This window comes from Neisseria sp. P0008.S002 (genome assembly GCF_051962805.1).
Lineage (GTDB): Bacteria > Pseudomonadota > Gammaproteobacteria > Burkholderiales > Neisseriaceae > Neisseria > Neisseria perflava.
On sequence record NZ_JBQCUY010000001.1, the window covers coordinates 111,854 to 169,524 of the forward strand.

A 57,671-nucleotide genomic window follows, 5' to 3' on the forward strand; every position below is an offset into this window, starting at 1 on the left:
AATTGGTAAAGCGGCGCAGTGTCTTTATAGACATGGTTCAACTCGCGCACAAAGTCTTGCACGCCTTTGTGCCAGCCGCCCTCTTGCTCCAGCAGGAACCAATCCAGTCCTTCGTTGTAGTTCCACTCGCGACCTTGTGCAAACTCGCTGCCCATAAACAAAAGTTTTTTGCCGGGGAAGCCGTACATAAAGCCGTAGTAGGCGCGCAGGTTGGCAAATTGTTGCCAGCAGTCGCCGGGCATCCGTCCGAGCAGCGAGCGTTTGCCGTGCACGACTTCATCGTGTGAAAGTGGCAGGACGAAGTTTTCGCTGTACTGGTACATCATGCCGAAGGTCATTTTGTTGTGGTGATATTTGCGGTTGATGGGGTCTTCCATCATGTAACGCAAGGTATCGTTCATCCAGCCCATATTCCATTTGAAGCTGAAGTTCAAACCTTCTTGACGGGTTACATTGGCGAATGAAGTAGACTCTTCAGCAATTTCAGTCGCAGCCGGAACTTCCTCTTTCAACATGGTGTTGGTATCGCGCAGGAAAGCGATGGCTTCAAGGTTTTCATGGCCGCCGTATTGGTTCGGAATCCACTCGCCATCTTTGCGCGAATAGTTGCGGTAAATCATCGAAGCCACCGCGTCAACGCGGATACCGTCAAAGCCAAAACGTTCTATCCAATACAAAGCATTGCCTTGCAGGAAGTTTTTCACTTCGTTTCTGCCGAAGTTGTAAATCAAAGTGTTCCAGTCTTGATGATAGCCTTCGCGCGGATCGGCGTGTTCATACAGCGCGGTGCCGTCGAATTTGGCAAGCCCGTGGTCATCGGTTGGGAAGTGTCCGACCACCCAGTCGAGGATAACGCTGATACCCTCGTCGTGCGCGGCTTTAATCAGGGCGCGCAATTCTTCCGGAGAACCGAAACGGCTGGTCGGCGCATACAAACCGGTTGCCTGATAGCCCCATGAGCCGTCAAACGGATATTCGGAAACAGGCAGAAATTCAATATGGGTAAAGCCCATGTCTTTGACGTATGCGACCAATTCTTTGGCAAGCTCTTCGTAAGTCAGCCAAAAGTTGTTTTCCGGATTGCGTTTCCACGAACCCAAATGCACTTCATATATGCTGATCGGCGCATCAATGGCGTTGGCACGGGCGCGGAAGGCCGGTTCTTCCACTTCGTCAGGCAAACCACGCACGATAGATGCCGTGGTCGGACGCAGTTCCGCACCGAAGGCATACGGGTCGGCTTTTTCGCGTACATTACCGTTGGCATCGCGGATTTCAAATTTGTATAGGGCATTGAGTTTGACAGCAGGGATGAAGATGTCCCAAATGCCGTTGTCACGGTGGAAACGCATCACATGGCGACGGCCGTCCCAGTTGTTGAACTCGCCGATGACGGAAACGCGTTGCGCATTTGGCGCCCATACGGCAAAGCGTACGCCCTTCACGCCGTCCAACTCGGCAAAATGCGCGCCTAAAGTCTCATAAGGACGCAGGTGTTTACCTTCGGCCAACAGCCAGGAATCCATGTCTTGCAACGCAGAACTGAAATGATAAGGGTCTTCTTCAATCACTGGCTCGGTGTCTTCGGTGTAACGGATACGTAAAGCGTAATCGGGCGCATCATCGGGCAAAACGGCCACAAAGAAACCGCGTTCATCAATTTTTTCAGACGGCACGATGAGTTCGCCGCTGCGGCGGTTCACGATATCCACGCTTACTGCGCCGGGAATCAAAACGCGCACTACTTCATCGCCCTCTGCAAGGCGGTGTCGTCCCAGATAAGCGAACACATCGCTATGGGTGGCAAGAAACAGGCTTTCGACCGTATCGCGCTCGATTTGGTCAAGTTCATGATAAGCCTTGATTTGGCTGTTTGTTTTCATGCGTACCTCGTCAATAATGGCAAGTTGGCCGCCCATGAGGCGGTGTTGTAGGAAATCTTCCAAAGAAACCGGCATTTTTTGCGCCCAGTTCGGATAGCCTTCGGTTACACCCGGGACATTCAGATTGTCGATGACGCCCAGTAGGTTTTCCAGTTGTACGGCGTAAAGCTTGCTGCGGCTCAATGCGCCGTATTTGTGCAAAGCCGCCAGCAAGGTTTCATCGGCTTTTGCCGGCATTTGTACGTCTGCACCCAGACAGCCGGTTTCTTTCAATTTGTCCAGCAAATCGGCTTTATCGTGTTCGCGCTCATCCAAGGCCGTCTGAAAAGCGGCTGCATCAGGCAAAGTACCGAGTTTGAACATCGTATCCAAATCTTTGCCTATCCAATAACCTGCCAAGGGTGCGACATCGTGGGTACTGATGACCGTAATCGCCTGCTCGGGGTATTCGTCAGGTAATTGAAAACCGTTCCAGCCCTTGCTGAAATACATCACTTTGTAGGAGAACACTTGATAGCGGTTGAGCAGATAACGCGCTTGATCGGGTACCGTCCCCAAATCCTCGCCGATAATGACGCAACGGTTGCGCTGGCTTTCCAATGCCAAAATGGCAAAAGTCACTTCGGCATCGTAATGCACATATGCGCCGAAATCTGCTGTTTTATCCTTTAAAACCCACCACAAACGACACAATGCCATCACATGGTCAATCCGCAACACGCCATACAGACGCATATTTTCGCGCAACAGATGGGCAAACTTTTCATAGCCCGTATGCTTCAACATCGACGGATTAAGCGGCGGCAAATCCCAATTCTGCCCTGTCGGCCCTAAAGGATCGGGCGGCGCACCGACCGATACGTCCATACAATAATCTTGGCGGTTTAACCAAGTATCCGCGCTACCTCGCGCCACGCCGACCGCTAAATCGCCGTAAATGCCGAGTTTGACACCGTATTCGGCAGCGGCTTGGTTAACTTCTTGCAATTGCTCCGCGCAAAGCCATTGCAGCCACATATAAAAACGGATTTCCCGCTCATGACTGCGCTCGAATTTTTCTACTGCTTCGCCATCAGGTTGATGAAATTCAGACGGCCATGACTGCCAACCCACTTGTCCAGGACGGCTGTAATACTGGTCCAAAGCCTCAAACAAACCGAAGCCCTGTAAGGCTTTGCCTTTTTCCATCACAAACGATTCAAATGCAGCACGCTCATTTTCCGCGGCTTCACAAGTATCTTGTTCAAATGCATTAAACGCCATTTGCAGCGCATCACGTTTGCATGCCCAAACCGCGGTATAAGTCACCGTTTCCGTGATACGCAAAGCAGCGATGCGCTGACGGATTTTCGGTTGCGCCAGCCAGTTTTTCAGTTGCTCGTTATAAGTAAACGCCCCGACTTTCTCTATATCCAAATAAATCGGATTGAGCCATTCGCGCGAAGAAGGGCTATACGGGCTGGCAAAGGCAGGCTTGCTGGTAAACAAGGCGTGCAAAGGGTTGATACCGACAAAATCCAGCTTTTTCTCTGCAGCATATTTCATCAGGTTCAGCAAATCGGTAAAGTCGCCTATGCCCCAGTTGCGCTCGGAACGCAGGCTGTACAAATGCATGGTCAAACCATTCATCCGTCCGCCATTGGCAAGCAGTTTGGGTTGATAAACCGATTCAGGCGCAACAATCAGGCGTACAAGGCGACATTTGCCGCCGGTCTCGGCCGACAAAGTGTAATAACCGCAAGCCAGTTGGGGCAGCTTAATCCAAAGCGTATCGTTGTCGCCCAGATACAAAGTCAAGGTCTGGCACTCATCCGCCTCATCAATCAATACGACCGCTTCCGCACCATGAAATTCAGACGGCATCTGTAAAGATTCTTCGCCATTTTCATGCGCAACCATCGTATTCAAATAAAGGCCATCTGAATCCGGTTTGCTTTTATCCAAAACAGCAACAATCGATTCCAAAACTTCCGTTTTGGTCACACGATAAGTGCCGTTGATGTCGTGATAACCTAAATCAATACCGGCCTGTACCGCCTGCTGCTCCAATGTTTCACTCATTGTATTCTGCCTGTTTTACCAATATCAGAATCTTAATACAGATTCTGCCGCACCGTGATATGTAATTCATTGTAGTATCAAACAAACCCCATATTTCCCCGCTTGATTTGACCTGAGCCAAAATTTCCTATTTATCTGTCTTGTAAAAACTTAAAGGCCGTCTGAAAAGGAAGGTTTCATTCCTTTTCAGACGGCCTTCATCATGCTTCAAGCCTGATTAGTGGTGGTGATGACCGTGCGGGCCATGTACGTGACCGTGGGCAATTTCTTCCTCAGTCGCATCGCGTACACCTTCAACGGTCGCTTTGAACAATACTTTCATACCGGCCAAAGGATGGTTGCCGTCTACTACGGCTTTACCGTCGGCAACATCGGTTACACGATAAATCAATACATCGCCTGTTTCCGGATCATCGGCTTCAAACATCATGCCGACTTCAACTTCAACAGGAAATACGCTTACATCTTCAATGCGCACCAACTCAGGATCTTGCTCGCCGAAAGCATCATCGGGCGACAAAGCCACTTCGACGGTATCGCCTACATTTTTGCCGTGCAACGCTTCTTCCACCAAAGGGAAAATACCGTCATAACCGCCATGCAAGTAAGCAATCGGCTCTTCGGTTTTGTCCAACAACTGGTTGTTTGCATCGTACATTTCATAATGCAGGGAAACTACGGAATTTTTAACAATAGACATCATGTCGTCCTTAATCAATATTTATAAAGTCAAGTTCAGGCTATTCTATCACAGCTGTAACTAAACAATCGGTTTACCTTAAACAAATACTTTTAGCAAACACAACAAAACCGAAAAAGTCCATATAAAAAACAAAATCGAATGATTCCAATCCATAAAAGTTGCTTTTTCACAACACAAAGTTGCTAAATTACAAAAATTTCCCTAAACGCAAAAACATTCCAAACCCTTAAAACCTATAACAAATAAAAATACACAACTCATTGAATACAATGTATTTTTAAAATCTTCATTAATAATGAATATTTTTAGATGATTTTTCGCGCGCCAATATGATTTACATTATTTTCACTATTTTCGTATTGATTTTAGCCGGCAAACGGTTACGCAACGTTGCATTGACCTATCCCGTGGGGCATAATATTGAAAAATTCAGCAATGAATTTCTACTGTATAGGCCGTCTGACGGCTATTTTTAGTTTAAATCGATTTAAAAAAGGTTCTTAAAAATGAAAAAATCTCTGTTCGCTGCTGCTTTGTTGTCTTTAGCTTTGGCCGCTTGTGGCGGTGCTGATAAAGCTGCTGAAACTGCTGCTTCTGCCGCTTCTGCTGCTTCCGAAGCCGCTGCTTCTGCTACTGAAGCTGCTGCATCTGCTACTGAAGCTACCGCTTCTGCTGCTACTGAAGCTGCTGCTTCTGCTACTGAAGCTGCTGCTTCTGCTACTGAAGCCGCTGCTTCTGCTGCTTCTGAAGCTGCTAAATAATATTCTTTTGAATATAAAAAAAGCAGGATACCATTGCGTATCCTGCTTTTTTACATTCCTTCATCTTCCCTTCCCAATATTTCCGTCTGACTGCCATGCACCTTCACGACCGTTTTGCTGAGTTTCTTTCCGCCTCTGAAATCATCGAAGCCACTCCGGCCTTGTTAAACGACCAACGCCGCCGCTTTGTTTCTTCGCCGGATATTGTCTTACAGCCGAACTCTGTCGAAAACGTGCAAAAAATCATGCGTTTCTGCTTTGAGAACCGTATCCGCGTCACCCCGCAGGGCGGCAATACCGGATTATGCGGCGCAACGGTAACCACCGAGGGAGTACTGCTCAACCTCTCCAAGCTCAACCGCATCCGCGATATCAATCTTGCCGACAACAGCATGACGGTTGAAGCCGGTGTGATTTTACAAAATGCTCAAAAGGCGGCAGCCGAAGCCGGACGACTGTTTCCACTCAGCCTTGCCAGCGAAGGCTCTTGTCAAATCGGCGGCAATATCGCCTGTAATGCCGGTGGTTTGAATGTCTTGCGTTACGGCAGCATGCGTGATTTGGTATTGGGTTTGGAAGTCGTTTTGCCAAACGGCGAACTGGTTTCCCACCTTCAGCCCCTACACAAAAACACAACCGGCTACGACTTGCGCCATCTTTTTATCGGCAGCGAAGGAACATTGGGCATCATTACCGCCGCCACACTCAAACTCTTTGCCCAGCCCAAAACCAAAGCAACCGCATGGGTAGGTTTAGACGATATTGAATCCGCCGTCTCGCTTTTGACTGCGGTGCAAGGCCATTTTGCCGAACGCTTGACCAGCTTCGAGCTGATCAGCCGCTTTGCCCTCGATTTATCTTCGGAATTCAGCCAACTCAAAAAGCCTGCCGATGCGCAATGGCATATTTTGATTGAACTTGCAGATTCCGTTCCCGATGCCGGACTGGATGAAAAACTTGCCGAATTTCTCTATCAAAACGGGTGGGAAAACAGTATCTTGGCGCAATCCGAGCAAGAGCGTTCCGACTTATGGACCTTACGTGAAAATATTTCCGCTTCCCAACGCAAACTCGGTACCAGCATCAAACACGACATCGCCGTCCCTATCGCCCAAGTGGCCGCCTTTGTCCGCCAATGCGCCCCTGCCTTGGAAATCCATTTCCCCGGCATACAAATTGTCTGCTTCGGACATTTAGGCGACGGCAGCCTACATTACAATACATTCCTGCCCAACGTATTGAGCAACGAAGCCTACCAATACGAAGACGCCGTCAATACCATTGTTTATGAAAACATCCTTGCCTGCCACGGTACGATTGCCGCAGAACACGGCGTAGGCATCATCAAAAAACATTGGCTGCCCCGCGTACGTACACAGGCCGAACTTGCTCTGATGCATGCCATCAAAAATCAACTTGACCCTTATGGCATCATGAATCCGGGCAAACTCCTGCCTTCTCTGGATTAAGTAATATAAAAAGGCCGTCTGAAACATTTCAGACGGCCTTTTATCTTATCCAAACTATTTCAATGCCGTTTTCCAATCCAATCCGCCCAACGACGGTACCTGTATCACTTCATTGGTATCCAAATTGACCGCTGTCAGCTCTCCGCCCCACAACGCGCCGGTATCCAAAGCAATGACCTGATCGGTATTAACGTAGCCCAATGACGACCAATGTCCAAACACGGTAATATAATCCAAATTCTGCCTATCAGGCGCTTTAAACCAAGGGCGCAGGTAAAGCGGCATTTTTTTCAAAGTGGATTTATATTCGTAATCCAATTCGCCTTTGTACGTCAGCGCACGCATACGGGTAAAGACGTTGATAATCATGCGTAGACGCTCATAGCCTGTCAAATCATCTGTCCACTCGGTCGGCTTGTTGCCGTACATTTTGCCAAAAAATTTCCTGTACTTTTTACCTTGCAATTCATCCTCAGCTTCACGGGCAAGGCTTTCGGCCTTATCAACCGACCATTGAGGCAAAATACCGGCATGCACCATCACATGCCTGTCGCCGCGCACCAAAAGCGGTTGATGACGCAGCCAGTCCAATAGGGATTGACTCTCGGGATGGGTCAAAATCGGCTCAACCGTATCGCTGCGCTTGAGCGTTCCTTCACCGCAACCGACGGCCAAAAGATGTAAATCATGATTGCCCAAAACCATTTGCACGCTGCTGTCATGCTCTTTGGCAAATTTCAGGGTTTCCAATGACTTTGGGCCGCGATTGACAATATCGCCGACCAGCCAAAGGGTGTCCGTACCATGATTAAAGCCGATTTTGGCAAGCAACAAAGTCAGCTCGTCAAAACAGCCTTGAATGTCTCCGATTGCGTAATGTGCCATTATTATTGTTTTCCGTTGTTATTCTTTTCAGACGGCCTCAAGCCCAGCCCAGGCCGTCTGAAAACATCAATTATGCATTTAAAACCAATACTGCCTCTGCTTCAACCTGAACGCCTTTAGGCAGGCTGGCCACGCCAACCGCCGCACGTGCAGGGAAAGGTTGTTCGATAAATTCAGCCATCACTTCATTGAACACGGCAAAGTTAGCCAAATCAGTCAAATAAGCATTGAGTTTGACGATATCATTTAAAGAACCGCCGGCTGCTTCGGCTACGGCTTGCAGGTTTTTAAATACTTGCACGGCTTCTGCCCGGAAGTCGCCATTGCCGACCACAGTCATCGTAGCCGGATCCAAAGGAATCTGACCGCTCATATAAACCGTATCGCCTGCGCGGACTGCTTGGCTGTATGCGCCAATCGCGGCAGGGGCTTTGTCGGTATGAATAATGGTTTTAGACATGATATTCTCCTCAAGTAGAAATGTCAGAAACAGGGGGAAGCTTCGAATTTTACTTTCAACAGAAATACGTTTCAATAAAAGCATTCAATTAATGCGTTTAGCCCGTCTTGTTCTTCCTCGATTTTAAACCTACAATCCCACACATTATTCATTTCAAAGCCGAAATTATTATGTTTTTTGTCTTATCCCCAGCCAAAAACCTCAACGAAAAAGACCCCTCCCCCGTCAGCAGCTTTACCCAGCCCGACCTTCTACCCGAAGCGGAAATCCTGATGCAGGAGTTGCGTCAGCTTGCCCCCCAACAAATCGCCGAGCTGATGCATGTTTCCGACAAAATCGCCCTGCTCAACGCCGAACGCAATGCCGCATGGCACACGCCGTTTACGCCTGAAAACGCCAAACAAGCCGTATTTATGTTCAACGGCGACGTCTATGAAGGCATTGCCGCCGATACGCTCAAACCGAAACAAATCGACTACCTGCAACAACACGTCCGTCTGCTCTCCGGCCTATACGGCGTACTGCGCCCGCTCGACTTGATGCAGCCCTACCGCTTGGAAATGGGCACAGCCTTTACCAACACGCGCGGCAAAAACCTCTACGAATTTTGGGGCGATAAAATCACCGACCTGCTCAACCAAACGCTGAAGCAGGCAGGCAGCGACGTTTTAATCAACCTCGCCTCACAAGAATATTTCAAATCCGTCAACACCAAAAAACTCAACGCACGCCTGATTACGCCGATTTTTAAAGACGAGAAAAACGGTAAATACAAAATCATCAGCTTCTACGCCAAGCGTGCGCGCGGTTTGATGGTGCGCTACGCGGCAGAACACGGCATTACCGAGCCTGAAATGCTCAAAAACTTCGACTACGAAGGCTATTCATTCAATGAAGCAGCTTCAAACGAAGCCGAATGGGTATTCATGCGTAAAGAACAATCTAAATAAAAACAGAATCCTAGATATTTTTTCTAAAATACCTCTTGGCAAAGGCCGTAAGTTCCATTAGTATTACGGCTTCAAGAACGGAAGCGTGGCAGAGCGGTTTAATGCAACGGTCTTGAAAACCGTCGAGGGTTGATAGCCCTCCGTGAGTTCGAATCTCACCGCTTCCGCCATTCTTGATATTTTTTATCCAGTAAAAATGAAATGCGAGACTTGATGATTCAAGTCTTTTTTTATTTTCAAATCCAAAGAATACCCAAGGGCCGTCTGAAACTTTCTATAACGCAGTTTCAGACGGCCTAAAACCTTTAAAACTCCCCCAAATCCCTAAAGTCCTACCCAGACATTTAGGAATTTGAGGGATTTTTGCCAAGGTCTCCGCTTTTCTAATCTTTGCCGTCAATGGTATCTGCCTACCCATCACCAATGCGGAATTTTTGCTCAACCATGTGGGGCTTTTCCTATGCCGACGCGATCGTGCATTTTGCCTCAGAGCCGTGTGCTGCCGTATCATTTGCGGTAGGGTTTGCTGCATATTCTGAGCTGTTGCCAAAGAGTACTGCCGTTGCTTTTATCTTGGAGAAGGTCGCGGTAAACGGCATTATGATGGGGTGTCATTCGATGATGGTGTGGTGGTAGGACAGGTCTTGAATGTGATATCGTTCTTCTTGGGTCAGTTGAGTGTCGCTCAGGGTAATCTTTCTTATAGGAAAGGCTGTATGCTGCTACATACCGAACTTTTCCGTTATGGAAAGTTTGCCCTTCAAATCCGAATCTGCTGGCCTCTATTTATCATTATTTAATCGCTACAAGGATATTTAAATGAAACGGGAAACCATTGCCCTGCATGCAGGCTATCAATCCGAACCAACTACCAAATCCGCTGCTGTCCCCATTTACCAAACCACTTCCTACACTTTCGACAACACGCAACACGGCGCAGACTTGTTCAACCTTGATGTAGCGGGCAATATCTACACCCGTATGATGAATCCGACCACTGCCGTTTTGGAAGAACGCGTTGCCCGTTTGGAAGGCGGTATCGCCGCATTGGCTGTCGCCAGCGGTATGGCGGCAATTACCTATGCCGTTCAAACCTTGGCTGAAGCAGGCGACAACATCATTGCAACCAAAACCCTCTACGGCGGCACATACAATTTCTTTGCTCACAGCCTGCCGCGCCAAGGCATAGAAGTACGCTTTATCGATCCGGCCAAACCCGAAGAAATCGCCGCCAATACCGACAGCCGCACCAAACTGGTGTATTGCGAATCTATCGGCAATCCTGCCATCAATGTCGTTGATATTCCAGCATTCGCCCAAGCCGCGCACGCTCAAGGGCTACCACTAATGGTGGACAACACCGTTGCTACGCCTACATTGTTCCGCCCGATAGAACACGGAGCCGACATTGTTATCCAATCTCTGACAAAATACATCGGCGGCCACGGCACAACGATTGGCGGTGCCATTATCGACGGCGGCAAATTCCAATGGGCAGGCAATCCGCGTTTTGAAAAAACCTTCAATCAGCCTGATCCGTCTTACCACGGCGTAAACTACTGCGAACATTTTGGTGCGGCAGCCTATATCGCCCGTGCCCGTGTCGTCCCATTGCGTAATACCGGTGCCGCCCTGTCTCCGCACAGCGCATTTTTACTGCTTCAAGGTTTGGAAACCCTCGCCCTGCGTATGGAACGTCATTGCGAAAACGCCCTAAAAGTAGCCGAATTCTTAAAGAAACATCCGCGGGTCGAATGGGTGAACTATCCTGCACTGCCTGACAGTCCGTATAAAGCTTTGATTGACCGCGACTACGGCGGAAAAGCCTCAGGTTTGCTGAGTTTTGGTATTAAAGGCGGTCGTGAAGCCGGCGCGAAATTCATTGACGCACTGCAACTCTTCCTGCGTTTGGTGAATATCGGCGATGCCAAATCGCTGGCTACCCATCCTGCCACAACGACCCACCGTCAGCTTGACGATGCAGAACTCGCCGCAGCAGGCGTCAGCCCCGACATGGTACGCCTGAGCGTGGGTATCGAGCATATCGACGATTTGCTTGCCGACTTGGCGCAGGCATTGGATGCCGTACAGGCATAAGCAATCGCTCATTAGATGAAAAAAGCCTCCGCTTAAAAAGGCCGTCTGAAAATTTCTTTTCAGACGGCCTTTTCCTTTTCTACAAATCAAATGCGGCGTTAATCAAACGTTTGGTGTAATCGTTTTGCGGATGGTGGAAAATCTGATCCGCGCTGCCGTACTCAACCATTTCGCCCTGCTTCATCACGATCACATTATCGCTAACGGCGCGCACGACAGACAAATCATGACTGATGAACATATAAGTCAGGCCGTATTTCTTTTGCAAATCGCGCAAAAGCTCGACTACTTTGGATTGTACGGAACGGTCAAGTGCAGAAGTCGGCTCGTCCAAAAGAATGAATTTCGGGCGCAGGATAACGGCGCGTGCAATAGCTATACGCTGACGCTGGCCGCCGGAGAATTCATGCGGATAACGGTTGAGCGCGTCAAGCGGCAGGGACACTTCCTTCATGACTTCCAAAACGCGCTGGATACGTTCTTTTTTAGTCATCTCAGGATGATGAACCGTCAAACCTTCACCAATAATTTCACCAACTGTAAGGCGTGGGGAAAGCGAACCGAACGGATCTTGGAACACAATTTGCCGTTGCGATTTCAGACGGCATGCTTCCTCGGCTGTATAGTTTTTCAGGTCTTTGCCTTCAAAGAAGATATGGCCGGTATAAGGCAGCATCTGCATGACGGCTTTGCCCAGCGTGGATTTTCCGGAACCGGACTCGCCGACAACGCCCAATGTTTCCCCTTCTTTTATTTTGAGGCTGATGCCTTTGACGGCGTCGAAAGTTTTGAGCGGCTTGCCAAAAAAGCTTTGCTTCAATACGAAAGAAACATTGACATTATCGGCATCGATTAACACACCGGCGTTGTTTTCTTCCGGCTCTTTCATGCCTTTGGGAATGGCATTGATGAGTTCGGCGGTATATTCGTGCTTCGGATGGGCAAAAACTTCTTTGATTTTGCCGCGCTCGACAATTTCGCCGTTACGCATGACGCAGACGGTTTTGGAATAGTGTTCCGCCAAACCCAAATCGTGGGTAATGAAGATAATCGCCATGCCCATTTGCTGTTGCAAATCGTGGAGCAAATCGAGAATCTCGGCTTGAATGGTTACATCCAAAGCCGTGGTCGGTTCGTCGGCAATCAGCAGGTCAGGTTCATTAATGAGTGCCATGGCAATCATGATGCGTTGCAGCTGGCCGCCGGAAAACTCGTGTGGATATTGTTTCATGCGGCGTTCGGCTTCTTTGATGCCCACACGCTCCAACAATGCCAATGCCTTCAGCCCTGCTTCTTTGCGGCCGAGCTTTTTATTGTGCACACGCGCCGCTTCAATCAGTTGCGCACCGATACGCATAAACGGATTGAGCGAGGTCATCGGCTCTTGGAAAATCACGCTGATGCGGTTGCCGCGCAAATCACGCAGGGTTTTCTCATCGGCATCCAAAATGGAAATGCCGTCAAAAGTAATGCGCGAATCTTTGCCATAACGGGCAAACTTTTCAGGCAACAGGCGCATAACGGACATAGATGTTACAGACTTGCCCGAGCCGGACTCGCCGACCAAAGCCAATGTTTCGCCCTCTGCCACTTTAAAGCTGACATTACGCACGGCGTGCACGTTTTTTTCATGCAATTCAAAATTGATGTCCAGATTTTCTACAACCAGTAACTGTTTTGTCATTTTGATTATCCTTTTGGTTGTGGTTTAGCGGTCTTTCGGGTCGAGCGCATCGCGCAGGCCGTCGCCGATAAAGTTGAAACAGAACAAAGTGGTTACCAAGAAGAAACTCGGCACGAGCAGCTGCCATGGTGCGGCTTCCATCGAAATTGCGCCTTCTTGCAGCATCGAACCCCAACTGGTCATCGGCTCTTGCACACCCAAGCCCAAGAAGCTCAAGAAGGATTCAAACATAATCATGCCCGGTACCAGCAAAGAGGCATACACCATCACCACACCCAAAACATTCGGAATAATGTGGCGCGTTACGATTTTACGTTTTGCCACGCCGCTCACACGTGCCGCTTCGACAAACTCTTTATGCTTCAAGCTCAAGGTTTGGCCGCGCACGATACGCGCCACGTCCAGCCAAGACACCAAACCCACGGCGGCAAAAATCAAAAGCAAGTTGCGGCCGAAGAATGTGGTCAGCAGAATGACGAAAAACATAAACGGAAACGCGTTCAAAATTTCCAAAAAGCGCATCATCAGCGAATCGAGCTTACCGCCGATAAAGCCGGCAATCGCGCCATAAAGCGTACCGATGACAACAGCCACCAATGCGCCGGCCACACCGACCAGCAAGGAAATACGTCCGCCGGTTGCCGCACGCGACAGCAAATCACGGCCGAGCAAGTCCGTACCCAGATAGTGATGAGTAGAAAGGGACGGCGGAATCTGCATATTGTCCCAGTCGGTGAAGTCGTAGGTGTAGCGGACAATCCATGGTGCCACAATCACAAAAATACTGATCAGCAACAGGATAATAATGCTGTACACCGCCGCTTTGTTTTGTTTAAAACGCCGCCATGCGTCGCTCCACAGGCTTTTGCCGTGCACTTGGGCGTATTCTGCTGCCTCTGCGAGGGCCTGAGTCTGCTTCTTTTTGAATAACATAATGTTCTCTCTCGCTTTTTATTCTTTCTTCAGGCCGTCTGAACGTTTCAGACGGCCTTTGCGCAAATGGGATTAATAACGGATTTTCGGGTCAATAATGGCATACAGAATATCGAGGATGGCGTTGAACAAAATGGTCATAATGCCCACCAAAATCGTCAAACCCAAAATCATGCCGTAGTCGCGGTTGAGCGCGCCGTTGACAAATAATTGTCCGACGCCGGGAATACCGAACACGTTTTCAATCACAATGGAGCCGGTAATGATGCCAACGAATGCCGGGCCTAAGAAAGAAACAATCGGCAGCATGGCGGGACGCAGCGCATGGCGCAGGATGATGCGGCTCATGGGCAGGCCTTTGGCGCGTGCCGTACGGATAAAGGGGCTGTTCAATACTTCAATCATCGCACCCCGCGTAATCCGCGCGATACTGGACACATAACCGATGGACAAAGTAACGACAGGCAGAATCAAATTCATCAGTGCGCCATCGTTCCAGCCGCCTGCAGGCAGCCATTGCAGTCTGACAGCAAACACCAGCACCAATACCGGCGCCATCACAAAACTGGGAACAACGATACCGGTCATCGCGCCGCTCATTAGCGAATAATCCAGCCAGCTGTTTTGTTTTAAGGCGGCGATGATGCCGATAAACATGCCGAAGATGGCGGCAATCAAAAAGGCGTAGAAACCAAGTTCTGCCGATACTGGCAGGGATTGGGCAAGCAACTCATTAACGCTGAAATCTTTATATTTGAACGACGGCCCCAAATCCCCCTGCGCCAACTGCTTGAGGTAGTGGAAATATTGGAGGTACATCGGGTCATTGAGGTGGTATTTGGCTTCGATGTTGGCCATGACCGCAGGCGGCAAATTGCGTTCGCCTGTGAACGGGCTGCCCGGTGCAAGCCGCATCAGAAAAAACGATACGGTAATCAACACCAGCATGGTCGGGATGGAAGCACATATCCGTTTGATGATGAATTTCAACATAATCAGGCTGTCCTGTCTGAACATACCGGACTCGTGAAAACAAAGCTGACCTGAAGCGGAAATCGGATGAATGGCAGCAGGCGTCTGTAACGTCGCCGCGCCGGTTTCTCTCTCTATTCCGACCGGGTTATTGTTTTTATTCGGAGTCGGGTAAGGTTTTTTAGTTTTTAGATAATTGTTGTGATAAGGCCGTCTGAAACTTTGTATCCGCCGTTTCAGACGGCCTTTCACGTTAACGCGCCAAAGGTTTGGTGCGTTCAATCAGCCATGCTTTGGCCGCGCCTTCTGTCAAAGGCTCGAGACGGCGGCGCACTTCGGCGTGATATTGGTTCAGCCATTCGATTTCGCTGCCGGTCATCAGTTTGGTATCGATCAGGCGCGTATCGATTGGACAGAGGGTAACGGTCTCAAAATACAGGAATTTGCCGAACTCGGTTTCCTCTGGGTTTTCAACCGGACGGTTGATTACCAGGCTTTCGATACGGATACCCCATTTGCCCGGACGGTAAAGACCCGGCTCGTTGGAAGTCAGCATGCCTGACTTCATCGCGTGATGCGGTTGCGGCACGGCGGCAACGGCAATGCTTTGCGGACCTTCATGCACATTGAGGAAATAGCCCACGCCATGACCTGTACCGTGACCGTAATCACATTGCGCCTGCCAGAGTGATTTACGACAGATGGCATCAATCATCGGGCCTTTGATGTTTTCAGGGAAAATGGTTTCCGCCAGAGAAATATGCGCTTTCAACACCAAAGTGTAATCGCGCTTCATGGCCGCACTCGGATTGCCGACAGGCACCACACGCGTGATGTCGGTCGTACCGCCCCAGTATTGGCCGCCGGAGTCAATCAGCAGCATACCGTCGCCTTTGATTTTGCTGTTGTTTTCCGGTGTCGCGCTGTAATGAGGCAAGGCGGCATTGGCATTGTAGCCGGCGATGGTGTCGAAACTTGGCGAAATAAAGCCGGGACGTTGGCTGCGGTGTTTATAGAGCATGCCGTCGATGTCCAGCTCGCTCAATTCGCCGCCGTCTGCCAAGATTTGTTCAAACTCGGCAAAGAAGCCGCACAATGCCGCGCCGTCTTCCGCCATGGTATTGCGGATATGGGTAATGTCGGCATCGGATTTGACTGATTTGAAGAATGTACTTGGGTGGATGGCTTCAATCAAACGGACGTCTTCAGGCAGGCGGCGCAAAGTACCGACAGCGGTTTTGTTCGGATCAATCAGCAATGCGCCCTTAACGCCTGCCAAATAGTCCGCCGCTTGCGCATAAGGCAATACTTCAAAACCTGCCGCTTTCAAAGCTTCGGCAGATTCGGCTTTCAGACGGCCTGCATCGGTAAACAATACGGCTTTGTCTTGACTGATAAACAGATGGGACAAGAACACAGGGTTGAACGGCACATCATCACCGCGCAGATTGGTAATCCAAGCAATGTCATCCAAAGAAGAAACCAAATGTGCATCTGCGCCCTGCTCTTTCATGGCCGTACGGATACGGGCCAGTTTTTCGGCCGCAGTTTCGGAAACGTAGTCGGGATGGTGAACGTAGATTTCCGGAGTCGGCAATGCAGGACGGTCGTCCCATACTTCGTCCAACAAAGTTTCAGGATATTCGAGGCGGATGTTTTTGGCGGCAAGTGCCTGTTTCAAACCGCGCTCGCCGCTGAGTGCGAACATATCGGCAGGCGCGCCGACGACGGCGCCCTCGGGCAGATTTTGTGCCAACCATTCGGTATAAGGCGCATCAACGCCCATTTTTTGCAGCTCGATGCCGTTTGGCGCAAGCTGTTGGCCAGCCTGTTCCCAATAGCGGCTGTCGGTCCACACGCCTGCTTTATCGGCGGTTACCACCAAAGTGCCGGCCGAACCGGTAAAGCCGGAAAAATCGCGGCGTGCCTGCCAATGCTCGGGCAGGTATTCGGAAAGGTGTGGATCGGCGGAAGGAATGACAAACGCGTCCACGCCATGTTTTTTCATGGCTTCGTGTAAAGCGGACAAACGTTGTTGTACAGATTTCATGTGTTATGTCTCCTGTTGTTTCAGACGGCCTCTGTCATTAAGGCCGTCTGAAAACTTGTACTGTCTATAATCAATCTATTTTTTCGGTGCGAACGACCAGCTCTTGACCGTGTAGTTCCGCAAAGGGTCTTTGTCGGAATAGCCGATAATATCGGGTTTGACCATACGCACTTCAACCTGATGATACAGCGGAATCAGTGCAGCGTCTTCTTGAAGCTGCTTCTCCGCATCGGCATAGAGCTGGCTGCGCGCTTCCTTGCTGACACCATCTTTCAGCGTATTGTTCATAAATGTATCAAACGCCGCGCTTTTGTAGCGGAATGCATTGTTTGAGTTGTTGGATTTCAAGATATTGAGCATGCCCGCCGGATCGTTGAAATCGGAACACCAGCCGCTGAACGAAACCTTGAAATTGCCTTGCGCGCGCGTATCCAAATAAGTTTTCCATTCCTCGTTGGACAAAGTCGGACGGATAAACGGAATGGCGGCTTTCCACACCGACTGCACGGCAGTAATTTGTTTTTTGGACGCTTCGCTGGTGCTGTACAAAATATCGAACTCAAGCGGATGGTCATCGTTGTAGCCTGCTTCGTTCAACAGTTTGCGCGCGGTTTCGATGCGTTTTTCAGGCGTCCACTCTTTCCACTCAGGATAAACGGGAATCACGCCCTGCATTTGCGGCGGCGTCAATTGGAACGCAGGCGTATCGCCGCGGCCGCCCACTTTAACGACAATGTCGCGGCGCGTCAGCATATTGAGCGCCTTGCGGACGCGCGGATCATTAAACGGCGCCGCTTCGTGGTTCGGCTCCAAATACCAGCTGCACAAAGAAGTCGTGCGTCTTACTTGGCCTGGAAACTCAATATCCGCCACTTTGACCTGATCGCTGGGAATGCCGTAAGTCACATCAATTTCATTGGCACGATAACGGTTGTACTCCCCGCTGCCTGACAAGAAAACCGCCTTCGGAATGGCCACTTTGTCTTTATCGTAATAATTGGGATTGCGTTCCATATTGATGTGGCTGTTAACTTTCCAATCCGTTAACAGATAAGCGCCACTGGAAACATACTGACCGGGCTGCGTCCACTTATTGCCATATTTTTCAACAGTGGCGCGGTGAACCGGAAAGGTGAATTGCTGAATCAGCATATCGGGGAAATAAGGCACGGGCGCAATCAGCGTAAATTGCAGGGTCTTCGCGTCCAATGCCTTGACGCCCAATGTCTCAGGCTTGGCTTTGCCGTTTAATATATCTTCCGCATTTTCCACTTGAGCATCGACCAAATAGCTGCCGAAAGGTGCGCCGGTAGCCGGATCGGCAAGACGGCGGAAGCTGTATACAAAATCTTCGGCAGTAATCGGATCGCCATTGCTCCATTTGGCATCACGCAGATGGAAGGTCCAAATACGCTCGCCCTCGCTCTCCCATTTTTCCGCCAAAGCAGGAATGGTTTTACCTTCGGCATCCGTACCGACCAAACCATCCATCAACTGACGGATAATCGCACCGGCCGCCATATCGCCGCTCATCTGAGGATCCAGCGTACCCGGCTCGACACCGTTGCTGACCACCACGCGCTCATAATCGGTACGCTTAAACTCAGGAGCAGGTTTAACATCGCGGCTGCACGCCGACAATGCGAATACGGCAGCCAATGATGCAGCCAACAGCGGATAGGTTTTTCCGGCCATATTTCATTCCTTCTTTTGGGTATTCTTCTTTTTCAGACGGCCTGATTATTCAAACTACACTCAACTACATTTATTTATGAAGTTCTCCAGCATAGTTAAATCATCTATTTCAAACCATGAAAATAGTGTTTTAAACCACATATTCCATCGAAATAATAATAGCCGTCTAAGATTGTCGGCAAATTAACACAAAAATACGTAACTGAAAACTATTTTTCAATTTATCCTACGATAAGTTACAAATGTATTGATTTTTTATGTTTTGTCAAATAAGATTATCCGAGCTCTTTCGCCATAAGCAAGAAAAAGACATAAAAAGGAGAATCAAATGAAGAAGTTATCTTACTTTATTGCCACTGCCCTCATCGGCTCTTCCATAAGCGCCGCCCACGCCGAACCTAAAATGAGCGGCACCATCTACATCATGACCGAGGTCGAACACAACAATAAAACCGGTGTAACCAATACAACCATTTCCGATAAAAGTTCCAGTCTTTATCTCTCCGATGAAGTACGACTCAACAACGACTTATGGTTGAAATGGCAACTTGGCTCCTTTATTTACTTCGATTCCGACCGCTGGGGCGGCTGGGGTACTGCCGACTCATACGTCGCTCTCAACAGCTACAAAAACCTCGGCACCGTCAAAATGGGCTACATCAGTACGCCCATGAACAGCATTTATCTGAACCCGTTCGACACCAACAGCCCGATTTTGGAGTTCGGCAAAATTTCCCGCTTCGGCCAACGCCGTGTTTCCATGGCTTATGAGTCGCCTTGGAAAAACGGCTTCCAATTCAAATTCAACGTTTCCCCCGGTTCCAATGCCGCGCGCAATAACAACAACTGGAATCCGGACAAAAAACGTGACGGTGACTGGGTCTTCGGCTGGGGTGTGGACTACTACCACCCCAACAACGGCTTTAACGCGCACTACGCTGCCGAATACGCACCCAACGACTCTCCGACCGAAACCAAAGACTTCCAAGCCCACGCATTCATGGCCGGATACAGCAAAGACAAAATCTCCGTCGATGCCGCGTTCCAATACGCCAAAAATACTTGCGACGGCTTTAGCTGCTGGGGGCCATGGGAGGAGGAGAAGAATGGTATAAAAATAAAACACGAAGACAAAGAAATCAACAACACCAAAGAATTTATGGTGTCGGGTTCATATAAAATCGGCAATTTCAAACCTCAAATCGGCTTTGCCTACGGTAAAAGCTCTATCGGCGAAGACTACAAACACGTCGCCGTCAGCACCGATTACAGCTTCTCCAAACGGACAACTGCCACACTCGGCGCCGGCTGGTTGAAAGAAAACGTCAATCCGAAATACGAAGAAGATTTGCCGAAAAAATCTTCTTACGCCGTGGGCATGGTATTCAAACACCGCTATTAATGCCTGACAGATTAAAGGCCGTCTGAAACAATTTGTTCAGACGGCCTTTTCTACATCCTATAAATAAACTTGCAGCCCACCTTAAAAATCATTACATTGCCCACACTCAAGCCACAAAAACGTCATCATGAATGCCCACCGCACCCTCATTATCTCTGTTTTCATCGTCGCCAGCTGCGGCCTCGCCTACGAGCTCATCATCGCCGCACTCGCAAGCTATCTTTTGGGCGACAGTATTTTGCAGTTTTCCTCCGTCATCGGGCTTTATCTGTTTTCAATGGGCATAGGCGCGCACCTGACCCAATACATTAAAGATAAAGACGTGTTGCACCGCTTTATCGAAATCGAACTTTTGGTCGGCATCATCGGTGGCATTTCCGCGCTGGCATTATTTGTGGCCTTCGGTTTATCCGCCGCCCCGTTCCGCACCCTGCTCTACGCCTTCGTGCTGATTGTCGGCATGGTCGTCGGCATGGAAATCCCGTTGGTTATGCGCGTGTTAAACCGCAAAGGCGCGGAGTTTAAAGAACTCGTTTCCAAAGTCCTGACCTTCGACTACTTGGGTGCACTTGCCGTCTCCTTATTATTTCCGCTCCTGCTCGCCCCCAAACTCGGCATGGCGCGTTCCGCCCTCTTGTTCGGCATCCTCAACGCCGCCGTCGCCTATCTGACCGCCCGCGTGTTTAAAGCCGAACTGCCACGCTACCGCGCCATCCGCCTGCGTGCGCTAATTGTCTTGTCCATCCTCGCCATTACCTTCGCCTACGCCGACCGCATTTCCTTCAAAGCCGAACAAAGCTATTTCGGCGATCCCGTCGTTTATCAAAGCCACTCGCCCTACCAAAGGCTGGTTGTTACCCGCTGGAAAGACGACACCCGCCTCTACATCAACGGCAACCTGCAATTCTCCTCACGCGACGAAGCCCGTTATCATGAAGCACTCGTTCTGCCCGCCATGCAGATGGTGCCGAACGCCGAACGCGTGCTGATTCTCGGCGGTGGCGACGGATTGGCAGCACGCGAAGTCTTGAAATATCCGCAAGTCAAAAATGTTACTTTGGTCGATCTCGACCCCGACATGACCGCTACTTTTAAAACCTCCGCCACCTTAAACGCACTCAACCAAGGCTCGCTGTCCCATCCCAAAATGCACGTCGTCAACGACGATGCCGCCAAATGGCTGGAAGGGTCGTCTGAAAAATTCGACGTTATCATCATCGACCTGCCCGACCCCTCCAATTTCTCGCTGGGCAAACTCTACTCCGTTCCCATGTACCGCCTCGTCGCCCGCCATCTTCAGCCGCAGGGCAAAATCGTCGTCCAATCCACCTCGCCTTATTTCGCCCCCAACGCCTACTGGTCGGTCGTCGCCACCCTCGAAGCCGCCGGCCTTTCTACCGCGCCTTATCACGTCTACGTCCCCTCCTTCGGCGAATGGGGATTTGTGTTGGCAGGCTTCGATAAGCAATTCCCCGTCCCGCAAAAATTCGACGTTCCCACACGTTATCTCAACGCCCAGACCGCCGCCGAAATGTTCCGCTTTCCGCCCGATATGGCAAGGCGCAAGGTTGAAGCAAATTATTTGAACAACCAAATCCTCGTCAGCTATTTTGAAAGCGATTGGAACAATGTGATGCGATAGAATATCTAAAGGCCGTCTGAAACATCAGTCTTCTTTTTATCTCCGTTCAGACGGCCTCATCGTCCGTTTACCCTTTTTCACACAGCATTTGCTTGAAAAAATAAGGTTTATCTTTATCTAGATAAAACACAATTGACACTATCCGTTGAATGAAGGAACAAACACTTATGCAGTATTTTGGAATCGGTTTTTTGGTTTTAATCTTTTTGGAAATCATGTCCATCGTCTGGGTTGCCGACTGGATAGGTGGCGGCTGGACGCTGTTTGTGATGGCCGTCAGCTTTATCAGCGGTATCTTTATGCTGCGCCATACCGGTATTTCCGGCCTTTTGCTCGCAGGCGCAGCCGTCCGCAGCGGACAAAACATTTCCCTCTATCAAATGCTGTGGCCGATTCGCTATACCGCCGCCGCGGTTTTCCTGCTCAGCCCCGGTTTTATTTCAACCGCCGTCGCCCTGCTCTTGCTGATTCCGTTTAAAGGCAATACGCCCGTTTCTTCTGCACAGTCTTTCCAAAGCCGCCAAACTTACGGCCCTGCCAAAGATGATGAAGACATTATCGAAGGCGAATACACGGTTACGCGCACCGGCAAAGCCGACAAACCGCAAGACTATATCGAACACAAACCCGATTGATGACTTCCTTCATAACAGGCCGTCTGAATTAGGAATACCTCAAAAGTGTTTCATATTTCAGACGACCTGAGTCATTTCCGGGCTTTGAAAATGTAAATATCGGTTTGTAATTCGGTTATTCCGCATAAATCATTTAAAATAAGCAACTATTTTGATTCTAAAAACGACACGGTATCCAATGAACGTTCAACGTCTTTTCCCTCTCTCCCTCAGCTTGATTACCGCCGCTGTTTTATCGGCGTGCGCCACCCAAAACACACCGACTGCTTCGAAAACCGAAAGCGTCGTTCAGCCTAAATCCACTTCTATTCCTTCACGCCGCGCCGACAGCGAATCCAAAGTCCTGTCCGATTACAGCCAATACCAAAGCGCCGTCGATGCCGCCAAACGCGGTGACGATGCTTGGGTACAACAATTTTTATCCCAAGCCAGTGACAGCGCAATGGCTGAAAACGTCCGCAACGAATGGTTGAAAACCTTGGGCGCGCGCGGCCAATGGGATTTATTCCGTCAAGAATTCGGCAAATTGAACGCCGCCGGCGTCGCACAAGAAGTGCAATGTTATGCCGATTTGAGCAGCGGCAATGACAGCAAAGCCGCCGAACTGGTTCGCGTGACCGGCAAACTGCCTGCCGGCTGTACCCGCTTGGTTGAAAGCGCGGCAGCTTCAGGCCGTCTGAACACCAACGATGCATGGCGTCGCGTGCGCGGCTTGTTGAGCAACAGCCAAACCACGGATGCACGCAACCTCGCCGCCGCATTGGGCAGCCCGTTTGAAGGTGGCGCGCAAGGTGCGACCGAATACAGCCTGTTGAGCGTAATCGGCAAAGATGCACGCAAATCCGCTTCTGCCGCCGCTACCCTGTCCGACATGGAATCAGGCCTCAGCCGCGAACAACGCAGCTTCGCATGGGGCGTATTGGGCCACTACCATGCACAAAGCCAAAATATGCCGACCGCTTTGAGCTACTACGGTCGCGTTTCCGACCGCAAACAACTGACCGACGAACAATTGGAATGGTACGCACGCGCCGCTTTGCGTCTGCAACGTTGGGACGAATTGGCAAGCGTGATTCAGCATATGCCTGAAAAACTGCAAAAAGACCCGACATGGCAATATTGGCTGGGCCGCAGCTTTGCCGCACAAGGCAAAAGCAGCCAAGCCAAAGAAATGTATGAAAAAGCTGCCGCTTCCGGCCGCAATTTCTACGCCGTAATGGCAGGTGAAGAACTGGGCCGCCGCATCAATACGCGCAACAATGTTTCCGATGCCGATGCCAGAGACGTCCGCCGTATGAGCGAAGACGGTGCCATCAAACGCGCATTGGTTCTGTTTAAAAACAGCCAAAGCAACGGCGATTCCAAAATGCGCCGTCAGGCACAGGCGGAATGGCGTTTTGCCACCCGCGACTTCAACGAAGACAACCTGCTGACTGCCGCACAAGTCGCTTTCGACAACCAGTTCTACGACATGGCAATCAACAGTGCCGACCGTACCGACCACAAACTCAACTACAAATTGCGCTATATCTCTCCATTTAAAGACCTGACCGTCCGCTATGCCGCACAGGCAGGCGTTGACCCGGCATGGGTTTACGGTTTGATTCGTCAAGAGAGCCGCTTTGTCATGGGCGCGCAATCCAGCGTCGGCGCGCAAGGCCTGATGCAGGTCATGCCTGCAACCGCCCGCGAAATCGCCGGCAAAATCGGCATGAGCAGCAGCGAACTCTACACCATGGACGGCAACATCCGCATGGGTACTTGGTACATGGCAGATGCCAAACGCCGCCTGCAAAATAACGAAGTAATGGCCACCGCAGGCTACAATGCCGGCCCAGGCCGCGCCCGCAACTGGCAGGCTTCTTCGCCTTTGGAAGGCGCCATCTACGCCGAAACCATCCCATTCACCGAAACCCGCGACTACGTGAAAAAAGTCATGACCAACGCGACTTATTACGCGTCATTGTTCAATGAACCGCAAACTTCGTTGAAACAACGTATGGGTACGGTTCCCGCCCGCTATTAATACCCGATATGCCGTCTGAAAAGTGAGACAGAATCAAACGTTCAGACGGCCTGCAATCTTGACAGACTATCGGGTTTATAAGATAATCGCCCGATTGTTTCTGACCGAAAAGGTCACTTGCACGGCAAAAGCCGACTTGTTAGGAGGTGATGTTTACATCACGGCGCGTATCCCGCCCTGCCCTAGGCAAACCAGCGATACAACAACTCCCCCATTATGACAAACCGTCCTCTATTTCTTAAAACGGTTTGATTGAACAAAATTTAAAGGAAATAAAATGCCTGCTATTCGTGTTAAAGAGAATGAACCATTTGAAGTTGCCATGCGTCGTTTCAAACGTGCCGTAGAAAAAACCGGTCTGTTGACCGAACTGCGCGCCCGTGAAGCGTACGAAAAACCAACTACTGAACGCAAACGCAAAAAAGCTGCTGCAGCCAAACGTCTGCAAAAACGTCTGCGCAGCCAACAACTGCCTCCTAAAATGTACTAATTACAGGCCTGCCCTGTGATAAACGACACACCGCAAGGGCAGCTTTGCGGTGTGTTTTGTTTTTCAGACGGCACCTTTTTATTGATATAAAGTGAGCACATTATGAGCCTAAAAACACAATTAACCGAAGACATGAAAACCGCCATGCGTGCCAAAGACCAAGTGTCTTTAAGCACCATCCGCCTGATTAATGCCGCCATCAAACAATTTGAAGTAGATGAGCGCACTGAAGCCGATGACGCAAAAGTCATCTCTATCCTGACCAAAATGGTAAAACAGCGCAAAGACAGCGCCAAAATCTACACCGAAGCCGGCCGTCAAGATTTGGCTGACAAAGAAAACGCGGAAATCGAAATCCTCAATCGCTACCTGCCGCAAATGATGTCCGCAGAAGAAATCAAGACTGTCGTTGAAGCAGTCATTGCAGAAACCGGTGCATCAGGTATGGCAGATATGGGCAAAGTCATGGGCGTATTGAAGACCCGCCTGGCCGGCAAAGCCGACATGGGCGAAGTCAACAAGGTTTTGAAAACCGCATTGACTGCTTAATCCTCAATAATCAAAAAGGCCGTCTGAAATATTATTTTCAGACGGCCTTTCTTATTGTGCCAATCAAGCAGCAGTTACTTTACCTTCATGACGCAACAAAGTAATCAAATCGCTGATACGTTTTTTCATGGAACGGCGATCGACGATTTGGTCGATTGCCCCCTTCTCCAACAAGAATTCTGCACGTTGGAAACCTTCCGGCAAGGTTTCACGTACAGTCTGCTCAATAACGCGCGGACCGGCAAAACCAATCAGCGCATTCGGTTCTGCCAAAACCACATCACCCAAGAAGGCAAAGCTGGCAGACACGCCGCCCATGGTTGGGTCAGTCAATACGGAAATAAACGGCAGACGTTTTTCAGTCAGCAAATGCAAAGCCGCGCTAGTCTTCGTCATCTGCATCAAAGAGTTGACCCCTTCCTGCATACGCGCACCACCGGAAGCCGCCACGCAAATAAACGAACAATTATCTGCAACGGCACGACGTACACCCTGAACGAAACGCTCGCCCACGACCGAGCCCATAGAGCCGCCGATAAAACGGAATTCAAACGCAGCCACCACGACAGGCAGGCCGTTCATGGTGCCTTTCATAACAACCAATGCATCGTCTTCACCGGTTGCTTTACGCGCAGCCGCGAGGCGGTCGGGATATTTTTTACTGTCTTTGAATTTCAGCGGGTCGGTCGGTTTAATATTGGCTGCAATCTCTTCACGGCCTTCTTCATCCAAAAGCAGATTCAAACGTTCGCGCGCAGAAAGCGGATTGTGGTGATTACATTTCGGGCAGACTTCGCTGTTTTGCTTCAACTCGGTTGAATAAACGGTTGCCGAACAAGACGGACATTTGTGCCACAGGCCTTCAGGGACGCTGGACGAACTGCTTCGGTTTTTAATTTTCGGAGGAAGAATTTTATCTAGCCAGCTCATGAATGACTCCTTGGAATTCAGAATTCAGACGGCCTGTTGAATGTAAGGCCGTCTGAAATAATGGAATAAAAAATTTAGCGAATCGCGTCTTTCAACTCTTTAACCAACGCGCCTACTGCTTCGGCCTCGCTACCTGCGTGGCTTTCAATCTCTTTGACGATACGGCTGCCGACAATAACGGCATCCGCTACCGCGCCAATCTTACGCGCACTCTCCGCATTATTAATGCCGAAGCCGACACCGATTGGAATATCAATATATTTGCGCAAAAGCTCTATTTTACGCGAAACTTCTTCAGTATCCAAACTTGCCGCACCGGTTACACCTTTGAGCGATACATAATACACAAAACCACCGGCTACTTTGGCAATCGTTTGAATACGCTCTTCAGTTGTTGTCGGCGCAATAAGGAAAATACAATCAATACCTTGCGCTTTCAACGAGTCATGCAGCGGGGTAATGGTTTCTACCGGGGAATCCACAGTCAACACGCCATCTACGCCCGCGTCGGCAGCCGCTTGTGCAAACGCTTGATAACCCATTTTATGTACTGGGTTCAAATAGCCCATCAAGACAACCGGCGTTTTATCATTGGTTTGGCGGAACAAACGTACTGTTTCCAATACGTCGTGCAAAGAAACATGATTTGCCAACGCCCTTTCGGCCGCACGCTGAATGGTCGGACCATCCGCCATCGGGTCAGAAAACGGCACACCCAGTTCCAAAATATCGGCACCGTTAGCCACTAGGCTGTGCATCAATGCCAAGGTCGTCTCAAGGTTGGGATCACCCACTGTAATATAAGGAATCAGTGCTTTTGCGCCATTAAGCGCTGAGAAAGTTTGTTGGATTCTGCTCATTTTCTGCTATCCATTTCATCGATTTGAATGTTGTCCGACAGCCTAATCTATTCTGCCGTTACATTTTATTGTAAAAAACTTAGTCTGCCGCAAAAAACAAATGGCCGCTTTTCCCAATCGGCAAACAAGAGGCTAAGTATAACATTTACGGCTATTTCATAGAATCATTTGCAATCAAGATTCTGATATTTCGAAAGCAATATAAAACAATAAAGGCCGTCTGAAAACAATTCAAACAGCCTTTACAATAATCAATCATGCAAATCTTTGTATGCCTTCGCACTTTTGATCACAATTTCCTTATCGATTACGGCTCGACATGGTGGTTTTGTTGTTCAGAACCCAGATGACGCTCCAAATCAGACAAAATCTGCATCAGACCATGACGGACTTCTTCCGCATTGGCGGCAGGATTGCCGTTTGCATCCAAAGCGCCACGGCTGAACGTATCGATATACGGTTCAAACGTATCTTTCAGTTTCAACAACTTAACGACATCTGAGCGCGTATATCGATCGCCACCGTATCCAATCACAATATTATTTTCATGTTGCCATTGGGCAAACTGGGCCGGACTGATTTGTACCAATTGGCACATCTCATCCAACGTAAAATAACGCTTGGCAGGAATAACCGGGTTATTGTTGTTTGTCATAGTAATGCTCCACCATGCCTTTGAGTTTTTGGCTGGCATGGAAAGTTACCACACGGCGTGCGGTAATCGGCACTTCTTCGCCGGTTTTAGGGTTACGACCCGGGCGTTGAGGTTTGTCGCGCAATTGGAAATTGCCGAAACCGGAAATTTTAATTTCTTCGCCACGCGCCAAAGTGCTGCGGATTTCTTCAAAAAAGAGCTCGACGATTTCTTTGGCATCATTTTTGGTGACGTTGCTGACTTTGTCGACCAAAATATCGGCCAATTCTGCTTTAGTTAGTGTCATGTGTTTACCTTCATTCAAACTGGTGCAATTATTACCAAAATTCTTTTAAAAATCAAGTCCTCACCAAAAAATCAAATATGATTGGCAATTTTTGGCGACAACTTTTATCTTGTTTTAAGCACGAAGTTGCGCATCTTTTTCGGCCGCGGCTTTAATCATTTTCGCAACCAAAGGCTCGATGACTTCATCTGTCAGCGTGTTTTCCATATCCTGCAAAATAATTTTGACGGCAACGCTCTTCATGCCTTCAGGCACGCCCGTACCGCGGTAAACGTCAAATACACTGATTTCTTGAACCAGCTTGTTCGCCGCCGCTTTCAGGGCATTTAACAAATCATCATGCGTTACAGCTTCAGGCATTACAAATGCCAAATCTCGGCGTGCAGGTTGGAATTTGGATACGGTCTGATAACGGGTTTTCTCACGGCCCAATACCGCATCCATATCGATTTCAAACACCAGCGGCGCTTGTGGCAAATCATATTTTTGCAACCATTTCGGATGCAACTCGCCAATAAAACCAACTACTTTGCCGTCTGAAACGATATTGGCGGCACGTCCTGGGTGCAATGCCGGATGTTCGGTCTTCACAAAGGATACTTCTTTGTTTTTCAAGAGGCTCTCAACATCGGCTTTCATATCGTAGAAATCTACGTTGCGTGTTTTCTCGCCCCATTGCTCAGGCAACACGGAGCCATACCACAAACCGCCGATACGTTCATTTTGAACAAATTGATCAGCCGAATCTTTGCGGAACACGCGGGCAATTTCAAATACGCGTACACGGTTTTGCTTACGGTTCAAATTGTTTTGCAAAACTTCCACCAAACCGCCGATAAGCGTAGAACGCATGACGGCATACTGCGCCGCCAACGGATTTTGCAGGCGGATAGGATGGGTATTGGCAGCAAAGTCTTGCTCCCATTGCTCATCCACAAACGCATAGCTGACCACTTCGCGGTAACCGCGAGCTGCCATTTCGTTATAAACTGCAAAACGCGGGCGTTTGGTTTCAGGCAGAGCCAACATTTTCAGACGGCCTGAAGTATAGTCGTCAGGAATATTTTCATAACCGTAAACGCGGCCGATTTCTTCAATCAAATCGGCTTCGATTTCGATGTCGAAACGGAAGCTAGGAGAAGTAACACGGAAGCCTTCTGCGGTTTTCTCAGGCTGCAAACCCAAGTGTTGCAAGATAATTTCAACTTGCTCGGCAGGGATCTCAACGCCCAATACCGTTTTCAGACGGCCCAAACGCAATTCGACCTGTTTTGCCTCAGGCAATTTGCCTTGTGCCTCAACCATTTCACCGGCTGCGCCACCGCAAATCTGCAACACCAATTCGGTAGCACGCTCAATGGCATCAGCTTGCAAGCGGTAATCCACACCGCGTTCAAAGCGGAAAGAAGAATCCGAACCAAAACCGTATTGACGGGATTTACCGGCAATAATCTCCGGGGCAAACCAAGCCGCTTCCAATACAATATTTTGCGTCTCATCAGAAACCGCACTTGCCTCGCCGCCCATCAGACCGGCCAAGCTCAACACACCTTTTTCATCAGCAACCACCAGTGTATTGTCAGCCAAAGTAACGATCTTCTCGTTCAGACACGCCAACGTCTCGCCATTTTGAGCGCGGCGGACAATCAAACTGCCCGACAGCTTGTCGGCATCGAAAACATGCATTGGCTGACCGATTTCCAGCATGACATAGTTGCCGATGTCCACCAATGCGGAAATGCTGCGGATACTGCTGCGTTCCAAACGTTGTTTCATCCAATCAGGAGTAGCCGCTTTCGCATTGACATTTTCAATAACGCGGCTGATAAAACGGCCACAGTCGGCCGGTGCATCAATACGGACAGCCTGTTTTTTCTCGCTGCTGATAGAGGCCGTCTGAATTTCAACAGGCGTAAACGCACATTGAGTCAACGCAGAAACCTCACGCGCAATACCCTTAACGCTCAAGCAATCAGCGCGGTTAGGCGTAATTTTCAACGTAAACAACGTATCGTCCAAATCCAAGTATTCACGGATGTTGGTACCGACAGGCGCATCTTCAGGCAGAATGTGCAAACCATCTACACCATCATCAGACAAACCCAGTTCATTGGTCGAACACAGCATACCGTTTGATGGCACACCACGCATTTTAGTCGGCTTAATTTTGAAATTGCCCGGCAAAACAGCACCCGGCAAGGAACACGGCACTTTAATGCCCGGCTTAACATTCGGCGCACCACAAACAATCTGAACCAACTCACCCGTACCGGCATCGACTTGGGTAACGTTCAAACGGTCTGCATCAGGATGCTTTTCAACAGATTTTACTTCGGCAACAACCACGCCACTGAAAGCAGGGGCAGCAGTATCGATTTCTTCCACTTCCAAACCGGCCATGGTCAAAAGATGTTCCAGTTTATCGGCAGAAAGATCAGGATTGGCTTGGGTTCTCAGCCATGAATAAGGAAATTGCATGTTATGTTCTCAATCAACTAATTAACTTTTGTTTTATCAGATTTTGTTTTCAAACAACCTTTTCTTGGGTGGTAGGCTACGTTTTAGAATTTCAGCTAGCTTGAAATTTTTCAATCGTTATCGTTTGTACAGGGAACAGGCCAAATCTTTGTTGTATGACGTGAACGGCAACTTCCGATGCATCGATGCCAATCCATTCTCTCCCTAAATTTTGTGCTGCCCACAAGGTTGAGCCACTGCCTGCAAAACAGTCTAAAACAATAGAGTCAGGGAGAGATGATTGAGCAATAATCATTTCCAGCATTTGAGCATTTTTTTCAGTTGGATAAATAGGGTAAACAGGATCTTTATACTGCCAAATATCCTGTATCTTTTTTCCCTTATGCTCATCGGCAAATTTTTTTATACGCGGAACACCATTTTTTGACCACTCTAATAATCCCTGTTCATCCAGCTTATCCAATTCAGATGGGGTACTGCGCCAATGCCTACCCTTCGGAGGCAAAATTCCACGCCACATTCCACCTGTTTCCCCATTTTGCGTTTCACCTGGTGCATGGACAGGGACCGTATTATAACGTCGCCCATTCTCATCAACCTTTTGAAACATTTCTATTTTGTCTTCATTGGTTAGTGGAATGGTAATGTTGTTGAAAATATTTTTTTTAGCGTTTTTAGCATAAAACAAAATCATATCTTTTTCATTGCCGAATGCTCGCCGTACAAAATTTTTGGGGTTCGATTTGATTCGGGCTATATCATTTTTAAAATTTTCCGCACCAAATACTTCATCCATAATAATTTTCAGATAATGCCCAACTTTACTATCAATGTGTACATAAATTGATCCACGAGGCGACAATAATTCACGCATTAAAATCAGGCGTTCACGCATGAATTCCAAATACTCTTCCATGCTGCGACTATCAGAATATGCAGTAATACCGTAAGTAGTACGACTTATGGTACTGCTTCGTCCATCTGATACAGTGAAATTTTGTTTTGTGTTATATGGCGGATCAATGTAAATCAAATCAATCCGTTCGCGATAGCCACTCTTAAGCAAGGCAGAGAGTGCATGGAAATTATCGCCGAAAAACAAAAGCGGAAGCGGTTTATTTAAGTCAAGCGGCGGAATTCTTTCAGCTTGTTCGATAATCTGATTTTCAGACTGCTTGTTGGGATAAATAAGCTGCATGGTCATACCGAAAACAAATAATCTCTCAACAAAACCGCCGATACGACCACTTCGTCATTAGTAAACGAGGAAAGCTCAGTAAACATTTTACCTCTGCTTTCAATATATAAAACACCGTCTAAAATTGCGATGGTTTTAACCCGACGAGAACAAGGCGCAAGCGACGCGCGCATAGTTGCCAATGCGTCATTAAATTGAGCATTCTGATGTCCGCCGAAATCGGTTAAAAACTTGGCTTCGCCGATGATAAACGTCTGATTGAATTTAGCGATAAAATCCAATCCTTTATTATGTTGATAGCCCAAATGTGTTTTGGCAAATACTTCCATTGCCCTATCGCCGGCATTAAACACAATATTTCCTTGATAATTCAGAAATTCATCTACATTATCAGTAACCGGCACACCCAACGCACCGCTGGCAATCCAAGTTTTAAACAATGGGCCGATTTGGCGGTTAGTTTCTTTAGGAACAGTAGTTTTGTCCAAAATCTCATCAAAACCCATTTCAATCAATATTCCCGCCAAACGGCTTACAGTAGCAGGATTGCGGTCAATCGCAGTTTTGTCCCGTTTTAGGTAGGCGACATAGCTGTCTTTAATCGGAAATATTTCCTGTTTGAGCAAAACGTGCAGCAACTTTTTACCGTCCTGATTATCCAGATGTATGCGAATTTCGTTTTGCGTTTGTAAAGGTAATTCTCGGCGCAAATTAATTGACATGGGATACACACGGTAGAGTTGATCCAGGTAATTACTTTGAGCTGCCAACTCAATACTTTTTTGTGTCCAAAGATTCATATTGTTCCTTTTTCAGACGACCTGAAATTCTGCTATTTCGCAAACTGTTTCAAAAAGTTCAAATCGTTATCAAAAAACAGTCGCAGATCGTTCACGTTGTAGCGCAACATGGCAAAGCGGTCGAGACCGATACCGAAAGCGAAACCGGTATATTTTTCAGGGTCGATATTCACATTTTTCAACACGTTAGGATGTACCATACCGCAGCCGCCGACTTCCAACCATTTACCGTTTTCACCCATAATGTCGATTTCGGCAGAAGGCTCAGTAAACGGGAAGAAAGACGGACGGAAACGTACCTGCAAATCATCGCGTTCGAAAAAGCGGCGGATAAAATCGGTAAACACGGCTTTCAAATCGGCGAAAGTTACGCCTTCTTCTACCCACAGGCCTTCAGCTTGGTGGAACATGGGCGAGTGCGTAGCGTCGCTATCCACGCGGTAAACGCGGCCGGGGGCGATAATGCGGATGGGTGGCTCTTTTTTGTCGAGCATATAGCGGATTTGAATCGGGGAAGTGTGCGTACGCAAAACGTCGCCGTTTTCAACGTAGAAAGTATCTTGCATCGCACGCGCTGGGTGATTTGCAGGAATATTCAAGGCTTGGAAATTATGGAAATCGTCTTCGATTTCAGGGCCATCCGCCACTTCAAAACCCATACCGTGAAACAGCTCGACCACTCGTTGCAAAGTTAAAGTAACAGGATGCAAACCGCCATACTCTTGTGCACGGCCCGGCAAAGTAATATCCAAGGCTTCTGCAGCCAATTGGGCTTGCAACTTGGCTTCATTCAGGGCATCGCGTTTGGCATTAAAGGCTGTCTGAAACTGATTTTTGCATTCGTTGATGTGCGCGCCTATGGTTTTACGCTCTTCAGGAGACATTTGACCCAAAGTTTTCAAAAGTCCGGTCAATTCGCCGGTTTTACCAAGATAGCGTGCTTTAATTTGTTCTAAGGCATTGAAGTCTTGCGCGGCTTCAATAGCGGCAATACCTTCTGCAACGATACGGTTTACATTTTCCATGGTGGTTTATCGTCTGTTTGTTGATGGCAGGCCGTCTGAAACAACAAAGCCGTCTGTTGGGTTTGATTGCAAACCTGTTCAGACGGCCTTTTGTATTAGTGCGGCCAATCCGTTTGATAAGAGGGGCCTATTTTATCGCAAATCAGTATAAAAAAATAGAGTTTAAAGAAAGAAAATCAACTACATAGAGTTTCTTTTGAAAAAGAAAAAAGGAAGCATAAGCTTCCTTTTTAAATAATCTTATCGAATTAAGCAGCCAAAGCAGCTTTAGCTTTTTCAACCAATTGTGCAAATGCAGCTTTGTCGAATACAGCCAAATCAGCCAATACTTTGCGGTCGATTTCGATAGCAGCGCGTTTCAGGCCGTTCATGAATTTGCTGTAAGACAGACCATTTTCACGAGCACCTGCGTTGATACGAACGATCCACAGTTGACGGAATTGACGTTTGCGTTGGCGACGGTCACGGTATGCGTATTGACCGGCTTTCATTACCGCTTGTTTGGCAACACGGTAAACGTTTTTACGACGACCGCGATAGCCTTTGGCTAACGCGAAGACTTTTTGGTGACGAGCACGAGCGGTAACACCGCGTTTTACGCGTGGCATATTCTAAACTCCTTAAGCGTAGGGCAACATTTTAGCAACAGAAGCCAAATCGCGTGAATCCACCATAGCGGTGCCGCGCAATTGACGTTTAGTTTTAGTGGTTTTTTTGGTCAGGATGTGACTTTTGAACGCATGACCGCGTTTTACACCACCGTTACCCAGTACTTTAAAGCGTTTTTTCGCGCTAGACTTGGTTTTCATTTTAGGCATTGGAAAACTCCATTCGTTATTAGATAAGGTATAAGGGGGTTTTGAAATAAATTTCAAACACTTGAAACCCAAAATACCACGGTTTTTGCCGCTAATTAAACCTTATTTCGAGCGGCAATCGAAATAAGCCTCGGATTATAGCTTTATTTTTTCTTAGGCGCAATCATCATCACCATTTGACGACCTTCCATTTTAGGGAAGGACTCGATTTGCGCTACTTCTGCCAAATCTTCTTTTACGCGCTCAAGCAGTTGGGCACCCAATTGTTGGTGGGCCATTTCACGACCGCGGAAACGCAATGTTACTTTGACTTTGTCACCATCGGCAAGGAAGCGGTTGATGTTGCGCATCTTGATTTGATAGTCGCCTTCATCTGTACCCGGACGGAATTTAATTTCCTTAATTTGTACCTGCTTTTGGTTTTTCTTGGCTTCGTCGCGCTTCTTGGCTTGTTGGTATTTGTATTTACCGTAATCCATCAGTTTGCATACGGGCGGTTTGGCAGTCGGGGAAATTTCTACCAAATCGACATCTTGCTCTTCGGCCATAGCCAGAGCTTCACGAACTGAAACGACACCAAGCTGATCGCCTGACTCACTGATTAATCGCACTTCTTTGGCGGTAATTTCACCATTGATTCGTGCTTCGCGTTCTTGAGCGATGATGAATACTCCTATAAAAATTAATGATTGACGAGGGCATCAGTGATTTCTTGCTGCAATTGTGCAATGAAATCATCTACATTCAAAGAACCCAAGTCTTCTGCTTTGCGGCGTACCGCAACTTTGTTTTCTTGTTTCTCTTTATCGCCGACAACGATTTGGTAAGGGAAACGGTATTGGCTGTTGTCACGGATTTTGTAACCGATTTTTTCGTTACGCAAATCCAATTCGACACGGAAGCCTGCTGCCTGCAACTTGGCAGCCACTTCGCGACAATAATCTGCTTGGTTTTCAGTGATATTCATAATCACCATTTGAACCGGTGCAAGCCACAATGGGAATGAGCCTGCATGGTTTTCAATCAAAATACCGATAAAGCGCTCCAACGAACCCAAAATAGCACGGTGCAACATTACAGGACGCGCACGGTCGTTGTTTTCAGTTACATATTCGGCATTCAAACGCTCCGGCAATACGAAGTCCAACTGCAGGGTACCGCACTGCCAAGAGCGACCCAAGGCATCTTTGACATGATATTCAATCTTAGGACCATAGAATGCGCCTTCACCAGGCAATTCTTCCCACTCTACACCGCAAGCGGTCAATGCATCACGCAGACCTTGTTCGGCTTTATCCCAAACTTCGTCAGAACCTGCACGTTGCTCAGGGCGAAGGGACAGCTTCACAGCAACATCATGGAAGCCGAATTGTTTGTAAATGCGAACCAGCAATTCATTGAATGCGCGTGCTTCATCAACGATTTGATCTTCAGTACAGAAGATATGCGCATCATCTTGCACAAAACCGCGAACACGCATCAGACCATGCAATGCACCGCTTGGTTCATTGCGGTGGCAAGAACCGAACTCGGCCAAACGCATTGGCAAATCGCGATATGAGCGCAAGCCGTTATTGAAAATTTGCACATGACCCGGACAGTTCATCGGTTTAACCGCGTATTCACGTTTTTCGGAACTGGTCACGAACATATTGTCTTTATAGTTTTCCCAGTGGCCGGATTTTTCCCAGAAGGTTTTATCCATAATCTGAGGCGTTTTCACCTCTTTATAACCGGCAGCATTCAGCTCTTTGCGCATATGCTGCTCAATCACTTGCCACAAAGCCCAGCCTTTAGGATGCCAGAACACCATACCCGGCGCTTCATCTTGCAGGTGGAACAAGTCCAATTGTTTACCCAGCTTACGGTGGTCGCGTTTTTCCGCTTCCTCGATGCGTTGGATATAGGCTTTTAATTCGTCTTTACTTGCCCAGGCTGTACCGTAAATACGTTGCAGCATTTCATTATTACTGTCGCCGCGCCAGTATGCGCCTGCCAGTTTGGTCAGCTTGAAGTTTTTCAAGAAACGGGTATTGGGAACGTGAGGACCGCGGCACATATCGACGTATTCTTGATGATGATACATACCCATTGCTTCCACTTCAGGCATGTCTTCAATCAGACGCAATTTGTACTCTTCGCCGCGATCTTGGAAAATTTTGATGGTTTCTGCACGGGGCGTCATCACTTTAACGACGTCGTAGTCTTGTGCAATCAACTCTTTCATGCGCGCTTCGATGGCGGCTACATCATCAGGCGTAAATGGTTTTTCAGTTGCGATATCGTAATAAAACCCGTCTTCAATCACCGGGCCGATAACCATTTTGGCATCAGGGTAGAGCTGCTTGACCGCATGACCGACCAAGTGCGCGCAGGAGTGGCGGATAATTTCCACGCCTTCTTTGTCTTTAGGCGTAATGATTTGAACGTGGGCATCTTCGGTAATCGGATCGCAAGCATCCACCAATTTACCGTTAACCTTACCTGCTACCGTTGCCTTTGCCAAACCTGCACCGATAGACGCTGCAATTTGCGCCACGGTAACGGGTGATTCATATTGGCGGACTGAACCGTCCGGCAAGGTAATGTTCAACATCAGAAAGCTCCAAAACATTAAAAAATAACGGCATAAAGCCGTTATGGAAATTTGGTAGGCACAATTGGACTCGAACCAACGACCCCCACCATGTCAAGGTGGTGCTCTAACCAACTGAGCTATGTGCCTTCATCTAAGGCGCTTATTGTAACGAAGCGTGTTCCCTTTTGCAAGCATCTGTAAATACTTTTCAGACGGCCTGGATATTTTTGTTTGATTTATGCCTCATTTTTTATTTCTTCTATTATTCAGGCCGTCTGAAGCATTGTTTTGACAAAGATAAAATCCAGCCGTCAACCAACGAAAAATCCTTTATAATCTGCCCTTTCATTTCGCACACACGCGAACGTCCAATCTATTATTACTATGCTCAAATTTACCTTACACAAAAAAGACGGTCATGCCCGACGCGGTACTTTGGAATTGAACCACGGCAAAATCGAAACGCCTGTATTTATGCCGGTCGGCACTTACGGTTCGGTCAAAGCGATGAACCCGCAAAACCTGCATGACATCAAAGCGCAAATCATCTTAGGCAACACTTACCATCTGTGGCTGCGCCCAGGCTTGGAAGTCATCGAACAATTCGGCGGCCTGCACGAATTTATCGGTTGGGACAAGCCGATTTTGACCGACTCGGGCGGCTTCCAAGTGTTTTCGTTGTCCGACATGCGCAAGCTGACCGAAGAAGGCTGTACATTCCAAAGCCCGATCAACGGCGACAAACTGTTCCTCTCACCAGAAGTGTCGATGAAAATCCAAACTGTGTTGAATTCCGACATCGTGATGCAGTTGGACGAATGCACCCCGGGCGAAGCAACGCACAGCCAAGCGCAAAAATCGCTGCAAATGAGCCTGCGCTGGGCGGAGCGAAGCAAAAAGGCTTTTGAAGACCTGAAAAATCCGAATGCGTTGTTTGGCATTGTCCAAGGCGCGATGTATGAAGATTTGCGCGAAGAATCGCTGAAAGGTTTGGAAGAGCTCGACTTCCCCGGCTTGGCCATCGGCGGCTTGTCCGTTGGCGAACCCAAGCCCGAAATGTACCGCATGTTGCGCGCTGTCGGCCCTATCCTGCCGGAACACAAGCCACATTACTTGATGGGTGTCGGCACGCCTGAAGACTTGGTGTATGGCGTGGCACACGGCGTGGATATGTTCGACTGCGTTATGCCTACCCGCAATGCGCGTAACGGCTGGCTGTTTACCCGTTTTGGCGATTTGAAAATCAAAAACGCCAAACACAAACTCGACAAGCGTCCGATTGATGAAAGCTGCACCTGCTACGCCTGTCAGAATTTCAGCCGGTCCTACCTGCACCACCTGCACCGTGTCGGCGAAATCTTGGGCGCACAGCTCAACACCATCCACAACCTGCACTTCTACCAAGTCATCATGGCCGAAATGCGCGAAGCTATCGAACAAGGCAAATTTGCCGATTGGCAGGCGCAATTCCATGAAAACCGCGCCCGCGGTGTGGATTAATCCTTTTAAAGGCCGTCTGAAAGCAGGTTTTAATTCAAACTACTTTTCAGACGGCCTCAATATTCATCATTAATAAAGCACAACCATGTCCCGTTTCCATACCGAACCGGCCCTAGCCTATACCGCACAAAACCGTACCGCCGTCCTGCTGCTCAACCTCGGCACACCTGACGCGCCGACGGCTGCCGCAGTCAAGCCTTACTTGAAAGAATTTCTGTCCGATCAACGCGTTGTCGAACTGCCCAAGCTCTTATGGCAACCGATATTGCGCGGCTTGGTATTGACCTTTCGCCCGAAAAAAAGCGCGCATGCCTATGAAAAAGTTTGGTTTAAAGAAGGTTCGCCGCTTGAGGTTTACACACACCGCCAAGCAGAAGCCCTGGCCAAACATTTGCCCGATGTCATCGTCCGTCACGCTATGACTTACGGAAATCCAAGCGTTGCCGATGTTTTGGCGGAACTCAAAGCCCAAGGCGTGGGCAAATTGCTGGTCATCCCGCTTTATCCGCAATATGCCGGCTCTTCTACCGGCGCGGCCTTGGATAAAGTGTTTCAAGAATTATTGCTGCAACGTAACCAAATGAGCATCCGCACCGTCTCCCGTTATTACGACGATGCCGCCTATATTCAAGCCATGAAGCAGCACATCGAAGCCTATTGGGCCCAAAACGGACGCGGCGAAAAACTGATGTTGAGTTTCCACGGCATTCCGCAAAAGCATCATGACGACGGCGACCCCTATCCTGACGAGTGCCACCATACTGCCAAACTACTCACGCAGGCATTGGGCTTGTCCGAACAAGAATATATCGTTTCTTTCCAAAGCCAGTTTGGCAAATCCCAATGGATCAAGCCCAGCACGCAAGCCCTGTTTGATCAGCTGCCGAAACAAGGCACAACCAAACTCGACGTATTCTGCCCCGGCTTCCTGGCCGATTGCCTTGAAACCATGGAAGAAATCGCCATTATGGGACGCGAACAATTCCACGCCGCAGGCGGCAAAGAATACCGTTACATCCCCTGCCTCAACGATTCCGCTGACTGGATTGCCGCACTTGCACAATTAAGTCGGGCCAATCTGCAAGGCTGGATTTGACCTAAACCAAAGGCCGTCTGAAAAATCTACTTTCAGACGGCCTTTAGCGTTATCATCAAGCTATCAAAACGCAAACCAAGCGTGTAGCCATCAAAAACAACACTACTCAAAAAGGAACACATCATGACTGCACTCCGCCCTATCCTGCTCCTTCTGACCGCACTCAGCATCCCAACCGCTTTTGCCGCTGATGCCACGTTGATGAGCAAAGGACAAAAGATTTACGAAACCAACTGCGCCGCTTGCCACGGCAAAAAAGGCGAAGGCCGGGGTGCCATGTTCCCGCCACTGTTCCAGTCCGACTATATCAACAAAAAACCGCAAGTTCTGTTGCAAAGCATGACCAAAGGCATCAACGGCCCGATTAAAGTGAACGGCAAACCTTACAACGGCTTCATGCCTTCTACTGCCATCAATGATGCCGATGTCGCCGCCGTTGCCACTTACATCATGAACGCCTTTAATAATGGCGGCGGTACGATTACTGAAACAGATGTCAAAAAATCTCACGGGAAAAAATAAAACGTCTCTCCCCTAAAGGCCGTCTGAATATTTCAGACGGCCTTTTCTGTACGACACATTTTTGTTTCTATATTTATGGTTACGTAACATCAACAAACATACGCAAAAAACCGTCAAACTAAAAAAAGCATATGCGTTTTGTGTTAAAGTAAACATTATTTATCGGCTGTTTTGCGTCCAGGCCGTCTGAAAGGTTTTATCTTATGAACTTTTTCCGCAAGACTGTTTTATTTTTAGTCGTCCTCTCCATATTTGCCGCCTGCGGCTCCTTTATTTCCCAATACGTTTTGGGCATGAACCCGTGCGTATTGTGCATCCTGCAACGCTTGTGCGTATTGGGTGTCGGGCTGTTGGCCATTATTACGGCGTTCAGCTCGCAGTCTTCCAAATTTGCCCGTTCGCTCTCGGCATTGTTGATTGCCGCTCCGGCCGTTTACGGCGCCGGTGTCGCCGCCTATCAAATTTGGTTGCAAAGCCTGCCGCCCGGCACCGCCCCTTCCTGCGGCGCACCTTGGACCTTCCGCCTGCGCGACTGGCCTTTGTTCGATTGGTTTGAACCCATCGTCCGCGGCTTTGGCAACTGCGCCGAGCCGGACTATCTATTCGGCGTCGCCCTGCCGGTGTGGAGTATTTTATATTTCAGCTTCGTCGTATTGCTGCTGCTTTGGGCTTGGTTGAAAACCAGAAAAATCTGATTGGTTTCAATATAAAAAGGCCGTCTAAAATTTCAGACGGCCTTTTGTTCTTTAAACTGTTTAGTCCAGATTCAACACGGCAGAAGTGTAAACGTCTTGTACGTCGTCCAAATCTTCCAATGCGTCAATCAGTTTTTGCATCTTAACCGCATCTTCGCCGCTCAACTCGGTTTCGTTTTGGGCGCGCATGGTAACGTCGCCGTCAACAGATTTGTAACCTGCCGCTTCCAAAGCCGCTTTCACGCCTGCCCAGTCGTTTGGCGCAGTAATCACTTCGATGGAACCGTCGTCGTTGGTGATGACGTCTTCCGCACCTGCTTCCAAAGCCGCTTCCATCAGCGCATCTTCGTCAACGCCCGGTTCAAACACCAAATAGCCTTGATGCACGAAGTTGAACGCTACGCAGCCGTCGGTACCCAAGTTACCGCCGTTTTTAGTGAACGCATGGCGCACATCGGCAACGGTACGGGTTTTGTTGTCGGTCAGACAGTCCACCATCAAAGCCGCGCCGCCGATGCCGTAGCCTTCGTAACGCAACTCGATGTATTCCACGCCTTCCAGATTGCCCGTACCTTTATCAATGGCACGTTGCACGTTGTCTTTAGGCATATTGTTTTCGGCGGCTTTTTCCAAAGCCAGGCGCAGGCGCGGGTTCGCGCCGGGATCGCCGCCGCCCATGCGGGCAGCAACGGTAATTTCTTTAATCAGACGGGTGAAGATTTTGCCGCGTTTGGCATCTTGTCGGGCTTTTTTGTGTTGGATATTTGCCCACTTACTATGGCCTGCCATGTTGATTCCTTTCGTTTTTTCACGCGCTGAGGCGGAATTTGCTTCATTTGTAAGGCGTGCATTTTATCATAAGTTGCCTTTAGCCAAAATATTCAGACGGCCCGAATATTTGCAAAAACAGGCCGTCTGAAAACAAAGAAACTTTTTTAAATAAAGAAGCACATTTGCGGCAAACCTTTGTCAGTTTTTCGTTTTAATTCACGAAGGTTTACGGTATGATGACAAAATCGGTCAAAATTGTTAACAACTTAACCGGTATCGAATGGCAAAACGGCCTGCTCGCCGATATTGCCAAACGCGAAAAATGAGTGGGAGTAGTTACCCGTATCATTTTATTTTTATTGTTTTTATTAAAGGTTTTATTATGGAAGAAATATTGTCTGCTCTGGTGGGTGCAGTCAATCTGGTTCTTTGGGACTACCTGCTGATTTATGCCTTAATCGGTATTGGCCTGTTTTTTACCCTGTACTTGGGCGCGCCGCAAATTACCAAATTGGGGGCGGGTTTTAAAGCCGTTTTCGGCGGCTTGTTCAGCAAAAAAGACAAAGACCACGAAAGCAAATCCCTGTCTCAATTTCAAGCGCTTGCCGTAGCGATTTCTGCGCAAATCGGTACCGGTAACGTTGCCGGTGTCGCCACTGCGATTACTGCCGGCGGCCCGGGGGCCATTTTTTGGATGTGGTTGTCTGCCATTCTGGGCATGTCTACCATTTTTGCAGAAGCCGTTTTGGCGCAAAAATACCGCGTGGTCAGCCACGGCAAATACATCGGCGGCCCTGCGTTTTACATCACGCACGGCCTGACCCCGAAAATCGGCCGTGGCGCGGCGCGTTTCCTGTCCGGCTTTTTCTCCATCGCCTTGATTATCGCGCTGGGTTTCATCGGCAACGCAACCCAATCCAATTCCATCGCCTCGGCCATGAATTTGGCTTTCGATATTCCTCCGATGGCTGTCGGCATTGCTTTGGCGGTATTCGCCGGCCTGATCATCATCGGCGGTATCAACCGCATTGCCGGTATCGCGCAATTTGTCGTGCCGTTTATGGCGGTAATTTACATCTTGTGTGCCGTGATTATTTTGTTCAAATTCTCCGACCACATTATCCCGATGTTCCACAGTATCTTTGTTGCCGCCTTCAATCCCGAAGCGGTATTGGGCGGTGCGGCCGGTATCGGTATGCGCGAGGCAGTCCGCTTCGGCGTGGCACGCGGCCTGTTTTCCAATGAGGCCGGTATGGGTTCGACCCCGCACGCTCACGCGACCGCCAACGTCAAACACCCTGTGCAACAAGGTATGGCCGCGTTTATCGGTATTTTTATCGATACGCTGATGGTCTGCACGGCAACCGCGCTGATTATCCTGCTGACCGATGCCAACCTGTCCGGCGAAACCGGCGCAGCAGTTACCCAACTGGCGTTTAACAAAGCCTTCCCGGGTTTTGGTTCACAATTGCTCGCCGTCTGCCTGACCTTCTTCGCCTTCACCACCATCATCGGCTGGTACTACTTCGGCGAATCCAATATCCGCTTCCTGTTCCGCGGCAAACACTTGGGCATCTACCGCGCACTGGTTTTGGTGGCCATCGTATTGGGTACATTGGGCAAAGTGGATTTGGTTTGGAGTATGTCCGATATGTTCAACGGCTTTATGGTTTTGCCGAACTTAATCGCCCTCTTCCTGCTGCGTAAGGAAATCCGTGCGGTTTATGACGATTATCTGGCGCAAACCAAAGCCGGCAAAGAGTTGACCTACAACTACGAATTCCACGAATTCCACGACAAAAACCCAGATTAACGACAAACAAAAACCTCTCAGTCAAACTGAGAGGTTTTTTATTTCAGGCCGTCTGAAACTACAACACATAAAAATAAATACTGATAAATTGCGTCAAACTGCCTGCTAAGACAAACAAGTGCCAGATACCGTGGCCGTGGCGGATTTTCGTATCGTTGATAAACCAATAAATCCCCGCGCTATACAATACGCCGCCCAACACCAGCCAAAATAATCCACCAGCCGAAAGCGACTGTATCAGCGGCCATACCGCCACCACAATCAGCCAGCCCATCAACACATAAATCACCATCGACAGCAGCCGCTTCTCGCTTTTGCGCCCAATTGTCAGTTCCTGAACAATGCCTAGCAAAGCCAATCCCCAAGACACGCCGAAAAGCGACCAGCCCCAGCCGCCGTGAAGGGTAATCAGCGTAAACGGCGTATAACTGCCTGCAATCAAAAGATAAATCATACAATGATCAACCTTTTGCAAAATCGCCTTGGCCTTAGGCTGCGGAATACTGTGATATAAGGTTGAACCCAAATACAGAAGCAGCAGGCAGATTCCGTAAGTCAGTGCACCGGCAATCCGATAGCCGTCCGCCGATTCCACCGCTTTCACCAGCATCAGCACCAACGCCGCCACTGCCAATAAGAAACCGGCCAAATGGCTGTACGCATTAAATCTCTCGCCGTGATACATAAACCATTCTCATTTCTAAAAGACCAAAGTGTACGCGAAGACAGAGGCTTCGTCAGAGAAATCGGTTTAAAAATAAGTTAAAGCGCAAAGGCCGTCTGAAAAACACGGCCTTGCAATATAACAAAAACATCTTTGCAACAAACAAACCATTCTTTCCCTTTTTCAGACGGCCTCACTAAAGTATCGACTATCGCCAAGGTTGCAAAGAGAGAAAAAATGTCCATCCAAAACCACCACCTCGACTGGCTCGAAGCCGAGTCTATCTACATCATCCGCGAAGTCATTGCCAACGCCCAAAATCCGGCCTTGCTGTTTTCCGGCGGCAAAGACTCAGTCGTATTGCTGGCGCTTGCCGTCAAAGCCTTCCAAATCGAAGGCCGTCCGCTGAAGCTGCCGTTCAAACTCCTGCACGTCGATACCGGCCACAATTACCCCGAAGTCATCCAATTCCGCGACGACACAGTCGCGCGTACCGGCGTACAACTTGTGATCGGTAGCGTAGAAGAATCCATCCGCAAAGGCAGTGTCGTCTTGCGCCGCGAAACCGATTCTCGCAACGCCGCCCAAGCCGTTACGCTGGTTGAAACCATTGAAGAACAAGGCTTTGATGCGCTAATGGGCGGCGCTCGCCGCGATGAAGAAAAAGCGCGCGCCAAAGAACGCATCTTCTCTTTCCGCGACGAGTTCGGCCAATGGGATCCTAAAAACCAACGTCCTGAATTATGGTCGCTCTACAACACACGCCTGTTCCAAGGCGAAAACATGCGCGTATTCCCGATTTCCAACTGGACGGAATTGGACATCTGGCAATACATCGCACGCGAAAAACTCGCCCTGCCGCCGATTTATTACACCCACAAGCGCGAAGTTGTCGAACGCAACGGCCTGCTCGTTCCCGTTACCCCGTTGACCCCAAAACGCGAAGGCGAAATTGCCCAAATCCGTGATGTCCGTTTCCGCACCGTCGGCGATATTTCCTGCACCTGCCCTGTTGCCAGTACCTCCGCCACGCCCGAAGACATCATTGCTGAAACCGCCGCCGCAACCATTTCCGAACGCAGCGCCACGCGCATGGACGACCGCGTATCGGAAGCGGCAATGGAAGAACGCAAAAAACAAGGCTATTTCTAAACCGGTTTTTCAGACGGCCCATATATATTTCAAACCCGAACAACACGGCAAAACCATCTGCCCCTGCCGTGTTGTTTGCTTTATTATTCTTGCAAATATCATTTAACAACAAAAGCTTAATTAAAAATCCTTACCAAGCGACAAACAATAAAACATAAACAAACATGGTATAATAAACGCTTACAGGCAGAGATTTAGACAAAAGTCTCAGGCCGTCTGAAGGAGGAAAAACATGAATCGACGCGTTTATATCGTACATGGCTTTGAAGGCAATCCGCACGGCAACTGGTTTGACTGGCTTTGCGCCCAAATCAAAAGCACCGGCGCACAAGCAATCTCCCTCGCCATGCCCAATCCCGACAAACCAAGCACGACCGCGTGGCAGTTTACCCTTGACCAGCACATCGGCAAGCCCGATGCCCATACCTTCCTAGTCGGCCACAGTCTCGGCTGCATTACCCTCCTTCACTTTCTCAGCCGCCAACAGCCCCAAAAAATCGGCGGTCTGTTGCTTGCCGCCGGTTTTGCCGATACGCTGCCACCCCTGCCTGCGCTTGATGCCTACATTAAAGCAGCGTCGCCCGATTTCGACATCCTGCGCAAAATCGACATGCCCAAACACTGTCTGGTTTCCGACAACGACACCCATGTTCCGCCCGAACTGACTTTGGACATGGCGGCCAAACTCAAAAGTCCTGTTACCCATATTCCCGAAGGCGGCCATTTGATGGCTTCGGACGGCTTTACCCAACTGCCGCAGGCTTGGGAAGCACTGAAACCCATGTTGACCGAATAAACACGCAATATAATTTGGTTTTCAGACGGCCTTGTCTGTCTCCCCTCCCCACGACAGGCCGTCTGAACGACAATAAAAAAACAACCTGCCCTTTCAAGCAGGTTGTTTCTTTTTATGCCTTATTGACAGCAAATTTAATATTGCACCGTCCATTCAATCTCACCGCCGGCCCTCATCGGTACAAGCTCGCCATCGCCGTAAGGTACGCTGATAGGTACGGTTTGTGTTTGTTTGACCAATGTGATGGTATCGGTATTTTCAGGCAGACCGTAGAAGTGCGAACCGTTTCTAGAAGCAAAGGCTTCCAGTTTGTCCAACGCGCCTGCTTTCTCAAACACTTCAGCATAAAGCTCAATGGCAGTCATCGCGCTGAACATACCGGCACAACCGCAAGCATTTTCTTTGGCAGTTTTGGCATGTGGTGCAGAATCCGTGCCGAGGAAGAATTTGTGCGCCTTATCACCGGTAACGGCGGCAACCAAAGCCTGACGGTGGGTTTCGCGTTTGAGAACCGGCAGGCAGAAATGATGAGGGCGCACGCCGCCGACCAAAAGGTCGTTGCGGTTGAGCAGCAAGTGTTGCGGCGTCACGGACGCGGCCACATTATCGCCAGCTTCCAATACCAGTCGGGCTGCTTCGGCAGTGGTGATGTGTTCAAACACGACCTTGAGGTTGGGCACTTGCGCCAGAACCGGCTTCATCACGCGCTCGATAAAGGCGGCCTCGCGGTCGAAAATATCGATTTCGGGGTCGGTTACTTCGCCGTGAACCAAGAACAAAATACCCTGTTTCGCCATTTCTTCCAACACGGGAATTAGCTTAAACAAGTCGGTCACGCCGGAATCGGAATTGGTGGTCGCGCCTGCTGGATAGAGTTTGAAAGCCACGATACCGGCAGCCTTGGCTTCACGCACGAGTTCGGGAGTAGCGTTGTCGGTCAAATAAAGCGTCATCAACGGCTGAAAGGCACTGCCTTCTGGCAGGGCGGCCATAATGCGCTCTTTGTATGCTTGGGCATCGGCAATGCTGACAACGGGCGGCTTCAGGTTGGGCATGATAACCGCGCGACCCATTTGTCGGGCGGTGTAGGGGGCAACGGCTTTGAGCGCGTCACCGTCGCGCAGGTGTAAGTGCATATCGTCGGGGCGGATGATGGTCAGGGTTTGCATAGCTTACTTTCGAGTGGTTTGGTTTGATAATGTTTCAGACGGCCTTTATTCGGCGGTAACGGTTTCTATCGATTTGATGTTTCAATCGTCAACCGGCCTAAGGCAAAACGGCGGCCTTATTGTCGTAAGAATGATGGGTCAAATAAAAAACAGCCTGTACCGGAAAATGCTCGGACGACGTTGTTTTGACGGTCAGCAAGGTTTCTTTCGGACTGCCGGACGCGCGCCATGCGTAGGAAATCTGACGCATAGGCAACGGGGCTTCCGCCAAATTATCGGCACGCAACTCAGCGTTCAAACCTTGCGGCGGATTTTCTGCCAAAGCTAAAAATTGTTTGAAAATCAGATGGTCGTCGGCTTTAGCCGTGCGCACGCTGCAACTGTCTTCAGTCAGGCTCAAATAATAATCTACGCCGTTTTCCGTTTTCTTCCAAATGCTTAATGCCTCCAAATCCATCATTCCGGCAGGCAAATCGGCAATATCTTTTTTCGACAATAAAACCAGTTTGTTGGCATTGGCAAACTCGCCGACAAGGGCGGCATCGCCGTCTGCGGCCACGCAGCTTTGGCGGAACAAGTCGGTTACATTTTGGGCATAATCGGCAGCGTTCTGCGGCGAAACGCCTTCCTTGCCGCATGCACTGAGGCAGACGGCCAATACGGCGGCAGACAACGCGACGGCTTTAGACATTTCAGACGGCCTTTATTTGTGCTTCAACACCAGCTTGAACACGCCGTCAGCCTCGCTCGATTCCAACAAGACATGTCCGGTCTGACGGCAAAACGCTTCAAAATCGCCGGGCGCGCCGCCATCAGTAGCCAATACGGTCAGCACTTCGCCCTCCTGCATTTGCGCCAAAGCTTTTTTGGCACGCAAAATCGGCAGAGGGCATTTCAAACCGATGACATCCAGAGTTTGTGTATTCATGATGAAAACTCGTCATATTAATCAGAATTAACGTCAATTATACCGCACTTACTTGCACCCCACCCTGCAAGCCCATAAAATAAAGCCGTTTTTCACTTTGGAGCTGTCTATGCGCCGTTTTGCCCTTCTCGCTCTCAGCCTTGCCGCGACTCAAGCATTTGCTTTGGGTTTCAGCCAAAAGGATACGCTGACCAACACGCGTTATCAGGAAAGCCCTGAAGAAGTTGCCGCACGCGAGTTTAAAGAACACAAAGCCGAGTTGCCGCCCCTGCCCGATACCCAATCGGGCGATTGGTTCGACCTCTATGTCAACGAAACCTACGGCAAGCAGCCCAAAATCCTGCTCAGCAGCCTACAAATCATGCCTGCGCCTGACAACAGCATCCGCTACGTCTTGAACGTGCGCTCCGACAAAGGCTACGACAACCTCTCCGTCGAAGGCCTCTATTGCGCCCGTACGTCCTTTACTTACAGCAACGACAAGCGTTCTTCTTACAAAGTATTTGCTTACGGCGACACAGTAAACCACCGCTGGATCGAGCCGCGTAAAGGCGATTGGAAGCTGATCGGCAATGCGTTCAGTCGCAACGACGCCCTGCACACCGCCCTGTATCAGGCATTCTGTATCGACGGCATGCCGACAACGGTCGAAGGCTTGGTACAACGTTTGAAAGAACGCGGCGGCCGTCACGGCACAACGCTGACCAACCACGATAAATAAACCGCTTTAATCAACAAAAAGGCCGTCTGAAATTTTTCAGACGGCCTTGTCTTTAGAGACAGCTTAGAATTTGTGATACAGGCCCACAGAAGCGGCTTTTTGTTCAACGCCGCCTTTGTTGGCCGCAGTCAGACGGGTTTTGTTGCCGACTTTCAGATACGCCAGTTGAGCATTGATGCCGGTGCGTTTGCTGAAGGTATATTGACCGCCGACAACGACTTGGTCAAATTTATCCACCAATTTTTCGCCGCTGTTCACGCCCTTGGCAGGCCAACCGTGCGCGTAAGTAATGCGTGGTGTAACATTGCCCAATTTGTAGCCGACAGTTACCGCTGCATCAACCACTTTTACGGCTTCCTCTTTACCTGAGTCGGCAGTGATGACACTACCCTTGTACTCATTAAAACCATCGGTGAAATAACCTAAATATTCGTTGCCTGTCTCATGGCCTTTGGCATAGTGTACGCCGCCGCCGACAAAGAGATTGTCTTTATCGTAATAAGTTTCGACTTTGGCGATTTGCGCCGCTTTGACTTTGCCTGATTTGTCGGTGTACGCGCCGTTGTAGTGGCCGTAAGCCGCATTGGCGGTAAAGCCGTTTTTAGAGAAGCTCACGCCGCCGGTGTATTGGTCTTTGGCCGGTTTGGTGTGCGTGTATTTATCTGAAGGATTGCGGTTGTCGCGCGGTGCGTAAGACACGTTGAATTTGAATCCGCCAAAATCCGGGCTGTCGTAGCGTACAGCGGCGTTACGGTTGCCGGTACGGGTAAAGATGCCCAAGCCTGCGGCATTGGTTTTATACATCCATGGATCGATGGTGTCCATTTCGTTCAGCATATTGCTGAGTTTACCGGCGCGAATCTTACCGAATTTACCTTGCAAACCGACGAAGGAATCACGAGTGGCAAAACCTTGAGAACCGCCGGTAATGGCCGTTTTTTGTTCAACTTGCCAGATAGCTTTCAAATCGCCACCCAAGTTTTCGCTGCCTTTGAAACCGATGCGGGAGGTATTGTCATTGATGCTGGTTGCGGTGGAGCTGGTTTCAGAACCTGCATCACCTTTGATTTTGACCTGACCGACGGTCACGCTGCTTTTGATTTGACCATACAGAATGACTTCTGCAGATGCAGCCAGCGGCAAACCGGCAATAACCAAAGCGATAATCGATTTTTTCATTATTCTCTCCAAAACAAAGTTAAAATCTCGTGAAAACACGTTTAGCAATATTAATGTTTTCCAACGCTACAAACAACTACTTTCATCTTGAGAAACACTTTTATTCATTAGAGTTTAGACTTTTTACAACATTTTTAAATAAAACAGGCCGTCTGAAAGAAATTTCAGACGGCCTCTCCCATTCAAAGTTACAACAAAGACAATCAACCCTCTTATTGTAATCATTTAATCAAAAATGATTGCTTGATAAATGTTTGCCATATATCAACCCAATATTCCCAAATTGCCACTATCATTAACTTACTTCTTATGAAGAAGTTTTTTTATATCAATAATTTATTTGGTATAAATTTTTCCTTTTACCTAATATAAATAAATAGGAGCCTTTATATTGAACAAACATCTCTTTTTATCTTTGCTAATGGCTGTCTCTACTGCAACGGTATCCGCCGAAACCCATCATGCACATTGGTCTTACACAGGTGAAAACGATGCTGCACACTGGGGCGATTTGAGTGAAGACTTTGCTGTCTGCAAAACAGGCAAACAGCAATCTCCAGTGGACTTCTCCACAACAAAAGCAGTAAAAGGCAAACAATTGGCATACCGTTACAACGTCGCCGACTACAAAGTAGAAAATAACGGCCACACCCTTCAAGCCACGCCGCAAGGCAAGGCCCAAACCATCGTGATTAACGGTAAAACCTATACCTTCAAACAATTCCACTTCCATACGCCGAGCGAACATACTTTCAAAGGCAAACATTTCCCGATGGAAGCGCATTTCGTCCATCAAGCCGAAGACGGTACTTTGGCGGTCATCGGATCTGTATTTAAACCGGGCAAAAACAACCCTGCCTTGTCCGCGCTTACTGCCAAAAAACTGAAAGCGGGCGAATCCGTAACGTTGAAAAACTTGAATATCCAAGCCCTGCTGCCTAAAGATAGCAAGTCATTCCAGCTGAAAGGCTCGCTGACAACACCGCCTTGCAGCGAAAACGTAACTTGGGTTGTCTTAAAAACTCCGGTTCAGGCAGATGCGGCGCAGTTTAAAGCCATGCGCGACATTATCGGCGGCGAAAACAACCGTCCCGTACAACCTTTGAACGACCGTGAAGTCAATGAAGACAAATAACTTCTAAGGCCGTCTGAAAACAAAAAAGCACCCAGAAACGGGTGCTTTTTCAATCACATCAATCAGGCTTTCTTATTACCCAAAGCGGCTTTTACAAATGCGCTGAACAAAGGATGGCCTTTGCGCGGATTGGAAGTAAATTCCGGATGGAACTGACACGCGAAGAACCAAGGATGATTTGGCAATTCGATGGTTTCAACCAAACGCTCGCGGCCTGCGGATACGCCGCCAATGACCAAACCGGCTTTTTCCAACTGAGGAACATAGTTGTTGTTGACTTCGTAGCGGTGGCGATGACGTTCGCGGATATGTTCGCTGCCGTAGATTTTTGCGGCAAGACTGCCCGGTTTGAGGTCAACTTCTTGCGCACCCAGACGCATGGTGCCGCCCAAATCGGCAGATTCGTCACGGGTTTCTACGCTGCCGTCGGCAGTTTGCCATTCGTCAATCAGGGCAACGACAGGCGCGGCGCATTTCAAGTCAAACTCGGTAGAATTCGCACCTTTCAAGCCTGCAACATCGCGGGCGTATTCGATCAGGGCGATTTGCATGCCCAAACAGATGCCCAAGTATGGTACGTTGTTTTCACGCGCATAGCGTACGGCGGCAATTTTGCCTTCTACACCGCGTGAACCGAAGCCGCCCGGCACCAAAATCGCGTCCATGTCTTTGAGCATGGAAACGTCGCCATTGCCCTTCTCGATGCTTTCACTGTCGACAAAGGTAATTTGTACATCGGTTTCAGTATGAATACCGGCGTGTTTCAGGGCTTCGATCAATGATTTGTAGGATTCGGTCAAATCAACGTATTTACCGACCATCGCAATTTTGACGGTGTGTTTCGGATTTTGAATCGCGTGAACGATTTTCTTCCATTCGGTCAAATCGGCTTGTTTGACATTCAGTTGGAGCTGCTCGGTAATGATGCTGTCGATGCCTTGGTTGTGCAGCATTTCAGGGCATTCGTAAATGCTGTCCACATCGTAGCTGCCCACGATGGCACGTTCTTCAACGTTACAGAACAATGCAATCTTACGGCGCTCGTCCGCAGGCATTTCTCTGTCCATACGGCAGATCAGGATGTCCGGTTGCAAACCAATGCTCAACATTTCTTTAACGGTATGCTGGGTCGGTTTGGTTTTGATTTCGCCGGCAGCGGCGATGTAAGGCACATAGCTCAGGTGGGCAAACAATGTATTGTTGCGGCCGAGCTGGCTGCGCATTTGACGGATGGCTTCCAAGAAAGGCAACGATTCGATATCGCCAACTGTACCGCCGATTTCGACAATCGCCACATCATAACCGGCCGCGCCTTCGTGGATGCGGCGTTTGATTTCATCGGTAATGTGCGGAATCACTTGTACGGTACCGCCCAAATAGTCGCCGCGACGCTCTTTGGCAATCACGTTTTCATAGACTTGGCCGGTACTGAAGCTGTTGCGGCGGGTCATGGTGGCGTTGATGAAACGCTCGTAGTGACCGAGGTCGAGGTCAGTTTCCGCACCGTCATCGGTTACGAATACTTCGCCGTGTTGAAAAGGGCTCATGGTACCCGGGTCAACATTGATATACGGGTCAAGCTTAAGCATGGTCACGTTCAAGCCACGCGACTCGAGAATAGTAGCAATAGAAGCGGCGGCGATACCTTTACCCAAAGAAGATACAACGCCGCCGGTTACGAAAATAAATTTAGTCATGATGTGATACCCATGTTGGAATGTGTGATTTTAACTTGAAGCAGCATATTCTGGCAAACGGCAAAAGCTTCAGGCCGTCTGAAAACAGCGTTTTCAGACGGCCTTATCATACTGATTCTATATATCAGCGCAGCTCGCGGCGCAGGATTTTGCCAACGTTGGATTTTGGCAACTCGTCGCGGAATTCGATGTCTTTCGGCACTTTATATGCCGTCAGTTCTTTGCGGCAGAAATCGATCAGTTCTTCCTTGGTCAAAGACGGGTCTTTACGTACGACGAAGACCTTAATCGCTTCACCGGTTTTCTCGCTTGCCACGCCGATACAGGCGACTTCCAAGACTTTGTCGTTGCTGGCCACCACTTCTTCGATTTCGTTCGGATATACATTGAAACCGGATACCACAATCAAATCTTTTTTGCGGTCCACCAGCTTCAGCCAGCCTTTTTCATCCATCACGGCAATGTCGCCGGTCTCCAAAAAGCCGCGTGCATCGATTGCTTTGGCGGTTTCTTCAGGACGATTCCAGTAGCCTTTCATCACTTGCGGACCGCGTACCCACAATTCGCCCGGCTGTCCGATAGGCACTTCTTTGCCGTCCGCATCGCGTAATTCGACTTCGGTCGAAGGAACCGGCAAACCGATACCGCCGCTGTAAGCCTCGATATTCAAAGGATTGCAACACACACCCGGGCTGGCTTCGGTCAAACCGTAAGCTTCCACAATCGGCGTACCGGTGATTTTTTTCCATTTTTCCGCAACGGCTTTTTGCGTTGCCATACCGCCGCCCAAAGTCAGCTTCAAACGGGAAAAATCGACTTCGGCGAAATCCGGACGGTTGACCATCGCATTAAACAAGGTATTCACACCGATGAACACGCTAATCGGCTCTTTTTTCAATTCGCCGATAAACCCCTTCATATCGCGAGGGTTGGTAATCAGGATGATTTTAGAACCGGTATTCGCAAAGATCATCAGGTTTACCGTCAAGGCAAAGATATGATAAAGCGGCAACGCGGCAATAACCGTTTCTTTGCCTTCGTGCAGGCTGTTTTTAATCCATTCTTTTGCCTGCAACATATTGGCGCAGATATTGCCATGACTGAGGACGGCACCTTTTGCCAAACCGGTCGTGCCGCCTGTATATTGCAGCAAGGCAGTATCGTCACGTGTCAACTCGACTGGTTTGAACGTATTTGCTGCACCTTGCTTCAAGGCCGTCTGAAAAGTGATGGTATTTGGAATGCGGTATTCCGGCACCATTTTTTTCACTTTGCGGATGACAAAGTTCAGCAACGCGCCCTTAATCATGCCGAACATCTCGCCGACCGACGCGACAATCACATGTTTGATTTGCGTACGCGGCAACACCAGCTCCAGCGTATTGGCAAAGTTCTCCAACACGACAATCGTGGTCGCACCGCTGTCTTTCAACTGATGCTCCAACTCGCGCGGCGTATAAAGCGGATTGGTATTCACTGCCACCAAACCTGCCTGCAAAATACCGAAAAGCGCAATCGGATATTGCAAAACGTTCGGCATCATAATTGCCACACGCTCACCGCGCGGTAGTTTCAATACGTTTTGCAGGTAAGACGCAAAATCGGTCGCCAACTTGCCCACTTCGGCATAAGTCAGTGTTTTGCCCATATTTTGAAAAGCAGGTTTATCTGCGAATTTCTCGACACTTTGACGGAATACATCGCTGATGGAGCTGTATTGAGAGATATCGATTTCAGGGTTTACGCCTTGTTCGTAGCTTTTGAGCCAGAGTTTTTCCATATTGATCAGTCTTTTATTTAGTCGTTTTTTGAAATCGAGGCCGTCTGAAAGGCTTTATTCAATCTGCCGCTTCGTTTTCAGACGGCCCTTTTATTAAGCTGTAATAATGACAGGCTTGTCGGTGGACATGATGATACCGCCGCCCAAGCACACATCGCCGTCATACAGTACCGCAGATTGGCCTGGGGTTACTGCCCACTGCGGCTCGTCAAAAACAAGCTCGATGGTTTCATCATCTAAATAACGCAACGTACAAGGCGCGTCGGCCATACGGTAGCGCGTTTTGCAGGTATAGCGGCCTTCTTTCGGGCGTTCTGGCAATGTGAAGCTCAAATCGTTCATAACCAGGCTTTGCGTATAAAGCAAAGGATGGTCATGGCCTTGGACGACAATCAGTTCGTTTTTGGTCAAATCCTTGGCCGCAACAAACCACGGCTCGCCTGCGCCGCCGATGCCCAAGCCTTTGCGTTGGCCCAGCGTGTAAAACATCAAGCCGACGTGTTCGCCGACTACTTTGCCTTCAGGGGTCACCATTTTGCCATTATTGGTCGGCAGGTATTTTTGCAAAAACTCGCGGAACGGGCGTTCGCCGATAAAGCAGATGCCGGTACTGTCTTTTTTGGTTGCAGTCGGTAATTTGAATTCTTCGGCAAGACGGCGGACTTCAGGCTTCTCCAACTCACCCAATGGGAAAATCGAGCGCTCGAGTTGGAAAGGCTTGAGACGATATAGGAAATAGCTTTGGTCTTTATTTTGATCCAAGCCTTTGAGCAGGTAATGCACGCCGTTTCGAACTTCTTTGCGGGCATAGTGTCCGGTGGCAATGGTATCGGCGCCCTGCTCTATGGCATAGTCCAAAAAGCATTTGAATTTAATTTCGGCATTGCACAAGATATCCGGGTTTGGCGTGCGGCCTGCGCTGTATTCTTTGAGAAAATAGGCAAATACGTTGTCTTTATATTGCGCGGCAAAATTGACGATGTCGATGTCGATGCCGATGATATCGGCAACGGCAATGGCATCAAAGGAATCTTGTTTGATGCTGCAATATTCGTCGTTGTCGTCATCTTCCCAGTTCTGCATGAACACGCCGCTGATTTGATGGCCTTGCTGTTTGAGCAGGGCCGCGGTAACGGATGAATCGACGCCGCCGGAGAGGCCGACGATGATGTTTGCTGGTGTGTTGTGAGTATTCATGAGCGGAATGTGGGTTTTAAATACATTTTTTAAAGCGTGATTTTAGCACATTTTGATTTGACGACAGAAAAGGCCGTCTGCAAGCCCAACGACTTTCAGACGGCCTTTATATGCAAATTCAAGCAATTAGTGCTGATGTGCGCCACCGTGTGCGCCGTGATCATGCTGCATTTCGGCTTTAGGTGCGGTTTTCACTTCCAGCTCGACAGTTTGAGGTTTCGCGTTTTTGAATTTCAGGGTTACAGGCACTTTTTCGCCTTCTTTCAATTGTTTTTTCAGACCCATGAACATAACGTGGTAGCTGCCCGGTTTCAGCTCGGTTACGCCTTTTGCAGCCAAAGGCACGCCGCCTTTAACTTCGCGCATACGCATAACACCATTGTCGTTAATATGGGTGTGTACTTCAACACGTTCGGCAACAGGGCTGCTGCCGCCTACCAAGAAGTCTTGTTTGGCTTCATCGTTTTGGATTTTCATGAATGCGCCACCCATTTTCATACCTTCGACAGTGGCACGTGCCCAACCGTCTTCAATATGGATACCGGCTGCAGATACGGAAGTTGCCAAGCCTGCCAGAATCAGGGTTGCCATTAATTTTTTCATGTTTTGCTCCTTGTGTTTGCCAAATGGCTGGGATATACAGCCTTCATCTTACAACCAAAGGCCGCCTGAAAACTTTGATATAGATTAATTAATACTATCTAATCCTAACGAATTACTATATTACCACATTTTTAAGCAGTTAATGCAATAATCCAAACAATAAATAACATGAACAAAGCCATCAATTGCGCGGCCGAGCCGGCATCTTTGGCACGCTTGGCCAGCTCGTGTTTTTCAGTAGAAGTATGGTCAACGGCTGCCTCGATGGCGGTATTAAACAATTCGGTAATCAGTGAAATAAACGATGCGACAACAAGCACCATTTTGGTGACCGATCCGAAATCAAGAAACAACGCTAAGAAAATTAAAATCAGGTTCAACCAAAAAACTTGGCGAAATGCGCTTTCATAACGATACGCGGCAGCCAGTCCGTCTTTGGAATAACCAAACGCATTGATAATGCGCTTAATGCCGTTTTTACCTTTTTTTTCAGATGCGTAGGAAGATGGTTCCATCATATTCTCAACATAAAAAGGCCGTCTGAAAAGAAACGGTCGGGTCAATTTTCAGACGGCCTTTGGGTTTATTGTTTTGCCCAAGATGCTACGGCATCTGCAAACATAGCGGCAACGTTGAAATCTTTTTGCTTCATGATTTCTTGGAAGCCGGTCGGGCTGGTTACATTGACTTCGGTCAGGTTGTTGCCGATGACATCCAAACCGGCAAGCAAAATACCGCGACGCTTCAATTCAGGCGCAAGGGTTTCTGCGATCTCACGGTCGCGCTCGCTCAATTCCTGTGCCACGCCGCGGCCGCCGGCAGCCAAGTTGCCGCGCGTTTCTCCGTTTTGCGGAATACGCGCCAAAGCATACGGAACAACCTCTCCACCAATAATCAGAATGCGCTTGTCGCCATGTACGATTTCAGGAATATAACGTTGCGCCATGATGGTACGTGAATCAAGCTGCATCAGGGTTTCCAAAATACTGCCGATATTGGGGTCGGATTCGGTTAGGCGGAAAATGCCCATACCGCCCATACCGTCCAAAGGTTTGATAATGATGTCGCCGTGTTCTTTCAAAAAGGCACGGACATCGGCGGAACGTGTGGTAACCAAAGTCGGCGCGGTAAACTGGCTGAAGTTCAAAATAGCCAATTTTTCATTGAAATCGCGCATTGCCTGCCCGCTGTTAAATACTTTTGTACCCTGCTGCTGTGCCAACGTCAAAAACTGGGTCGCGTACAGATATTGCATATCAAACGGCGGATCAGTGCGCA

The 57,671-nt window shown here is 48.9% G+C and carries 52 protein-coding genes, 2 tRNA genes and 1 pseudogene (2 of these 55 running past the window's edge); 20 read left to right on the forward strand and 35 right to left on the reverse strand.

The genetic code is table 11. From position 1 onward, the window contains the following. Nucleotides 1-3,944, reverse strand: the 5' portion of a protein-coding gene (glgB, locus tag ACTHSA_RS00570) for a 1,4-alpha-glucan branching protein GlgB (RefSeq protein ID WP_049335546.1). 343 nt of this gene lie to the left of the window's left edge; 3,944 of the gene's 4,287 nt are visible here — the first part of the coding sequence; it begins with the start codon at nt 3,942-3,944; its stop codon lies off the left edge, out of view. A 217-nt stretch (nt 3,945-4,161) separates the two neighbouring features. Beyond that, nucleotides 4,162-4,644: an FKBP-type peptidyl-prolyl cis-trans isomerase gene (locus ACTHSA_RS00575; RefSeq protein WP_003683125.1), complete on the reverse strand. Its 483-nt coding sequence runs from the start codon at nt 4,642-4,644 to the stop codon at nt 4,162-4,164. A 509-nt stretch (nt 4,645-5,153) separates the two neighbouring features. On the opposite strand from ACTHSA_RS00575, the gene ACTHSA_RS00580 reads away from it, so the two are divergent. Together ACTHSA_RS00580 and ACTHSA_RS00585 are read left to right on the forward strand one after the other, a co-directional pair. Then, nucleotides 5,154-5,408: a hypothetical protein gene (locus tag ACTHSA_RS00580; protein ID WP_070625841.1), complete on the forward strand. Its 255-nt coding sequence runs from the start codon at nt 5,154-5,156 to the stop codon at nt 5,406-5,408. A 95-nt stretch (nt 5,409-5,503) separates the two neighbouring features. Beyond that, on the forward strand, nt 5,504-6,877 hold the full coding sequence (locus ACTHSA_RS00585) for an FAD-binding oxidoreductase (RefSeq protein WP_070625843.1): 1,374 nt from the start codon (nt 5,504-5,506) through the stop codon (nt 6,875-6,877). A gap of 54 nt (nt 6,878-6,931) precedes the next feature. On the opposite strand, the gene ACTHSA_RS00590 is transcribed toward ACTHSA_RS00585, so the two are convergent. After that, nucleotides 6,932-7,762 carry a symmetrical bis(5'-nucleosyl)-tetraphosphatase gene (locus ACTHSA_RS00590; RefSeq protein ID WP_004519496.1) on the reverse strand — a complete coding sequence of 277 codons (831 nt, stop codon included), beginning with the start codon at nt 7,760-7,762 and terminating at the stop codon, nt 6,932-6,934. 70 nt (nt 7,763-7,832) lie between these two features. Next, on the reverse strand, nt 7,833-8,222 hold the full coding sequence (locus ACTHSA_RS00595; protein WP_003746001.1) for a RidA family protein: 390 nt from the start codon (nt 8,220-8,222) through the stop codon (nt 7,833-7,835). A 170-nt stretch (nt 8,223-8,392) separates the two neighbouring features. Here ACTHSA_RS00595 and yaaA point away from each other — a divergent pair, with 170 nt between their 5' ends. Together yaaA and ACTHSA_RS00605 are read left to right on the forward strand one after the other, a co-directional pair. Further along, nucleotides 8,393-9,172 carry a peroxide stress protein YaaA gene (gene yaaA / locus ACTHSA_RS00600; protein WP_049335610.1) on the forward strand — a complete coding sequence of 260 codons (780 nt, stop codon included), beginning with the start codon at nt 8,393-8,395 and terminating at the stop codon, nt 9,170-9,172. A gap of 79 nt (nt 9,173-9,251) precedes the next feature. Continuing rightward, nucleotides 9,252-9,342, forward strand: a tRNA-Ser gene (locus ACTHSA_RS00605). A gap of 243 nt (nt 9,343-9,585) precedes the next feature. On the opposite strand, the pseudogene ACTHSA_RS00610 reads toward ACTHSA_RS00605, so the two are convergent. Beyond that, nucleotides 9,586-9,796, reverse strand: a pseudogene (locus ACTHSA_RS00610) (IS30 family transposase); the annotation flags it as partial. 195 nt (nt 9,797-9,991) lie between these two features. On the opposite strand from ACTHSA_RS00610, the gene ACTHSA_RS00615 reads away from it, so the two are divergent. Then, a complete protein-coding gene (locus ACTHSA_RS00615) occupies nt 9,992-11,269 on the forward strand; it encodes an O-acetylhomoserine aminocarboxypropyltransferase/cysteine synthase family protein (protein WP_049335542.1) in 1,278 nt (425 codons plus the stop codon). Nucleotides 11,270-11,348: 79 nt separating this feature from the next. On the opposite strand, the gene ACTHSA_RS00620 is transcribed toward ACTHSA_RS00615, so the two are convergent. The 5 genes from ACTHSA_RS00620 to ACTHSA_RS00640 form a co-directional block, all read right to left on the reverse strand. Then, nucleotides 11,349-12,953: an ABC transporter ATP-binding protein gene (locus tag ACTHSA_RS00620; protein ID WP_049335541.1), complete on the reverse strand. Its 1,605-nt coding sequence runs from the start codon at nt 12,951-12,953 to the stop codon at nt 11,349-11,351. A gap of 24 nt (nt 12,954-12,977) precedes the next feature. Continuing rightward, nucleotides 12,978-13,886: an oligopeptide ABC transporter permease OppC gene (oppC, locus tag ACTHSA_RS00625; RefSeq protein ID WP_049335539.1), complete on the reverse strand. Its 909-nt coding sequence runs from the start codon at nt 13,884-13,886 to the stop codon at nt 12,978-12,980. A gap of 72 nt (nt 13,887-13,958) precedes the next feature. Continuing rightward, nucleotides 13,959-14,879, reverse strand: a complete 921-nt coding sequence (gene oppB, locus ACTHSA_RS00630; protein WP_036472303.1) for an oligopeptide ABC transporter permease OppB — start codon at nt 14,877-14,879, stop codon at nt 13,959-13,961. Between the two features lie 232 nt (nt 14,880-15,111). Next, nucleotides 15,112-16,908, reverse strand: coding sequence for an aminopeptidase P family protein (locus ACTHSA_RS00635; protein ID WP_049335537.1), 1,797 nt, complete (start codon nt 16,906-16,908; stop codon nt 15,112-15,114). A 75-nt stretch (nt 16,909-16,983) separates the two neighbouring features. Next, a complete protein-coding gene (locus ACTHSA_RS00640; protein ID WP_440378779.1) occupies nt 16,984-18,603 on the reverse strand; it encodes an ABC transporter substrate-binding protein in 1,620 nt (539 codons plus the stop codon). Nucleotides 18,604-18,931: 328 nt separating this feature from the next. Between ACTHSA_RS00640 and ACTHSA_RS00645 the strand changes: the two genes are divergently transcribed. The 6 genes from ACTHSA_RS00645 to ACTHSA_RS00670 all read left to right on the forward strand — a co-directional run bounded on the left by ACTHSA_RS00645 (nt 18,932) and on the right by ACTHSA_RS00670 (nt 25,347). Next, nucleotides 18,932-20,005 (forward strand): porin, encoded by a 1,074-nt coding sequence (locus ACTHSA_RS00645; protein ID WP_440367933.1) that lies wholly within the window; start codon nt 18,932-18,934, stop codon nt 20,003-20,005. 124 nt (nt 20,006-20,129) lie between these two features. After that, the gene (locus tag ACTHSA_RS00650; RefSeq protein ID WP_440378788.1) at nt 20,130-21,647 is read left to right on the forward strand and encodes a polyamine aminopropyltransferase; all 1,518 of its coding nucleotides are present in this window, start codon (nt 20,130-20,132) and stop codon (nt 21,645-21,647) included. Between the two features lie 167 nt (nt 21,648-21,814). Further along, entirely contained in the window at nt 21,815-22,282 is a 468-nt protein-coding gene (locus ACTHSA_RS00655) for an FxsA family protein (protein WP_036490296.1), read from the forward strand. 178 nt (nt 22,283-22,460) lie between these two features. Next, entirely contained in the window at nt 22,461-24,308 is a 1,848-nt protein-coding gene (locus ACTHSA_RS00660; RefSeq protein WP_440367118.1) for a transglycosylase SLT domain-containing protein, read from the forward strand. A gap of 277 nt (nt 24,309-24,585) precedes the next feature. Continuing rightward, nucleotides 24,586-24,798: a 30S ribosomal protein S21 gene (rpsU, locus tag ACTHSA_RS00665; RefSeq protein ID WP_003680926.1), complete on the forward strand. Its 213-nt coding sequence runs from the start codon at nt 24,586-24,588 to the stop codon at nt 24,796-24,798. Nucleotides 24,799-24,900: 102 nt separating this feature from the next. Beyond that, entirely contained in the window at nt 24,901-25,347 is a 447-nt protein-coding gene (locus tag ACTHSA_RS00670; RefSeq protein ID WP_004519479.1) for a GatB/YqeY domain-containing protein, read from the forward strand. A 63-nt stretch (nt 25,348-25,410) separates the two neighbouring features. On the opposite strand, the gene accD is transcribed toward ACTHSA_RS00670, so the two are convergent. The 13 genes from accD to ACTHSA_RS00735 form a co-directional block, all read right to left on the reverse strand. Next, on the reverse strand, nt 25,411-26,277 hold the full coding sequence (accD, locus tag ACTHSA_RS00675; RefSeq protein WP_222570393.1) for an acetyl-CoA carboxylase, carboxyltransferase subunit beta: 867 nt from the start codon (nt 26,275-26,277) through the stop codon (nt 25,411-25,413). A gap of 74 nt (nt 26,278-26,351) precedes the next feature. Beyond that, nucleotides 26,352-27,137, reverse strand: coding sequence for a tryptophan synthase subunit alpha (trpA, locus tag ACTHSA_RS00680; RefSeq protein WP_440367116.1), 786 nt, complete (start codon nt 27,135-27,137; stop codon nt 26,352-26,354). A gap of 307 nt (nt 27,138-27,444) precedes the next feature. After that, nucleotides 27,445-27,792, reverse strand: a complete 348-nt coding sequence (locus tag ACTHSA_RS00685; protein ID WP_440367114.1) for a hypothetical protein — start codon at nt 27,790-27,792, stop codon at nt 27,445-27,447. Beyond that, entirely contained in the window at nt 27,776-28,078 is a 303-nt protein-coding gene (locus ACTHSA_RS00690; RefSeq protein WP_003680933.1) for an integration host factor subunit alpha, read from the reverse strand. The genes ACTHSA_RS00685 and ACTHSA_RS00690 overlap by 17 nt, the downstream gene beginning before the upstream one ends. A gap of 114 nt (nt 28,079-28,192) precedes the next feature. Continuing rightward, entirely contained in the window at nt 28,193-30,556 is a 2,364-nt protein-coding gene (gene pheT / locus ACTHSA_RS00695) for a phenylalanine--tRNA ligase subunit beta (RefSeq protein WP_440367112.1), read from the reverse strand. A 91-nt stretch (nt 30,557-30,647) separates the two neighbouring features. Beyond that, entirely contained in the window at nt 30,648-31,754 is a 1,107-nt protein-coding gene (locus ACTHSA_RS00700) for a site-specific DNA-methyltransferase (RefSeq protein WP_440367110.1), read from the reverse strand. 2 nt (nt 31,755-31,756) lie between these two features. Next, nucleotides 31,757-32,554 carry a restriction endonuclease gene (locus ACTHSA_RS00705; protein ID WP_314060029.1) on the reverse strand — a complete coding sequence of 266 codons (798 nt, stop codon included), beginning with the start codon at nt 32,552-32,554 and terminating at the stop codon, nt 31,757-31,759. Nucleotides 32,555-32,586: 32 nt separating this feature from the next. After that, on the reverse strand, nt 32,587-33,579 hold the full coding sequence (gene pheS, locus ACTHSA_RS00710) for a phenylalanine--tRNA ligase subunit alpha (protein WP_314060031.1): 993 nt from the start codon (nt 33,577-33,579) through the stop codon (nt 32,587-32,589). Nucleotides 33,580-33,827: 248 nt separating this feature from the next. Then, nucleotides 33,828-34,187 carry a 50S ribosomal protein L20 gene (rplT, locus tag ACTHSA_RS00715; protein ID WP_003675502.1) on the reverse strand — a complete coding sequence of 120 codons (360 nt, stop codon included), beginning with the start codon at nt 34,185-34,187 and terminating at the stop codon, nt 33,828-33,830. 12 nt (nt 34,188-34,199) lie between these two features. Beyond that, nucleotides 34,200-34,397, reverse strand: coding sequence for a 50S ribosomal protein L35 (gene rpmI, locus ACTHSA_RS00720; RefSeq protein WP_003675505.1), 198 nt, complete (start codon nt 34,395-34,397; stop codon nt 34,200-34,202). A 143-nt stretch (nt 34,398-34,540) separates the two neighbouring features. Further along, the gene (gene infC / locus ACTHSA_RS00725) at nt 34,541-35,062 is read right to left on the reverse strand and encodes a translation initiation factor IF-3 (RefSeq protein ID WP_079453755.1); all 522 of its coding nucleotides are present in this window, start codon (nt 35,060-35,062) and stop codon (nt 34,541-34,543) included. 17 nt (nt 35,063-35,079) lie between these two features. Next, nucleotides 35,080-36,993: a threonine--tRNA ligase gene (thrS, locus tag ACTHSA_RS00730; protein WP_003745962.1), complete on the reverse strand. Its 1,914-nt coding sequence runs from the start codon at nt 36,991-36,993 to the stop codon at nt 35,080-35,082. 52 nt (nt 36,994-37,045) lie between these two features. Further along, nucleotides 37,046-37,122, reverse strand: a tRNA-Val gene (locus ACTHSA_RS00735). A gap of 237 nt (nt 37,123-37,359) precedes the next feature. On the opposite strand from ACTHSA_RS00735, the gene tgt reads away from it, so the two are divergent. The 4 genes from tgt to ACTHSA_RS00755 all read left to right on the forward strand — a co-directional run bounded on the left by tgt (nt 37,360) and on the right by ACTHSA_RS00755 (nt 40,788). Beyond that, complete coding sequence (tgt, locus tag ACTHSA_RS00740) at nt 37,360-38,475, forward strand: tRNA guanosine(34) transglycosylase Tgt (RefSeq protein WP_003745960.1); 1,116 nt, start codon at nt 37,360-37,362, stop codon at nt 38,473-38,475. 85 nt (nt 38,476-38,560) lie between these two features. After that, entirely contained in the window at nt 38,561-39,571 is a 1,011-nt protein-coding gene (gene hemH / locus ACTHSA_RS00745; protein WP_371492488.1) for a ferrochelatase, read from the forward strand. 123 nt (nt 39,572-39,694) lie between these two features. After that, nucleotides 39,695-40,093 (forward strand): c-type cytochrome, encoded by a 399-nt coding sequence (locus ACTHSA_RS00750; RefSeq protein ID WP_371492489.1) that lies wholly within the window; start codon nt 39,695-39,697, stop codon nt 40,091-40,093. A gap of 203 nt (nt 40,094-40,296) precedes the next feature. After that, a complete protein-coding gene (locus tag ACTHSA_RS00755) occupies nt 40,297-40,788 on the forward strand; it encodes a disulfide bond formation protein B (protein WP_204788131.1) in 492 nt (163 codons plus the stop codon). A gap of 60 nt (nt 40,789-40,848) precedes the next feature. Here the strand turns inward: ACTHSA_RS00755 and ACTHSA_RS00760 are convergent, their stop codons facing one another. Beyond that, on the reverse strand, nt 40,849-41,577 hold the full coding sequence (locus ACTHSA_RS00760) for a YebC/PmpR family DNA-binding transcriptional regulator (protein ID WP_003745951.1): 729 nt from the start codon (nt 41,575-41,577) through the stop codon (nt 40,849-40,851). Nucleotides 41,578-41,941: 364 nt separating this feature from the next. Between ACTHSA_RS00760 and ACTHSA_RS00765 the strand changes: the two genes are divergently transcribed. Further along, nucleotides 41,942-43,372: an alanine/glycine:cation symporter family protein gene (locus tag ACTHSA_RS00765; protein ID WP_049335517.1), complete on the forward strand. Its 1,431-nt coding sequence runs from the start codon at nt 41,942-41,944 to the stop codon at nt 43,370-43,372. Nucleotides 43,373-43,430: 58 nt separating this feature from the next. On the opposite strand, the gene trhA is transcribed toward ACTHSA_RS00765, so the two are convergent. Next, nucleotides 43,431-44,057: a PAQR family membrane homeostasis protein TrhA gene (gene trhA, locus ACTHSA_RS00770; protein ID WP_049335514.1), complete on the reverse strand. Its 627-nt coding sequence runs from the start codon at nt 44,055-44,057 to the stop codon at nt 43,431-43,433. Between the two features lie 189 nt (nt 44,058-44,246). On the opposite strand from trhA, the gene cysD reads away from it, so the two are divergent. Then, nucleotides 44,247-45,188, forward strand: coding sequence for a sulfate adenylyltransferase subunit CysD (gene cysD / locus ACTHSA_RS00775; protein ID WP_079453679.1), 942 nt, complete (start codon nt 44,247-44,249; stop codon nt 45,186-45,188). 232 nt (nt 45,189-45,420) lie between these two features. After that, nucleotides 45,421-45,984, forward strand: a complete 564-nt coding sequence (locus ACTHSA_RS00780; protein WP_049322739.1) for an RBBP9/YdeN family alpha/beta hydrolase — start codon at nt 45,421-45,423, stop codon at nt 45,982-45,984. A gap of 134 nt (nt 45,985-46,118) precedes the next feature. Here the strand turns inward: ACTHSA_RS00780 and pyrC are convergent, their stop codons facing one another. From pyrC to ACTHSA_RS00795, 3 genes are all read right to left on the reverse strand, one after another. Beyond that, entirely contained in the window at nt 46,119-47,153 is a 1,035-nt protein-coding gene (gene pyrC, locus ACTHSA_RS00785; protein ID WP_070504408.1) for a dihydroorotase, read from the reverse strand. 97 nt (nt 47,154-47,250) lie between these two features. Then, nucleotides 47,251-47,844 (reverse strand): NMCC_0638 family (lipo)protein, encoded by a 594-nt coding sequence (locus ACTHSA_RS00790; protein WP_440367106.1) that lies wholly within the window; start codon nt 47,842-47,844, stop codon nt 47,251-47,253. Between the two features lie 12 nt (nt 47,845-47,856). Then, on the reverse strand, nt 47,857-48,081 hold the full coding sequence (locus ACTHSA_RS00795; RefSeq protein ID WP_003681929.1) for a sulfurtransferase TusA family protein: 225 nt from the start codon (nt 48,079-48,081) through the stop codon (nt 47,857-47,859). A 109-nt stretch (nt 48,082-48,190) separates the two neighbouring features. Between ACTHSA_RS00795 and ACTHSA_RS00800 the strand changes: the two genes are divergently transcribed. Continuing rightward, nucleotides 48,191-48,802, forward strand: coding sequence for a CNP1-like family protein (locus ACTHSA_RS00800; RefSeq protein ID WP_063067910.1), 612 nt, complete (start codon nt 48,191-48,193; stop codon nt 48,800-48,802). Between the two features lie 63 nt (nt 48,803-48,865). Here the strand turns inward: ACTHSA_RS00800 and ACTHSA_RS00805 are convergent, their stop codons facing one another. Further along, nucleotides 48,866-49,981 (reverse strand): porin, encoded by a 1,116-nt coding sequence (locus tag ACTHSA_RS00805; protein WP_440378780.1) that lies wholly within the window; start codon nt 49,979-49,981, stop codon nt 48,866-48,868. Nucleotides 49,982-50,372: 391 nt separating this feature from the next. Here ACTHSA_RS00805 and ACTHSA_RS00810 point away from each other — a divergent pair, with 391 nt between their 5' ends. Further along, a complete protein-coding gene (locus ACTHSA_RS00810; protein WP_440367272.1) occupies nt 50,373-51,116 on the forward strand; it encodes a carbonic anhydrase in 744 nt (247 codons plus the stop codon). A 62-nt stretch (nt 51,117-51,178) separates the two neighbouring features. Here ACTHSA_RS00810 and ACTHSA_RS00815 read toward each other — a convergent pair whose 3' ends face one another. The 6 genes from ACTHSA_RS00815 to gshB form a co-directional block, all read right to left on the reverse strand. Beyond that, the gene (locus ACTHSA_RS00815; RefSeq protein WP_004519451.1) at nt 51,179-52,813 is read right to left on the reverse strand and encodes a CTP synthase; all 1,635 of its coding nucleotides are present in this window, start codon (nt 52,811-52,813) and stop codon (nt 51,179-51,181) included. 124 nt (nt 52,814-52,937) lie between these two features. Next, nucleotides 52,938-54,593: an AMP-binding protein gene (locus ACTHSA_RS00820; RefSeq protein WP_004519450.1), complete on the reverse strand. Its 1,656-nt coding sequence runs from the start codon at nt 54,591-54,593 to the stop codon at nt 52,938-52,940. Nucleotides 54,594-54,686: 93 nt separating this feature from the next. Further along, the gene (gene mnmA / locus ACTHSA_RS00825) at nt 54,687-55,790 is read right to left on the reverse strand and encodes a tRNA 2-thiouridine(34) synthase MnmA (RefSeq protein ID WP_004519449.1); all 1,104 of its coding nucleotides are present in this window, start codon (nt 55,788-55,790) and stop codon (nt 54,687-54,689) included. Nucleotides 55,791-55,916: 126 nt separating this feature from the next. Then, the gene (locus tag ACTHSA_RS00830) at nt 55,917-56,393 is read right to left on the reverse strand and encodes a copper chaperone PCu(A)C (RefSeq protein ID WP_004519448.1); all 477 of its coding nucleotides are present in this window, start codon (nt 56,391-56,393) and stop codon (nt 55,917-55,919) included. A gap of 131 nt (nt 56,394-56,524) precedes the next feature. Continuing rightward, nucleotides 56,525-56,908 (reverse strand): diacylglycerol kinase, encoded by a 384-nt coding sequence (locus ACTHSA_RS00835; RefSeq protein ID WP_039862003.1) that lies wholly within the window; start codon nt 56,906-56,908, stop codon nt 56,525-56,527. Between the two features lie 68 nt (nt 56,909-56,976). After that, nucleotides 56,977-57,671, reverse strand: partial view of a glutathione synthase gene (gene gshB, locus ACTHSA_RS00840; RefSeq protein ID WP_039862001.1) — the 3' portion only. Its footprint extends 262 nt past the window's final position; only the last 695 of its 957 coding nucleotides appear in the window; its start codon lies off the right edge, out of view; its stop codon occupies nt 56,977-56,979.

Coding starts and splice junctions, on each gene's coding strand:
- ACTHSA_RS00575 (WP_003683125.1), bottom strand. CDS start 4,644: ATGTCTATTGTTAAAAATTCCGTAGTTTCCCTGCATTATGAAATGTAC.
- ACTHSA_RS00580 (WP_070625841.1), top strand. CDS start 5,154: ATGAAAAAATCTCTGTTCGCTGCTGCTTTGTTGTCTTTAGCTTTGGCC.
- ACTHSA_RS00585 (WP_070625843.1), top strand. CDS start 5,504: ATGCACCTTCACGACCGTTTTGCTGAGTTTCTTTCCGCCTCTGAAATC.
- ACTHSA_RS00590 (WP_004519496.1), bottom strand. CDS start 7,762: ATGGCACATTACGCAATCGGAGACATTCAAGGCTGTTTTGACGAGCTG.
- ACTHSA_RS00595 (WP_003746001.1), bottom strand. CDS start 8,222: ATGTCTAAAACCATTATTCATACCGACAAAGCCCCTGCCGCGATTGGC.
- yaaA (WP_049335610.1), top strand. CDS start 8,393: ATGTTTTTTGTCTTATCCCCAGCCAAAAACCTCAACGAAAAAGACCCC.
- ACTHSA_RS00615 (WP_049335542.1), top strand. CDS start 9,992: ATGAAACGGGAAACCATTGCCCTGCATGCAGGCTATCAATCCGAACCA.
- ACTHSA_RS00620 (WP_049335541.1), bottom strand. CDS start 12,953: ATGACAAAACAGTTACTGGTTGTAGAAAATCTGGACATCAATTTTGAA.
- oppC (WP_049335539.1), bottom strand. CDS start 13,886: ATGTTATTCAAAAAGAAGCAGACTCAGGCCCTCGCAGAGGCAGCAGAA.
- oppB (WP_036472303.1), bottom strand. CDS start 14,879: ATGTTGAAATTCATCATCAAACGGATATGTGCTTCCATCCCGACCATG.
- ACTHSA_RS00635 (WP_049335537.1), bottom strand. CDS start 16,908: ATGAAATCTGTACAACAACGTTTGTCCGCTTTACACGAAGCCATGAAA.
- ACTHSA_RS00640 (WP_440378779.1), bottom strand. CDS start 18,603: ATGGCCGGAAAAACCTATCCGCTGTTGGCTGCATCATTGGCTGCCGTA.
- ACTHSA_RS00645 (WP_440367933.1), top strand. CDS start 18,932: ATGAAGAAGTTATCTTACTTTATTGCCACTGCCCTCATCGGCTCTTCC.
- ACTHSA_RS00655 (WP_036490296.1), top strand. CDS start 21,815: ATGCAGTATTTTGGAATCGGTTTTTTGGTTTTAATCTTTTTGGAAATC.
- ACTHSA_RS00660 (WP_440367118.1), top strand. CDS start 22,461: ATGAACGTTCAACGTCTTTTCCCTCTCTCCCTCAGCTTGATTACCGCC.
- rpsU (WP_003680926.1), top strand. CDS start 24,586: ATGCCTGCTATTCGTGTTAAAGAGAATGAACCATTTGAAGTTGCCATG.
- ACTHSA_RS00670 (WP_004519479.1), top strand. CDS start 24,901: ATGAGCCTAAAAACACAATTAACCGAAGACATGAAAACCGCCATGCGT.
- accD (WP_222570393.1), bottom strand. CDS start 26,277: ATGAGCTGGCTAGATAAAATTCTTCCTCCGAAAATTAAAAACCGAAGC.
- trpA (WP_440367116.1), bottom strand. CDS start 27,137: ATGAGCAGAATCCAACAAACTTTCTCAGCGCTTAATGGCGCAAAAGCA.
- ACTHSA_RS00685 (WP_440367114.1), bottom strand. CDS start 27,792: ATGACAAACAACAATAACCCGGTTATTCCTGCCAAGCGTTATTTTACG.
- ACTHSA_RS00690 (WP_003680933.1), bottom strand. CDS start 28,078: ATGACACTAACTAAAGCAGAATTGGCCGATATTTTGGTCGACAAAGTC.
- pheT (WP_440367112.1), bottom strand. CDS start 30,556: ATGCAATTTCCTTATTCATGGCTGAGAACCCAAGCCAATCCTGATCTT.
- ACTHSA_RS00700 (WP_440367110.1), bottom strand. CDS start 31,754: ATGCAGCTTATTTATCCCAACAAGCAGTCTGAAAATCAGATTATCGAA.
- ACTHSA_RS00705 (WP_314060029.1), bottom strand. CDS start 32,554: ATGAATCTTTGGACACAAAAAAGTATTGAGTTGGCAGCTCAAAGTAAT.
- pheS (WP_314060031.1), bottom strand. CDS start 33,579: ATGGAAAATGTAAACCGTATCGTTGCAGAAGGTATTGCCGCTATTGAA.
- rplT (WP_003675502.1), bottom strand. CDS start 34,187: ATGCCACGCGTAAAACGCGGTGTTACCGCTCGTGCTCGTCACCAAAAA.
- rpmI (WP_003675505.1), bottom strand. CDS start 34,397: ATGCCTAAAATGAAAACCAAGTCTAGCGCGAAAAAACGCTTTAAAGTA.
- thrS (WP_003745962.1), bottom strand. CDS start 36,993: ATGTTGAACATTACCTTGCCGGACGGTTCAGTCCGCCAATATGAATCA.
- tgt (WP_003745960.1), top strand. CDS start 37,360: ATGCTCAAATTTACCTTACACAAAAAAGACGGTCATGCCCGACGCGGT.
- hemH (WP_371492488.1), top strand. CDS start 38,561: ATGTCCCGTTTCCATACCGAACCGGCCCTAGCCTATACCGCACAAAAC.
- ACTHSA_RS00750 (WP_371492489.1), top strand. CDS start 39,695: ATGACTGCACTCCGCCCTATCCTGCTCCTTCTGACCGCACTCAGCATC.
- ACTHSA_RS00755 (WP_204788131.1), top strand. CDS start 40,297: ATGAACTTTTTCCGCAAGACTGTTTTATTTTTAGTCGTCCTCTCCATA.
- ACTHSA_RS00760 (WP_003745951.1), bottom strand. CDS start 41,577: ATGGCAGGCCATAGTAAGTGGGCAAATATCCAACACAAAAAAGCCCGA.
- ACTHSA_RS00765 (WP_049335517.1), top strand. CDS start 41,942: ATGGAAGAAATATTGTCTGCTCTGGTGGGTGCAGTCAATCTGGTTCTT.
- trhA (WP_049335514.1), bottom strand. CDS start 44,057: ATGTATCACGGCGAGAGATTTAATGCGTACAGCCATTTGGCCGGTTTC.
- ACTHSA_RS00780 (WP_049322739.1), top strand. CDS start 45,421: ATGAATCGACGCGTTTATATCGTACATGGCTTTGAAGGCAATCCGCAC.
- pyrC (WP_070504408.1), bottom strand. CDS start 47,153: ATGCAAACCCTGACCATCATCCGCCCCGACGATATGCACTTACACCTG.
- ACTHSA_RS00790 (WP_440367106.1), bottom strand. CDS start 47,844: ATGTCTAAAGCCGTCGCGTTGTCTGCCGCCGTATTGGCCGTCTGCCTC.
- ACTHSA_RS00795 (WP_003681929.1), bottom strand. CDS start 48,081: ATGAATACACAAACTCTGGATGTCATCGGTTTGAAATGCCCTCTGCCG.
- ACTHSA_RS00800 (WP_063067910.1), top strand. CDS start 48,191: ATGCGCCGTTTTGCCCTTCTCGCTCTCAGCCTTGCCGCGACTCAAGCA.
- ACTHSA_RS00805 (WP_440378780.1), bottom strand. CDS start 49,981: ATGAAAAAATCGATTATCGCTTTGGTTATTGCCGGTTTGCCGCTGGCT.
- ACTHSA_RS00815 (WP_004519451.1), bottom strand. CDS start 52,813: ATGACTAAATTTATTTTCGTAACCGGCGGCGTTGTATCTTCTTTGGGT.
- ACTHSA_RS00820 (WP_004519450.1), bottom strand. CDS start 54,593: ATGGAAAAACTCTGGCTCAAAAGCTACGAACAAGGCGTAAACCCTGAA.
- mnmA (WP_004519449.1), bottom strand. CDS start 55,790: ATGAATACTCACAACACACCAGCAAACATCATCGTCGGCCTCTCCGGC.
- ACTHSA_RS00830 (WP_004519448.1), bottom strand. CDS start 56,393: ATGAAAAAATTAATGGCAACCCTGATTCTGGCAGGCTTGGCAACTTCC.
- ACTHSA_RS00835 (WP_039862003.1), bottom strand. CDS start 56,908: ATGGAACCATCTTCCTACGCATCTGAAAAAAAAGGTAAAAACGGCATT.